This window comes from Ralstonia sp. Ralssp110 (assembly GCF_047325135.1).
Taxonomy (GTDB): Bacteria; Pseudomonadota; Gammaproteobacteria; order Burkholderiales; family Burkholderiaceae; genus Ralstonia; species Ralstonia mojiangensis.
This window is the reverse complement of the sequence record NZ_CP168609.1, coordinates 1419803-1474612: the sequence shown is the minus strand read 5'-3', so window position 1 is coordinate 1474612 and position 54810 is coordinate 1419803. Positions and strand designations below refer to the sequence as shown.

The window sequence follows — 54810 nt, the reverse complement described above, 5'->3', positions numbered from 1 at the left end:
TGTAGCCCCATAGGTGGCCCGTCATGCCGGGCGCAAACTCGCGCTCGACCGGCTCGGCGACGAGGTGGAACTCCTTCCAGCCGCCGCGCATGCGCCACGGCAGCGTCCAGCCGTTGAGCGTGACGACGGGGTTGTACGGCCGGCCGTTGGGGGGCGCGAGCGGGGGCTGTGTGGCGGGCTTTGATTGGAGCGGTGCTTCAGGCAGCGAGGCAGCGCCGGCGCGCGAGACCATCGCCGCGCCCAGCATGGCCGCGCCCGTGCCGCCGAGAAATTGACGTCGGGAAACCATGTTCAGTGTCCTTCAGGAGAGTTGGGCGCAGGAGCGGCCGCGTTCGCTTCGGCCGGCGGCAACTTGCCGCCCAGCGCCATCTGCAAATCGGTCTGGGCAATCCAGTACCCGCGCAGCGCGTCGATGTAGCCGTTCACCGCATTCACCTGCTCGCGCGCATCGGCCAGCAGCTCGAACACGCTCACGAGCATGCCGTTGTAGCGCAGCAGCATCTCGTCGGAGATGCTCTTGCGCACGGGCACCACCTCGTCGCGATAGTGGCGGGTAAGGTCATATGCCGTCTGATAGCGTACATACGATTCGCGCACTTCGGAGCGCGCCCGCACCGCCGTGTCGGCAAGCTGATCGGCCGCCTGCATGTAGATCGACTGCGCGCGCGCCACACGGGCGCCGCCCCAGTCGAAGAGCGGGATCTCGATGCCGATCTCGTAGCCCGTTTCGCGTGGCTCGTTGGATTTGCTATTGCGCACGTAACCGAGGTCGAGCACGTTGATGAAGCGCGTTGCCTTTGTGAGCCCCAGCGACGACGCCAACCCCTCGACCTGCAACTTGCCCGCCTGGATGTCGAGCCGATTGCGCAACGCGTAGGCCTCGATCTGCTGCAGCTCGGGGCGATCCTTCGGCAGGTCGGGCAGCCGATCCGGCAACTGGAAGCCGGTATCTGCGCCCCACACCCCAAGCTGGCGAATCAACGCCTCCCGTTCCGCCTGCGCCTGCTGACGCGTGCGCGCCAGAGTGGCGGTCGCTTCCGCATAGAAGGCCTGTTCGCGTGCACGATCCAGCTTGCTGAAGTTGCCTGCGGAAGCCAGACGCTTGGCGAACTCGGCACCGGCTTCTGCGGCTTGCTGAACCTGCTCCGCATAGCGTGCGGATTGCTCCGCCGCCACGGCATTGACGTATGCGCGGCGTGTATCGGCGGCCACCTGCAGCATCTGGTTGGCGACCAGCAGCTTGGTCTGCTCGAAATATCGGCTCTCAATGCGCGTGGCCATCGGCAGCGTCAGCAGGTTCAGGAACGACAGCGAGAACGTGCGCTCGATCGACAGGTCATCACCGCTGCGTGTGCGTTTGAAACTGAAGCCGGGATTCGGCAAGCGGCTGGCCTGCACGAGCGCGGCTTCGGATAAACCCAACTCCGCATATGAAGCCTGCAGGCCACGGTTGTTCAGCAACGCGATCTGAACGGCGCTGTCCATCGTCAGCGGCTGGGCGAGCAGCTCGTGCGTGCGTTGCGCGGCGCTGTCGCGGGCTTCTGGTGAACGCTGCCACGTGGCGTCTTTGCCGAGCCGATCGCGCGCCACGTCGGCAACGGTCTTGAAGCCGCTGTCTTGCGTGATGGTGGCGCAGCCGCCCAGCAGCAGCGTGGCGGCCAGCGCGCACAGGGCGAGACGGCGTGTGGATGATCTGAGCACGGCGCCTCCTAGTGGTGATGCATGCCGGGCATGGACCCGCCGGCAGGCTTGTTGGAGGTGGCGGCTGGGGCGCTCTCGGGCATGACGTGCCCCGCATGGCCGCCATCCGCAGAAGCGTCTGACTTGGGGCTCACGGCCGCGTTGGTCTCGCGCCAGGGCGCGGGGCCGGTATCGCGATACGCGCGGTAGCTGTCGAATGTGCGCGGCGCGGCTACAGCCGGCACAGCCGCGTCCGCATTCAGTGGATCAGATGGGGAAGCTGTCGGCGCAGACGCCCCGCCCTGCGCCAAAACCCATGGCGGCGCCAACGCCAGTAGCGCGGCGGCCACGAACCATCGTGTGGAAAGCATGAGAAACCTCGATCAAGCGTGATGACATACGGCCGTGTGTCGCACACGGAGCCGTAGAACCAGAGGCCAGCCCGCTCTATGGACGGACTGGTGGCGTCAAACGCGAATCGAAGGTGGACGTTGCAGCGCTTCGGGAATGAAGCTGCGGAAGGAAACGGCGAGGCCACGCGGCGCGTCGGCCGGCAGCTTGATCAGCGGCACGCCAAGGCTGGCGGCCAGGGGAACGACCGACCCGAGCGAACAGGCCGCGCAGATCGGGCAGGTCTTGCAGTGCGACTGCGCCGGCGCTTTCGGCTCGCTGTCGGCAGCCACGGCGTCTTCATGCTCATGGCAAGCGTCGGACATGACGGCGCCATCATCCGGCATTGCCATGGCAACCATTGCATCGTCCATTGCACCGCCGCGCGCCATCATGGTCGTCGCGGCAAACCCTTGCAGGGGCAGTGCCAGGACAACCAGCCAAAGCAGGAGGCGGGTCAGCAAGCGGTGCATGGAAAACAGGACGGGCTGAAAATCGTTTGCGGCAGAAACCGCTAGTGTAGCGCGATGTCATCAAATTTCGAGCAATGCAGCACAAGATGAGTTGAGCGCGGCACAATGACGGCCTGCTGCGTACCCATTTCTGCGCGCCCTGCTTTCCCATCATTCCAGCTTCAACGCCCCCATGAATACGCAATCCCACCAGCTCAGCATGACCGTGCTGATGACGCCTGACATGGCAAATTTTTCCGGCAACGTGCACGGCGGCCACATCCTGAAGTTTCTCGATCAGGTTGCGTATGCGTGCGCGAGCCGCTACGCCGGCCGCTATGTCGTGACGCTGTCGGTGGACCAAGTGGTGTTTCGCCAGCCGATTCACGTGGGTGAACTGGTGACGTTCCTCGCATCGGTCAACTACACCGGCCGCACATCGATGGAAATCGGTATCAAGGTCGTTACGGAGAACATCCGCAACCAGGTCGTGCGCCATACCAACAGCTGCTATTTCACGATGGTGGCCGTGGACGACGACGGCAAACCGGCCGACGTGCCGCCGCTGGCGCCCGCCAACACCGAAGAAAAGGAACGCTTCGAAGCCGCGCAGCAGCGCCGCGCGCTGCGTCAGGAAATGGAAGCCCGACACAAAGCGATCAAGGCAACCTACAGCACGCCGGCTTCAGGCAGCTGAACTGCCTGCCTACGCAGTCAGCAAGGTACTGCAAACCGCGTGGTATCGCGATCGCGCATCGTTATCCACAGGCTTACCCACCGTTTCTGTGGATAACGCAGCGCCAGTGTTGCGCAAACGCGCCCCACCTCGACGCAACCTACGGCTGAGGAAGCGCGTGCAGAAATGCGAGCACGGCGTCGTTTAACAACGCCGGTCGCTGCAATGGCGCGAAATGGCTCACGCCCGGCAGCAACACAAACTGCGCATCAGGAATGGTCTGCACCAGATAGTGCGCGTGCTCGGGCCGGATGAACTCGTCGTGTTCGCTCTGCACGATCGTCACCGGCACGCGCGTCGCGGCAAGCTCCGCGGCCGTTGCGTTGGGCTGCGTCTGCATCATTTCGGTGACGGCCGCGACAAATGCATCGAAGTCGCCAGGTGTGGATGAGAGCGCGGTGTAATCCTTTCGGTGGCGATCGAAGCAGCGGTCAATAACAGGCGTGGGCGAAAAGGGCTTGGCGCCGCTTGGGTCCATGTTGCAACCGAAGAAGAACACGCCCGCAGCGCGTTCCGGCGTCTGCATGGCCAGGGTGAGCGCAACGCAAGCGCCGTCGCTCCAGCCGATAAACGCCGCGCGGTCGATGTGCAGCGCATCCATGACGGCCCGCACGTCGGATGCCATGCGCGTGTAGGCGTAAGGCTGTGCGTCGCGTGTGCTGCGGCCGTGCCCACGGCTGTCGATGACGATGGGCCTGTAGCCCGCACTCGTCAGTGCCGGAACCTGATACCCCCAATTGCCGCTATGGCCGAGCCCGCCATGCAGCAGGATCACAGGCCTGCCGACGCCGAAGGTCGCATACCAGATGCGGGCACCGTCGTGCTCGACATGGCCATGCTCAACGGCGGCCGGCAGCGGTTCAGCGCCCTGGGCGGCAAACCGTGTCAGATCGTCGTCGAAGGCGTCCATGTCGATCAGGTTTCAGCTGGCATAGCCAAGCGCCGCGAACTGCTGCTTGAACCACCAGTAGCAGAGCGCCGCGGCCGCCGCAAAGATGGCCACGAGCACCCAGCCCAGCGGCGTCAGGCGCTTGCGTTCGGCATCACGGTAGGCGAGCTTGTCGCCGCCCACCAGAAACGCCAGCCCGAAAACCAGGCAAGCCGGCACCAGCACCATCGCCTTGAGTGAGTAACGCACGGTGGGCGCGCCCGCCTGCGCCTGATGCAGCGGGCCGAGGATGAAGAACCAGCCGATCACCGCGCCAATGATGAGCACCAGCCCGCCGCCCAGGCGGGCCTTGAGGTCTTGAGACATGAAAGTTCCGAGGGATGGATTGGCCAGCGCCTTACGGGAGCGCCAGCATGATCCTGGGAGAATAGGGACGCCGCCCCAGCCACGCAACTTGTGTTAAGGCCGTTAACACAAGCCGCAAACCCGGCCCGGACTAGCGCGCCTCTCCGATCTCGATACCGAGTTCGTTGAGCACCTCACGCGCCGAACGAAACGCCTCGATGGCGGCCGGCGCACCGGCATAGATGGCGCTATGCAGCAGCACCTCGCGGATCTCCACCGCCGTTGCGCCGTTGTTGATTGCGCCGCGCACATGGCCCTTCAGTTCAGTGCTACGGCCCAGCGCGGCGAGCATCGCACAGGTGCACAGGCTGCGCGTCTTGAGGTCGATGCCGTCCCGCTGCCACGTGCTGCCCCAGGCGTGCTCGTTGAGCCAATCCTGCAGCGGTGCCGAGAACGCATCCAATCCGCTCATCGCACGTTCAACAAATGCGTCGCCCATCACCTGCGCACGGCGTGCGCGGCCGGCCTGCTTGTCTTGTTCCGACACGATGCCCTCCTCCGTTTTGAAAAACCAGGTCGATCAGGCTGGTTTGACCATCAACATCATCAGCGCCGTACCCAGCAGCACCGCGCAGAACGCCAGCCGCAAACGTCGCGCTGAAAACCTATACGCCAAGGCCACACCCCACGACACGCTCACAACACCGCCGGCCGCCAGCGGAATACCCGTTCCCCAATCCACATGGCCTGCATGCGCATACGTGGCAAGTGCGATCAGCGAGCCTGGCACCACCAGCGCGAGCGCCATGCCCTGGGCGCGTGTCTGCTGCATGCCGAAGAACGTCACCAGCGCCGGCACCACCACCAACCCGCCGCCCACCGTGAAAATGCCCGACATCGCGCCGCTGGCGATGCCCATCAACGGCAGCGCGGCGGCCGGCATGGCATGTGGGGCAGCATGCGCGGCGTCAGCGGTACTCGGCTTCTCTTTGAGCTGCGAGGCAAAGTACACCGCCAGCACGATCAGAAATACCGCGAACGCCGTATGCAGCAGATGCGCGTCGAGCCCTGCTGCAAAGCGTGCGGAAACGTAGGTCGCCGCCATCGAGAACACGCAGATCAGCGCGACGGAACGCAGATGCACCGGATGCCGCTGGTGATACCGCCAGAAGCCGATCAGCACGTTGGGCGCAATCATCACCAGCGCGGTGCCCTGCGCCAGGTGCTGGTCCATCCCGTACAGATAGCCCAGCACAGGAATGGCGATCAGCCCGCCGCCAATGCCGAGCAAACCGCCTGCCACGCCGAGACCCATCCCGAGCAGCAAATTGATCAGGCCTGTAAGAATCGCGTGAGACGTCATGCCGACAAGAATGGAAGGGGCAGAAAGAAACGCGGCGGCGCGCTGTATCTGCTACAGCGCGCCGCCGGAGGTGAATGAGAAATTGTAGCGCTTGCCGCGCCTGACAAGGTCTAGGCGAGATGCGCGGCAAAGCCTGATTTCTCGGGAGCGATCCCGGCCCGCAACGTGAGCGACGGGATCTCGTATTCACCGGCGTTCTGCCGGCGGAACGGGATCGGCGCTGCGGTAAACAAAGTGTCGAGTCGTTCGCCCAACGCCTGGGTGGTCTGCGCAAAGCGTGCCGCGTCCATGCGGCCGGTGCGGTAGCTCACGAATGGCGGCACCACATCAAAACCGGGGTAGTACAGGATGCCGTGCTGGATCGGGAACAAGAGGTCGTCGATCGGGCCGTTGATGCCGCGCGGGCTGTAGTGCGACTCCCAACCGCCCGTGGTGACGATCAGCATGGCGCGTTTTCCGGCGAGCGTGCCTTCGCCGTAGCGATCGCCCCAGTGAGTGTCGGAGTGCTCGCCAACGCCATAGGCGAAGCCATATGCGTAGACACGCTCGACCCAGCCCTTGAGGATGGCCGGCATCGAAAACCACCACAGCGGAAACTGCAAGATCACGGCGTCGGCCCATTGCAGCTTGGCCTGTTCGGCCGCAATGTCGGCGGCTTGCAGGCCGTTCTCGAACGCGTGCTTGGAATCCAGCGACGGGTGGAAATGTGGACCGACCGGCGCAACGGCGCTGTCGTTTGCATCCAGCGCGGCCTTCCACTGCATGGCGTACAAGTCCGACACCTGCACGGTGTGGCCGGCGGCTTCCAGACGCCGGACGGCAAAGTCCTTGAGGGCGCCGTTGAGCGACTTGGGTTCGGGATGGGCGTAGACGATCAGGACATTCATGGTGGCAACTCCAAAAAAAGGAATGGCTCCAGCATGCGGGGCGTCCAGGTATATTGGAAATGAATTGTCAATATCCCAGGCATAGCCATGAATAATCTCAGGCGGTTGGACCTGAACCTGCTGGTGACGCTCGATGTGCTGCTGACCGAGCACAACGTCACGCGTGCAGCGGAGCGGCTGAACTTCTCTCAGCCTTCGGTGAGCGTGCATCTGGCGAAGTTGCGCGACATCTTTGGTGATCCGCTGCTGCTACCGGGCCCGCGCGGCATGCGCCCAACTGCTCGAGCGGAAAGCTTGCGCGAGCCGCTGCGGCTGGCGCTGGAAGCGCTGGAGCAGGCCGTCGCGCCCGCCAGCCCGTTCGAGCCCGCGCAAGCCACCAATACCTGGCGCGTGGCCGCCACGGATTACGGCGAATCCACCATCGCGCTGCCGGCGCTGAACACCCTGCGCACAAGCGCGCCGGGCACACGGCTCGCCATGCTGGAGCTGGTACCCACGCGCGTCGAGAAGCAAGCCGAGCAAGGGGAGATCGATCTCGCGTTCCACACCACAGACGGCGCGCCACCCGGCCTGCGCCGCCGTGCGCTATTCACTGAACGCTATGTGCTGATCGGACGCGCTGGAAACCCGCGCCTGAAGCGCAAGCCGACGCTGGCGCAGTTCTGCACGCTGGATCACGTGATCGTGTCGCCCGATGGCGGTGGCTTCTTCGGCGTGACGGACGAAGCCCTGAAGGCGGCCGGTGCCACGCGACGCGTGGTGCTGTCGGTGCCGCACTTCCTCTTTGTGATGACGGCGGTCGCCAGTACCGACATGGTCGCCATGCTGCCCGAGCGGCTGGTGCGCGGGGCCAGTGCTCTGCAGGTGGTTGAACCGCCGGTGGACGTGCCCGGGTATGAGATGTCGATGCTCTGGCACGAACGCATGCATCGAGACCCAGGGCACCAGTGGCTGCGAGATGTGATTGCGGGAGCGGTCTAGCCAGCCGCCCCCAAAGCACCATCGCGGAAAAGACTACAGCCCGACCTTGGGCGCGGTGAAGATCAGGCGCAGCCCGAGCGCACCGATCGCCATGGCCGCTACGCGATCGACCCAGGTCTTGGCACGCAGGTACATCTCACGCGGCACCCGACTCGAAAAGCACAGCGCGACGATGGTGTACCACCCGAACTCGACCAGGAACACCAGTGGCGGCAGCACGAAGTAGCACCACACCGGCGGATGCTGCGGCAGCAGCGCGGCAAAGATACTGCCGTACCAGATGGCCGTCTTGGGATTGCTCATCTGCGTGGTGATGCCGGTCCAGAACGACTTGCGTGCGCTGCCCGCTTGCTGCGTCAGGCGATCGTCCATCACCATGGGCAGCTTGGCGCCGCGCCAGATCTTCCATGCCATGTAGGTCAAATATGCGCCGCCGGCAATCTTGAGGCCGATATAGAGCCACTCCACAGCTTGCAGCAACGTGTAAAGCCCTGCCAGGGCCAGGCCACCGAAGAACAGGGCGCCCGCGCCCATGCCAAGTGCAGTGGCTAGGCCGTCGCGGCGCGACAACCCGATAGCATTGCGCGCCACCAGCACAAAACTCGGCCCGGGAATCATGGCGCCCAGCAACAGCGCAACGAGAATGGCAAATACGGCGGCAGATGCAGTCATCGGGAGTCTCCTTTTGTGGGCGCAGACATTCAGAGATACAGACCGCGATTCTGCCACGACGACGATTCCCACGTGGGGCCGGGTGGCAAGGCGGCGGCACCTCTGCCGCCACCCCGCCCTGCCCTTACTTGCACTGCTGCTTGTTGATCGACACGTCATTCAAGTCGGCGGCGGTGTAGAGCGCCGGCACGTTCGGGTCGCCGGCACCCGTCATTGCCGCGTTCAAGAGCGCCAAGGCCTGGAGGTGGCCAGCCTCGCCGCTTGAAAAGCGCTGCTGCGCCGATTTCGATGCGTTGTACATGCCATTGCACAGGAGCGCCTTGCGGAAGATCTCCAAAACCGCGATCCGTGCAGCGTACGTCTCGCGCCGCTCAGCCGCTGTGGCGGGCGCGTGGTTGATCTTGGCGTACTGATTGGCGCACTGCGTGCCGAGAATTGGGTACGCATCCTTGATGCCGTCGCATGTTGCGACGGTCGCTGGCGGCGCAGCCAACGCGGCCGTGGCCGCCAGCGACGCGATCAGGGACACCACCGCCAACAGCACGATGCGGATGACAAGCACATTCGAGCGGATGTTCATTGCAGGTTCTCCTCAGTCAGATCCGTGGACAAAAAACACAGCGGCAACCGGTAGCGCTGTGTGGACTGACGATACGGGCGGGGTCTGTGGCGGCGGAATGCACCAGAGGTTCTGGCGCAGGTCAGGGGAAACGCGGCATGGGAAGAATGCCGACGAGGCCGGCCACGCTTCATTGGCGTCGATGGTTGATTGCCATGGCAGCGCGCAACGTGGGGTCCCGACAACGCTTCGTGCAGCAGCCGGCGCGTTTGCGCAATCTTCGTTTGCCGCGCTGGCGCGGCCCCGGTAGAGTCTCCCCCCAATGGGTTCACACCCAGAGGTCTGGGCAAAACCGGAGTGATCCGGCGACGCAAAGCTATAGGGACTTCGCTGAACGAAGTCAGCCAGTTGCCCGCCAACCCGCAACGGGGCGGGCCTGATGACACACGCAACGAACTGCGTGGTCGGGGGCACATAATGAAAACGATACAAACGGGGGGGCGTTCGCCCGCATTCGCCACGCTGGCCGTGGCATCGCAAATGGGCAACGCAAAGCGCAGGTTTGCACGCGCTGCATGCGCGGCTTTCGCCTTGGTGTCGGGCGCGCTGATGGGTGCATCGCACGCCAGCGCTGAAGGGCTGCTGGTGCCGTCCTACATCTATCCGTCGGGCACCGGCGCAACGCAATGGAGTGCGCTGGCCACCGCGGCAACATCGGTACCAACAACGGTCATCCTCAACCCGAACAGCGGCCCGGGCACGACGCAGGATGCCAACTACGTTGCCGCCGTCGCCAAAGTGCATGCCGCGGGTGGCAAGGTGATCGGGTACGTGTCCAGCTCGTACACAAACCGGTCCTTGTCAGCCGTGGTGCAGGACATCAACACTTACCAGGCGCTGTATCAGGTCGACGGCTTCTTCATCGACGAGATGACCGCCGACAGCACGACCGCGCACATCCAGTTCTACCAATCGGTCTACAACTACATCAAGGGGCTGTCGCCCAACTACACGGTCACGGGCAACCCGGGCACCAATGTGCCGGAGATCTATGCCAGCCTGCCGGTGGCGGACCAGCTCGTCGTGTTTGAAGACAGCGCCAAGCACTACGCCAACTATGCGCCCCTGGCGTGGCAGGCCAACTATCCGACCGCCCGGTTTGCGCACATCGTCTACGCTGCGTCAGCCACGCAAATGCAAACCTTCGTTCGCAACGCATCGAGCAAGGGCGCTGCCACCGTATTCATCACGAACAAGACGTTGCCGAATCCGTACGGCGCACTGCCGACTTACTGGAGCCAGGAGGTGTCCGCCACGGCCGTTGCCCCATGACGGCGCTGGCGTGACGCGTTCCGCATGTGCGGGCTGATGCTCCGCACATGCTTTATATTCGGGCCACACTGCATCCACCCTTCGCCGCCCCGTCGGCGTTGAGGCAACAACAAGGAGAACCCCGTGGCCCTTTCTTCCAACAAGCTGCCCCCCTGGACAATCGCTGCCCCGCTGCTGGCGTGGGTGGTGTTGGTCGGCGGCTCGTTCATGACGCCCCCTGGCTGGCTGATCGCACTGATGGCACTTGCACTGGCCGGCGCCGTCTTTGCCGCCGTCCACCACGCCGAAGTCGTCGCGCACAAGGTGGGCGAGCCGTTCGGCACGCTCGTCCTAGCGATTGCCGTGACGGTGATCGAAGTCGCGCTGATCGTCTCGGTGATGCTCTCTTCCGGGCCAGAGAAAGCAGGCTTGGCGCGCGACACCGTGTTTGCCGCAGTCATGCTCATCTGCAACGGAATCGTGGGTGTGTGCCTATTCGTGGGTGGCCTGCGTCACCGCGAGCAAGCCTTCCAGGCGCCAGGCGCCACTGCAGCGCTCGCCGTGCTCGCTGCGCTTGTCACGCTGACCATGGTGCTACCCAACTACACGAGTTCCACGCCGGGGCCTGTCATGACCTCGTCGCAGCTTGCCTTTGCCGGGGTGACATCGCTGGTGCTGTACGGCTGCTTCGTCATCGTGCAGACCATCCGCCACCGCGATTACTTTCTCGTCGACAGCGCCAACGAAGACGTCCATGCACCGCCGCCGCCCACACGCGTCGCGGCGCTCAGCGCGGTATTGCTGATGGTGTCGCTGGTGGCCGTCGTGGGTCTGGCCAAGGTGCTGTCGCCTTCGGTGGAAGCGGCCATCCTGAATGCAGGCGCTCCGCCCGCGACGGTCGGCATCGTCATCGCCGCACTGGTGCTGCTGCCGGAATGCCTGGCCGCCCTGCGCGCCGCCAATGCAGACCGCATCCAGACGAGCCTGAACCTCGCACTGGGCTCGGCGCTGGCGAGTATCGGCCTGACCATCCCGACGGTGGCGGCCGTGTTCATCTGGATCGGCCGCCCGCTCGAACTGGGCCTGGGCCCGAAGGAAATGGTCCTGCTGTTCCTGACGCTGATCGTGTCGTCGCTCACGCTCGGCAAGGGCCGCACGACCATCCTGCAAGGGGTCGTGCATCTGGCCATCTTTGCGTCGTATCTGTTTCTCTCGATCGTGCCCTGAGCAACACGCACGGTAGCGGGTTGATGTTTGGGGCGCGCCGGGCGCCCCTTGTTTTTTAGGCGCCATGTCTGACGTTATTGCACCGGCTCCATGCCTTGCAGCAACGTAGGAATCAGCTCCGACACCGTCGGGTGAATGTGCATGGCGCGGCTGATGGTCGCGTAAGGCGCCTTGGCATACATCACGTCGAGGATCGAATGCACCGCCTCGTCACCGCCCACACCCAGAATCGACGCGCCCAGGATTTCGTGTGTCTGCGCATCGACCACCACGCGCATGAAACCCTGGCTCTCGCCCTTCTCCACCGCGCGGCCGACGCGCGTCATCGGGCGGTTGCCGACCAGCAGCTTGCGCCCCGATTGCTTCGCTTCCGAGAGCGACATGCCGACGCGCGCAAGCGGCGGGTCGATGTACATGGCGTACGCCTGGATGCGGTCCGACACCTTGCGCGGATCGGCGTCGAGCAGATTGGCCGCGACGATCTCGTAATCGTTGTAAGCCGTGTGCGTGAACGCGCCGCGACCGTTGCAATCGCCCATGGCCCAGATGCCAGGCACGTTGGTGCGCAACTGCTCGTCAACGCGGATATTGCCGCGCTTGTCGAGTTCCACGCCGGCCTTGTCGAGTCCAAGATCGTCGGTATTTGGCACCCGCCCGACCGCCATCAGCAGATGCGAGCCCGACACCTCGCGCGCGCCGCTGCCGCTGCCGCAGTCCAGGCCAACCACCACGTTGGCGCCATCGCGCCGCACGCTCAGGCAATCGGCGTTGACCTGCACGTCGATGCCCTCGGCTTCGAGAATCTCGCGCACCGCCTGCGATACGTCTTCATCTTCGCGGGCGATCAGGCGTGGCCCTTTCTCGACAATCGTCACGCGCGCACCGAAGCGGCGAAACATCTGGCCGAACTCCAGCCCGACGTAACTTCCCCCAATCACGACGAGGTGCTCGGGCAGAAAATCCACGTCCATCATGGTGGAGTTGGTGAGAAACGGCACCTGATCGAGCCCCGGCATGGGCGGCACCAACGCCCGGCCGCCCACGTTGATGAAGATGTGTTCGGCTTCGAGCAGTTCGTCGCCCACGCGCACGGTGCGCGCGCTCTCGAAACGGGCATGGCCCTGAAAGACGGTGCCGTGCTCCAGCCCGCGCACCCATTGCTCCACACCCCGGCTGGAGCGGCCGGAAATTTCATCCTTGCGGGCCTTCACGCGCTGCATGTCGACGGTGACGACGCCGTTGATCACGACGCCGTATTCAGCCGCACGCTGCGCCATGCGTGCTGCATAGGCGCTGGCCACCATCGCTTTCGTGGGAATACAGCCGGTGTTGACGCACGTGCCGCCAAAGCGGCCGCGCTCGATGATGGCCACCTTCATGCCGGCGCCAGACAGGCGCGCCGCCAGCGGCGGGCCGGCCTGACCGGTGCCGATGATGATGGCGTCGAAGCGTTGCGTCATGGCGCTCTCCTTCGTGTGCGGGCCAATCGCGGCCGTCTCGGTATGGTAGGCGGCGCACGTGGCAACGGCGAGTTGCGGCGACAGTTTTTGCCGACACACGGGGCGACGCACGCAGACAGCGCCGTCGCCGCAAGGAAAGCAAGAAAGCGGCCGTAGCGCTCAGTGGCAAGCGCAACGGCGCATCAGATCAATGGTGGTGATGGTGTTTGCCGTGGCGACGGTAGCCGCGGCCGCGGTCGTCGCGGTCGGAATACGAATTGCGCTGTACGTTGCCACCCAGGGCTGCACCCGCGCCGCCGCCCAAGCCCGCGCCCACGATGCCGCCCGTACGGCCGCCCATGGCATTGCCCGCAGCGGCGCCCACACCGCCTCCCAACGCGCCGCCCACGATGGCGCCCTTGCGCTCGCGGCCGTTGGCCGTCAATGCGCCGCCGGCACCGCCGCCCACAGCACCGCCGATGACGGAGCCGGTCGGACCACCCAGCGCGCCGCCCACGGCCGCCCCGCCCGCGCCACCCAGCGCGCCGCCCAGCGCATTGCGCAAGTCGTCCGCCGCAGCGGGCAAGGCCGTCAGGCCGGCGAGCGTTGCCACAATCAGGGCCGGTGCAATCTTCTTCAACATGGTGTTCTCCTTATGCGCAAATGCAGGATGCGGCACTCAAATCAGCACTGAGGGCCGATTCGGGCTCGATGAGTTCGGGGCGCAGAATACAAGTCGCGCAACGGGGCGGGTTAAACACATTCGTCAATCTCGTAACAGAATGTTGCTAACCCGAGCATGCCCCTAAGCCATTGATAAGCCAGACAGAACAGGAGAACCCATGCCCAGCTACATCGCCTTCCTGCGCGCCGTGAACGTGGGCGGCACCGGCAAACTGCCCATGGCCGAACTGCGCGCGATGTGCGAATCGATCGGCCTGAGCGGCGTACGCACCTACATTGCGAGCGGCAATGTGGTGTTTCAGAGCCGGCTGGCGGAAGCGACCGTCAAGGCGAAGCTGGAACGCTGCCTGGAGGATTACGCCGGCAAACCCGTGGGCGTGCTCGTGCGCACAGGCGCGGAGCTGGCAGCGGTGCTGGAAAGCAATCCATTCAAGACGGCTGCGCCCAACCGGACGGTCGCGATTTTCCTGGATACGCCGCCGCCCGCCGATGCATTGGCCGCCGCCACCGGCTGCCGGACGGAACAGATGGCCCTTGGCACGCGCGAGATCTACGTGCATTACGGCGACGGCATGGCCGATTCCAAACTGAAAATCCCCGCCGCCAAGACGGGGACGGCCCGCAACATGAACACCATCGCCACGCTGGTCGACTGGGCTACCGAATAGCACCGGTCATTGCGCGGCCGACTTGTGCTTTGTCATGTGGTGCAAATACGCCAGCAGATCGTTGAGTTGCGCATCTGAGAGCGTTTTCTCGTCGATGGCCGACATGCGGGCGTTGGGCCACCAGCGCAGCGATTGCGGATCGCGGATCAGGTGGCGCAGCTTCTCGTCGCCCAGGTATTCGACCGGGCTGTACGGCACGTTCAGGTCGGGGCCAAGGTTGGCATCGCCGGCGCGGTTGAGCGTGTGGCACGAGAAGCAGACGCGCTGGAACGTGGCGAAACCGCGCATGACAGGGCCATCTGCGGGCAGCCCGGCTGCGGGGCGGATGGCCGCAAAGCGCTCACCGGGCAGCGCAGCAATGTCGATGCGAACGATGCTGTAAGTCCACAGACTTTCATTCACCACCGATGCCTTGGCCGGCGGCGCCGTCCAGATCAGGCGGAACGGGCCGATGTCCTGCCCTTTGAGTGTGGGCCACGGCGCGGCCGGGTCTTCCACGGCAAGCCAGGCGCGCGGGCCATCGGCGCGGTCGCCCAGCAGCAGGCGCATCGGCAGGTGTGATACGTAGCCGTCGCTGGCGGCGGTGGTGGCGCTGGCATCCGGGCTGACTGCCTGCCCTCGGAACAGCTCCGTCACCGGGATCGCCTTGAAGGTCAGGCGGCGCTTCAGATTCTGGTCTTCCACGGTCACGCTCGTCAGGTGCGGATCGTGCAGCAATGCATCGCGCGACAACGTGCGGTGCTGCGTGCCGATGTTGACGGTCAGCGTCGTGCCGTCATCCGGGGCGTCAGCCGCATGGGCGGCGCTGCCGAACGCTGCGCATGCGCAGAGCGCCCATCCGGCCATCGTTGCAAGCCAGTTCTTCATGAGGTCTCCTGTGTGCAAATTGGGCCACTTCGTTGCGACGAGAGTGTAGGCAAGCGCACGAGGTTTGGCACGGTTTTCGTTATCGATACTGCTGTGCTTCCACGCGCTGCCTGACGGTCTGCAACGCGGCATCGAGCCGGTCAAGCGCGACGGAGCCCAACGCCAGCCGCAGCGCATGCGGTACCTGCTTTGACGTCGCAAACGGCTCTGCGGTGGACACGGAGATGCCATCCTCCTGCAGCGCCACGGCCACGCGGTCGGCACGCACCTCGGGCGGCAGCGCAAGCCAGACAAAATACGACGCAGGATGCGTGGCCAGCGTCAGCCCAGCCAGCGCCTTGCGGGCAATCGCCTGGCGTGCTGCGGCATCGCGCCGCTTTTCGGCTTCCAGGCGGTTGACCGTGCCGTCGTCCAGCCATGCGCATGCAAGGCTGGTGACGATGGCCGGGGTGTTCCAGGTCGTGGCGCGGATGGCGCGTTCCAGTTGCGGCACCCACGCAGCCGGCGCGGCAACGAAGCCGAAACGCAGGCCGGTGGCCACGCTCTTCGACAGGCCCGAGATGTAGACGGTCGATTCCGGCGCCAGCGCGGCCAGCGGCACGGGCGGGTTGTCTTCCAGAAAGGCGTAGGCCGCGTCTTCCAAGGCGATGAGGCCGTGGCGGCGCACGATGGCCGCCAGTTGGCGCCGCCAGCCAATGCCACTTACCCAGCCGAGCGGGTTGTGCAGCGTCGGCATGACGTAGACGGCGCGCACACGGCGCCGTGCGCAAAGCTGCTCCAAAGCATCCAGGTCCAGCCCGTGCCCGGCTGCAGGCAGCGGCGCCAGTTCCAGATGCAGCATCTCGGCAACGACCTTGAAACCGGGATACGTCAGGGCATCCACCGCAACCACATCGCCGGGTTTGAGCAACGCCATGGCGGTCACGGCCAGGCCGTGCTGCGCACCGTCGACCACGAGTACGTTGTCCGACGCGACGGGCAAGCCGCGCTGCGCCAGGTGGCGCGCCACGCAGGCGCGTTCATGCGCGCGGCCGCCATGCGGCGCGTAGCGCAACAGCGCATCCAGATCGCCGCCGGCGGCCAGCTTGCGCAGTGCGCGGCTCAGCAGCCGGGCCTGTCCGGGTAGCGACGGATAGTTGAAGTTCAAATCCACCACGCCAGCGGCCACGGCTTGCTGGTCGATACCAAGGCCGCGCGACAGCGTGTTCTCCCGCACGAAGGTGCCGCGCCCCACTTCGCCGCTCACCAGGCCCATCGCTTCAAGCTCGGCATACACGCGCGTGGCCGTGACCAGCGCAACGCCGTGGCGCTGGGCCAGTTGCCGGTGCGTGGGCAGGCGTGTGCCAGGCGGCAGACGGCCGGAGCGGATCTGCGCGGCCAGTTCGTCAACGAGCGGCTGGTAGCGGGCCTGAGTCATGGCTTGTTGTACTAAGGACAATTTTTTGATTGTATTGCCCCGTGCCCCTAGCATGCGATCTATCCCAACGCGACAGCACACCGATCATGCACATCGCCATCCTCACCTTCGACGGGTTCAACGAACTGGATTCACTCATCGCCTTTGGTGTACTTCACCGCATCAAGAAACCGGACTGGCGCGTGAGCCTGTGTTGCCCGCACACCGAAGTCACATCAATGAACGGCGTGACGATGCATGCGCAATCGATGCTGGAAGACGCGCGCACCGCAGATGCCGTGCTTGTCGGCAGCGGCATCCGCACGCGCGATGTGGTCGCCGATCCGGCGTTGATGGCGCGGCTGGCGCTCGATCCGTCACGCCAGTTGATCGGCGCGCAGTGCTCCGGCACGTTGGTATTGGCCAAGCTGGGGCTGCTCGGCAACGTGCCGGCCTGCACAGACCTGACCACCAAGCCCTGGGTGCAGGAAGCCGGCGTAGAAGTGCTGAACCGGCCGTTCTACGCCAACGGCAATGTGGCGACGGCGGGCGGGTGCTTTGCTTCGCCGTACCTGGCGGCATGGGTGATTGCGCGCACAGAAGGCGTGGAGGCCGCCGCAGAAGCGCTGCACTACGTGGCCCCCGTCGGCGAGAAAGAAGCCTACGTGGAAAACGCCCTGCGCAACCTGCGGCCTCACCTGCCTGGCTGATCGCGGGTGCGTTGGCCAGCCGATAGACTGGACGGCCCCTTCACGCATCGTAGACACGCGATCAGGAGTCACTTCTTGAACACGCTGACGACACTGAAGACGCTTGCCCTGCCCGTTGCCGTGGCGCTGCTGGCACACAGCGCCGGCGCCTTTGCTGCCGAAAGCCTCGCCAACGGCATCAAGCGGCGCGCGCCGCAGGGCATTTCCACCAGGCTGTATGCCTGCGTCGACAAGGCGCCGGACAATCCGGACGCAATCGGCGCATGTCTCTCAGCAGAAAAGGCCGCGCAGGACGAGCGCCTGAACCGCGCTTACCAAACGCTCTCGAGCAAATTAAACGGCAAGGCGAAAGACGCACTGGCAAGTTCAGAGCAGGCGTGGCAGGACTTTCACACTAGGACGGCCGCCCTTGAGGCCGCCATCTACGGCAAGGACAAGCCCGACGATTTGCAACGCCTGGAGAACGCAGTCTTCCGCCTGAGCGAGCACGCCAACGCCCTCGACAAGTACCTGGCCGCGAAAGGCCAGTAAGCCGTTCAGGCGTCGGCCGTCGTCGACAGCCAGTTGCGCAGGATGGCCACGCTGTAGCGTAAATCCACCTGCGCGATGAACTGCGCGAAGTCCACGCTGGCCGCGTCATCGGCACGGTCGGAAATCGTGCGGATGGCGGCAAACGGCACGCCCCACTCGTGGCACACCTGCGCCACCGCGGCGCCTTCCATCTCAACGGCCAAGGCGTCCGGCAATGCCGTACGCAACACAGCGCTCTCCGCCGAGGTGCAGACAAAGCGGTCCCCGCTGACGATGAGCCCACGATGCACCTGCGGCGCCGCAATCCCGAAGGCCCGCATGACATCCGGACCCAGCAGCGCGTGCGGGTCGGCCAGCACAGCGCCAGCGCTTTCCAGCAGCCCGCTGGCGAGCGACACGTCGGCAGGAAAACGCGCCATGCCGGTCAGCGGAATTTCCCAGCGCGGGAACAGCGGCGAGGCATCGACATCGTGCTGCAGCAGTTCTTCCGACACCACCACGTCACCCACAGCCACGCCCGGTGCCAATGCGCCGGCCACGCCGGCAAACACCACGGCGCGTACGTTGAACTGCGTGATCAGCACGGCGGTGGTGGATGCCGCTGCCACCTTGCCCACGCGCGACAGCACCACAACAGCTGCGTGCCCGTCCAACTCGCCCGTCCAGAAATCGCGGCTGCCGATGTGGATGCACTGTGCGCCGGACAGGCACGTCAGCAGTTCGTTGATCTCTTCATGCAGGGCAGCAACGATGCCGATCGGGCCACGGGCGTTGATCTGGGAAGACGGAGTGTTCATGCAGTATGCGGCGCCGGCTCGGGGCGTGGATACGTCGAAAGACGCCATTGTCGCTGCAATCCGGTTCCTGCCGGCGCCTGCGGTCAGAGGCGCTGCGCCGCCCGTTGCACGGCGTCGTGGCGGTCCGCACGCAAACGATCGAGCCGCGAGGTCACCGCTTCGAGAATCTCCGGTGCTGCGCGCTCGGGGCGGCCGCAATCGAACGGCGGCGCGGGGGCGTATTCGATACCGAGCTGCACGGCCTGCGCATGCTCGGCACCGGCAATGTCGGCCATGACCGTCAGCGCCATGTCGATGCCGGCCGTCACGCCGCCACCGGTGATGAGGTTGCCGTCACGCACCACGCGGGCTTCGTCCACCGTGGCGCCAAACGCGGGCAGCAGGTTGCGCCAGGCCCAGTGGCAGGCCGCGCGCTTGCCCTGCAGCAACCCGGCCGCGCCCAGCACGAGCGAGCCGGTGCAGACCGAGGTGACATAGCGGGCGCCGTCGGCCAGGCGCCGCACCTGGCGCACGAACTCTGCGTCTTCCATGGCTTCGATCACGCCAAAACCGCCGGGCACGCAGATCAGGTCAGCGTGCGGAATATCGGCCAGTCGCTGCACGTTCGAGATGGTGAGGCCGCCATCGGCATGGATCTCTCCGCCGGCTGCGGAAGCCACCACGCATTGCGCGCCGGGCAGCCGCCAGAACACTTCGTGCGGGCCAGTGAAATCGAGCTGGGTGACCCGGTTGTACAGCGCAAAGACAACGATGAACGGGGAAGTCGTCATGGTTCGGCTCTCCTGAGATTGGTGCGGTGGTGGGTTGACGCTTCACAGGATCGCGCTCTATCGTGTTGGCAGCAATGACCAGTCTCCCACTTTTTCTGCCATGGCCCACCGCATCGCTGTGCTGATCTTTCCGGACTTCCAACTGCTCGACGCCGCCGGGCCGGTGGCGGCATTTGAAGTGGCCAGCCGGTATCGGGACGATCACTACGCACTGCGCACGATTGCCGCCCAGGCCGGCCTCGTCCGCAGTTCTTCCGGTGCGCGCTGGGATGCCGACGCCCTGCCCCCGGCCAACCAGGTCGACACGCTGCTCATTGCCGGCGGCGACGGCGTGGATGCGGCCATGACCGATGCACGCACGCGCCGCTTTGTACAGCGCTGCTCGGCCCGCGGCGCGCGCGTGGCCAGCGTGTGTTCGGGCAGCCTGCTGCTGGCCGCCACGGGCCTGTTGAACGGCCGGCGCGCCACCACCCACTGGAGCCGCAGCGAGCAGTTCGCGCGCACGTTCCCGCAGGTGCAGCTCGAACCCGACCACATCTACGTGAACGACGGCCCGATCTGGACCAGCGCCGGCATCAGCGCCGGCATCGACCTGGCGCTTGCCCTCATCGCCGAAGACCTGGGCGAGCGCCTGGCACGCGCGGTGGCACGGCAGCTTGTCGTGTACTACCGCCGGCCCGGAGGGCAGTCGCAGTTTTCAGCGCTGAATGAGATGGATTCAGCACGCGGCCGCTTCAAACCGCTGCTGGATCATGTGCGGCGCAACTTGAGCGCACCGCATCGCGTTGGCGATCTGGCCGAGCGCGCCTGCATGAGCCCCCGCCATTTCGCACGCGCGTTTCAGGTTGAAACGGGTCTCACGCCTGCAAAGGCCGTGGAAAAGTTGCGCGTGGAAGCTGCCCGTGCCGCGCTGGAAAGCGGTGCGGCCTCCATGCAGCGCGTGGCCACCGAATGCGGTTTTGGCGATACCGAACGCATGCGGCGCAGTTTTCAGCGCCTGTTGGGCGTGCCGCCATCTTCCCTGCGCGACCGGTAACGCCATTTAACCCGCGTCGCTCCGCCCTTCGCCCGCCTTGGGCCCGAACTTTGCGTCCACACCCCGACGCCGCCCGACACCCACAAGCGGGGGCCGAAACAAGGAACGTAAGGAGCCAAGGAGGAGATGCGTATGGACACTCGGGAAATGTTGGCCGTCGTCGGGGTCACGCTGGCCGTGATTACAGCCTATTCGCTTGCCCGCGATCTGACGGACGAGCCGCTGGGCCTGCTGGCGCCGCAAAGTGGCCTTGTGCGCGTGCAAGCGCAGGTGAATGCGCCGCATCAGTAACGCGCATGGCGCGCAAACGCCACCGCACCTCCTGACCGAATGGCGGCGCGCCCCTGAGCGCCAATGCGTTCAGCCCGCTTTCACCCGCTGGCGCTTCGTCTCCTTGACGGCCGTGGGGTGGACGACCGCCGTATCCTCCGGAGCCAGCGCCCGCCCGTCCTGCGCGCGGAGTTCAAGCCGCGGCACCGGCTTGCCCGTTGCCTTCTCAACCAGCACAACGTGCGCCTCATCGGGCTCAAAGCAAAACGCTTCGCCCCATTGCCGCAGCGCCACCAGGAGTGGAAACAGCGCGCGCCCTTTCTCGGTCAGCACGTAGTCCTGATACGCACTGCCGTCAGCCGCCGGCACCGTCTCGAGAATGTCGTGCGCAACGAGGTTGCGCAGCCGCACCGCCAGGATGTTCTTCGATAGCCCAAGACTGCGCTGAAACTCGCCAAAGCGGCGCACGCCATCAAACGCATCGCGCACGATCAGCAGCGACCACCAGTCGCCAATGGCGTCCAGCGGCCTGGCGACGCCGCAAAGAGAATCCGCGTGGCTCGTACGTTTGACCATCTGTATCGCGCGTTCCGGGCGCGCCCTCACATTCAATGTGGTTGCAATATAAAACCTCGACTGCTATAACGCAACGGTTCTATGTTGCAACCACTTGAAGCAAGGAGGAAGCACGACGTGCGCGTTGATACGTTCGACGGGATGTACCCCTATACCCCCCTCTTTACCGATGCACCGGGCTTTCAGATGCATTACGTGGATGAAGGCCCCGCCGATGGAGAAGTCGTGCTGTGCCTGCATGGCGAGCCCACATGGGGCTTCCTCTTCCGGCACCTGATCGCGGCGCTGCACGGCACCCACCGCGTGGTGGCGCCCGACCACATGGGCTTCGGCAGAAGCGAAACACCGCCATCACGCAGCTACTGGCTGCAAGACCACATCGACAACCTTGAGCGCTTCGTGCTTGCGCTGGACCTGCGCGGCATGACGCTCGTCATGCATGACTTTGGCGGGCCCGTCGGGATGGGGCTCGCGTCACGGCATCCGGATCGCATTCGGCGCATCGTGAGCGTCAATGGGCCGACGCCGTTCGGGCAGGCGACGCTGGGTGAACGCCTGGCCGCCAATGCAGCGGTGTCGCCGTGGTTTCAGTGGATCATGCGGGCCGAACCGGAGGGGCGTCTTGAAGCCGTGCTGGGTGAACTCGGCTTCAACATCCTCAGCACCTTGAAGCTCAACGGCTTTGAAGACCACCGGCTCATCAACGATGCGTGGTTGCGGGCGTACGGCGCGCGCTTTGCAACGCCGGCTGACTGCGCTGGCGCCATCGGCTGGGCCAAAGGCGTTGCGACAGGCGCCCATCGCTTTGAAATGCCGGACGCCGCAGCGCGCCGTGCCATCGCGACCAAACCCGCCATGGCGATCTGGGGCATGGCAGATCGCACGCTGCATGCGGAGTATTTCCTGCCACTGTTCAGCGAGCTATTTCCGGATGGGCCGGTGCATCGGTTGCCCGGTGTTGGGCATTACAGCTTGGAAGATGCGCCCGACGCGATTGCCGATCGTATCGCGACGTTTCTTGCGCAAACGTGAGGGCGTAGCATGCGCCGACTACCACGCCGCATACATGCACAGAAGACAGCGAACGCGAACGCGTGGCCAGCGCCCCAGCGCAGGCTACGCTTGCTCGCGCTGCCCTGGCACGGCCGCCTGGCAGAGCCTGACTTCCGCCACCAGACCACCGCCTTCGCGATTGCGCAACGTGAGCCCACCGCCTGCAGCCACGGCCAGCTGCTGCGCAATTGCCAAGCCCAGCCCCGTGCCCCCCGTCTCTCGGCTGCGCGAATTCTCCAGCCGCACAAACGGCTGCAACACGGCGTCGAGCTTGTCTTCGGGAATACCGGGCCCACGGTCGCGCACTTCGATCACCACGGCTTCGCCGTCGCGGCGCACATCCATTTCCGCCGCGCCGCCAAACTTGATGGCGTTGTCGGCGAGGTTGGTCAACACGCGGCGCAATGCGTGCGGACGCGTGACGATCGCGCCCGTAGCGTGCTGCTCTAGCGTTACCGGCTTGCCGGTGTCCTGGTAGTCGTACACAAGGCTCTCGACAAACGACCCGACGTCGATGCGCGATGGCTTTTCACCATCGCCATGCGCACTGCGCGCGTATGCCAGGCCCTCCCGCACGAGCGTTTCAATCTCGGCCAGATCGCTCAACAGCTTGCGCTTCTCTTCAGAGTCTTCCGCCATTTCAGCGCGCAGCTTCATGCGTGTGATGGGCGTCTGCAGGTCATGCGATATGGCAGCCAGAATCTGCACACGCTCTTCAACAAAGCGGGCAATGCGCTGGCGCATGGCGTTGAAGGCGTGTGCTGCGCGCGCCAGTTCAGTCGGGCCGGTCTCGTCCAGCGGAGGTGTCTGCGCGTTGGGGTTGAGCGCATCGGCGGCATCGGCCAATGCCACCAGCGGCCGGATCGACAGCCGCACCGCAAACCAGCAGCACACGATCAGCAACAGCAATTGCACCACCAGCACATACGGCAGCCACTGCGCGATGGGCGTCATGCGCGGGTGCACATCAATCGTCAGCGTACTGCCGTCGCTTAGCGTGAGGTGCGCCTGCAGTTGCTTGCCGTCGCCCGGTATTGACTCGACCGTCACGGGAAAGCGGCCGCCGCTGGCCTCGCTGATGCGCGCGGCGATGTCCTTGCCGCGCTGGGTCATCTCCGGCACGCCGGGCGAGCCAGGGCCGAGGATGTACTGATAGTTGCCGCGATTCAGGCGCGGCAGCCACTGCGGGCGCTCGTCCGCAGGCAGGCGGTCAAGGATGGCGATGGCCGTGGACACATCCGTTTCCAGCGTGCCCAGCATGACTTCGCGCGCGCTCATGTAGCGCTCGGAAAACAGCACGGCAAACGACAGCGCATACGCCACCACCAGGCCCGCCAGCAGGATCACAAAGAGGCGCGAGCCCAGCGTGCGCGGCCACGCCCAGGCACGCGCGCTCGTTGCTGTGCTCATTGGCGTGCCTCCTTGATCTCCACCGGCTTGGCAAAGACATAGCCCTCGCTGCGCACGGTCTTGATGTACGCCGGATCGCGCGCATCGTCATTCAGGCGCTGGCGCAAGCGGCTGACAAGCAGGTCGACGGATCGCTCGAACATCTCGGCCTCGCGGCCCTGCGTGAGGTTGAGCAGTTGATCGCGGTTGAACACGCGCATCGGGTGGTCGACAAACACGCGCAGCAGGCGGTATTCCGCACCGCTCAGGGCGACGATGGTGCCCTCGGCATCGATCAGGTGGCGCGCGGTGGTATCGAGGTGCCACTCGCCAAAGGCCAGCATCTGCCCAGCTTCGGAAATCTGCAGGTTGGGCGGCAGCATGCGCGTGCGGCGCAGCACGGCCTTGATGCGGGCGAGCAGTTCGCGCGCGGCGAACGGCTTGGCCACGTAATCGTCGGCGCCCATTTCCAGGCCGATGATGCGGTCGGTCTCGTCGTCGCGCGCGGTCAGCATCAATACGGGCGTGGCTTTGTGCTTGCCGGCGCGCAGTTCGCGACACAGCACCAGGCCGTCATCGCCGGGCAGCATCAGGTCGAGCACGATCAGGTCGACGGTGTTGGCTTCCAGAAACGCACGCATGTGGCGCCCATCGGGCGAGGCGGTCACACGCAGCCCGTTCTTGGTGAGATAGGTCGAAACGAGTTCGCGGATCTCGCGGTCATCATCGACGATCAGGATGTGGTCGACGTGGGCATCCATGGGGGGTGGCCTCGGCACGATGGAAGGTGGAAGGAAGGCGCCATTTTGCGCCTGTCCGTGTGACGTAGCGAGCCCGTGTTGTATCGGAATGCATCTGACAGACGCATTTGTACAGTGCGATACAAAGTCGCCCCTGCGGCGATACAAGCCAGCTACGCGCGCGGCGTCTGATGGAGGCAATCCCGATCCCTTGCCAAGGAATGTCGATCATGAGCCTGCTGATACTCGCCTACCTGGGCGGCGCGCTGACCATCCTGAGTCCGTGCATCCTGCCCGTCCTGCCGTTTGTATTGAGCCGTACCGGCCAGCCCTTTGTGCGCGGCAAGCTGCCGATGCTCGCCGGCATGGCACTCACCTTTGCCGGCTTTGCCACGCTGCTCTCGGCCGGCGGCGCGTGGGCGGTGCGTGCCAATGAAGTCGGCCGGTTTGCCGCGCTTGCGCTGCTGGCCGTGTTCGGGCTGTCGCTGCTGTGGCCACGGCTGGCCGATCTGATGGCCCGGCCGGCGGTGGCGCTGGGCAACCGGCTGGCGGGGCAAGCGTCAACGGGCGGGGCATCGGCGGAACCTTCGGTGGCGGGCTCGCTGCTGCTGGGTGTGGCCACGGGGATGCTGTGGGCGCCATGCGCGGGCCCGATCCTCGGTTTGGTGCTGACAGGCGTGGCGCTCAATGGCGCGAGCGTGTCCAGCGCGTTGGCGCTGACGGCCTACGCCGCAGGCGCAGCCACGTCGCTGGCGGCAGCGCTGGGGCTGGGCGGGCGTGTATTCGCAGCCATGAAGCGCTCCATGGGCCTGGGCGAATGGGCGCGTCGCATCATGGGCGCTAGCGTGCTGGGCGGCGTGGCACTCATCGGGCTGGGGGCGGATACCGGCCTGCTGGCGCGTCTGTCTTCCGGCGGCACCACGCAGCTTGAGCAGGCACTCGTCAACGGGCTGGGCGTGAATCGGCCGGCACCGCAAGCCAGCCTCAACGTGGTGTCCGAAGCCGAGGCCGCGCCCGTGGCGAGATCCAGCGGCTTGCCCGTAGAGGGCCGCCTGGCCTCGTTCGACGGCGCGGTGCAGTGGCTCAATTCCGCACCGCTCACTGGCGACCAACTGCGCGGCAAGGTCACGCTGGTCTATTTCTGGACGTACTCCTGCATCAACTGCATCCGCACGCTGCCTTACCTGCGCGCGTGGGCCGACAAGTACAAGGACCAGGGCCTGACCGTCGTGGGCGTGCACACGCCGGAATTCGCCTTCGAGAAATCTCCCGAGAACGTCACCCGCGCCGTCAGCGGCTTTCGCGTCAACTTTCCGGTGGCCATCGACAGCAACTACCGTATCTGGAACGCCTTCCACAACAGCTACTGGCCGGCCGCGTACTTTGTCGATGCCCAGGGCAACATCCGGCACCACCAGTTTGGCGAGGGCGATTACACCGCCTCCGAACGCGTCATCCAGGCCTTGCTGGCCGAGGCAGGCAACAGGCAGGTGACAGGCGGCGTGGTCGCGCCCGATGCCCCCGGGGCCCAGGCCGCGCCGGACTTGGACAACGTCCGCTCGCCGGAAACGTACGTGGGCTACGCGCAAGCCGACCGCTTTGCATCGCCGGGCGGTGCGCAGATCGGCACGTCGCACGCATACAGCGTCGGCAAGCTCGGCCTGAACGAATGGGGCTTGTCTGGCCAATGGACCATCGATGCCGAGCAAGCCACGCTCGACCGCGCCGACGGCAGCATCGTCTACCGATTCCACGCGCGTGATCTGCACCTCGTGCTCGGACCGGCCGCTGACGGCCGCGCCGTGCGCTTCATCGTCACGATCGATGGCAAGCCCCCCGGCGACAGCCATGGCGCCGATACCGATGCTCACGGCAATGGCGCCATCACGCAAACGCGCCTCTACCAGCTCGTCCGCCAAGCTGGCACGGTGGGCGAGCACACGTTCGAGATCCGCTTTCTTGATGCGGGGGCGCATGCCTACGCCTTTACCTTCGGCTGATGCCGCTGCGGACACCGCCACTGCATGCGGCCGTTTTGTACGCGTTTGTATCCAAGCGCCACAGAGATACATGCCCAGACAGAAAGGCCCTTCCACGCTACTTCAGGGATACGTCGGCCCTCTTTAATACGTCTCGTGGCCCCGGCAACAAGCGCACACCAAGCCGCTGGCGCCGGGACGCAAATCCAACCCTCAGTCTTCCCCCTTCATCAAAAGGAGATCACCATGACCCGCATCGAAAACGTTCTGTACACCGCCAAGGTCAACGTCACCGGCGGCCGCGATGGCCAGGCACACAGCGATGACGACCGCCTGAGCCTGAAGCTGTCGCCCCCCGGCAGCAACGGCCGCGGCACGAACCCCGAGCAACTGTTTGCTGCAGGGTGGTCGGCCTGCTTTATCGGCGCAATGGGCCGTGCGGCCAGCCAGATGAAGATCAAGCTGCCGGCCGATCTGTCCTTGAATACCGAAGTGGACCTGGGCACCACCGACGATGCGTTCTTCCTGCAAGCACGCCTGAATGTGAGCCTGCCCGGCCTGGACCACGAAGTTGCGCAAGCCGTGGTGCAGGCCGCCCACCAGATCTGCCCGTATTCGAAGGCCACGCGCGGCAATATCCACGTCGAGCTGAACGTGGTCTGACACACCGCATGGCCCGCCGGCACTGGCTGGCTGGCCTTCCCCTTCAACCTTTCAGGGATTGCACATCATGCGCACCACCTTCCGCGCCGCGCTTGCGGCACTCGCCATTGGCGCCGTCTACTTTGTCGGGACTGGCGTGCCCGCCTTCAGCCAGACCGCAGCAACCGGCGCGACGGCTCCCGAATTCACCGGCATCAACCAGTGGTTGAACTCGCAGCCGCTGTCGATGAAGGACCTGCGCGGCAAGGTCGTGCTGGTGGATTTCTGGACGTACTCGTGCATCAACTGCCTCAACACGCTGCCGCACGTGAAGCAGTGGTACGACAAGTACAAGGATCAGGGCCTGGTCGTGGTGGGCGTGCACACGCCGGAATACGCGTTTGAGAAATCAACCGCCAACGTGCAGGAAGCACTCAAGCGCCTGGACGTGCGCTACCCGGTCGCGCAGGACAACAGCTACGCAACGTGGTCTGCCTTCCACAACCAGTTCTGGCCAGCGCTGTACCTGATCGATACCGACGGGCGCATCGTCTATCAGCACTTTGGCGAAGGCCGCTACGCCGAGACGGAAGCCGCCATCCAGAAGCTGCTGGCAGACCGCAAGCCGCAGAAGCCTGCGTGATGAGGCTGCGTGAGAAGTCGCGCCCCGACGGCGCTTATGAACGCCAGCGGGCGGGGCGCTTTTCCAGGAAGGCGTCGATGCCCTCGCCGGCGTCTTCTTCCATCATGTTGCGGGCCATGACATCGCCCGCGTAAGCATAAGCATCGGAAAGCGGCATCTGCCGTTGCCGATAGAACATCGCCTTGCCATAGCGGATGGCGACGGGGCTCTTCGAGACGATGTCCGCCACCTTGCGAGCCACGGCGGCATCCAGTTCCTCCGCGGGTACGGCCTCGTTGATGAGGCCCCAGTCCGCGGCCGTAGCCGCATCGATAAAGCGGCCCGTTACCAGCATGTCGAACGCGCGCTTCGCAAGCACGTTGCGCGATAGTGCCACCGCAGGCGTCGAGCAGAACAGGCCGACATTGATACCTGACACCGCAAATCGCGCGGTGTCTGAAGCGATGGCCAGGTCGCAACTGCCGACCAATTGGCAGCCGGCCGCTGTTGCCACGCCATGCACGCGCGCGATGACAGGCACGGGCAGCGCCTGAATCGCCTGCATCACCACGCTGCACCGCGCAAACAAAGCCTGGTAGTACGCAAGGTCGGGCGTACCGCGCATTTCGCGCAAATCGTGTCCGGCGCAGAACGCCTTGCCCTCGGCGCCGAGCACCACGCAGCGCACCGTCGCATCTAGCGCAATGTCGTCCAATGCGCGCTGCAGCGCATCGAGCATGGCTTCTGACAACGCGTTGAACTGCAGGGGCCGATTCAGCCGCAGGGTAACGACGCCCTCGTGGTCGTCACGCAAGACGAGTGCCTCGGTGGCGGCATTGGTGGTGGGGTGAGGTTGCATGCGCACTCCTTTGCAGGCTGGTGCCCGGGTGGGCACCAGTCTATCTCTGCCGCGCGCGCGCCGCACTCAGGCGTTGCCAGTAGCTGCGTGCTGGCTGTCAGCCGCCACGCCGGGCCGGCGCGCGCTGGCCTGATGTAGCTCGACCATGTTGCCCGCCGGGTCCCGCAGGAACAGTTGCTTCAGCCCGGGCGAAGCTACGTTGTCGAGCGAGAAGTAGCGCACGCCACGCGCAATCAGGGCCTGCTCTGCGGCCAGCACATCCTCCACGGCCAGCGCCAGGTGGTTCGACACCGGGTCTTCATCCGGCGCGCGGGCGTAATCCGACACCCCGTCGCAGCCGAGGATGTGGACCTGCGTGCCATTGGGCAGGTCGATCCACGACCCATAAATGCCCCGGATCTTCCAGCGTGTGGCATCGAGCGGCAGCGACAGCACGTCGCGATAGAACTCCAGGGTGGCATCGGCTTGCCCCTGCGGCACCCGAAAACCTACGTGATGCAGCCCCACGACTTTGACTGACATAGCGTCTTCCTTAAGCGTTGTGCGCGGCCAGGCGGCCCCGCGTTGATCAAGTGCGGCATCCGGGCATCCGATGCCGACTGGCCGCAGTATAGTACGTAAACCGTACTATCTGTAAACCGTATTTTATGTGATGCGTATAATCCGTCTTCACACACGGTCCATATCGCCTGCCCAGGCCTTTCGTCATGAAGCAACGCAACGCCGCATCCGATCGCACCGCCTCCCGCGAAGACGACATCGACCAGGACCTTGCGCTCGCTATGCAGCCGCACCTCGCCCTGATGAAGAAGACTGCGCGGCGCGGCACCCATCAGGGCCGCGCCGGGATTGGCATGCTGTTGCTGTGGCTGTCCGACGACATCGGCCCGCGTGTTGATGCCTCCCTGGCCGCGCTGGGCCTGTCGGAAAACAAGCTTGATGTGCTGATGTTTTTTGGCCTGGCCGAGCGGGGGCTGATCGACAGCAAGGAAGTCACGCCGTCGGCCATGGCGGACTACTTCGGCATCACGCGCTCAACCGTCACGGGCGTGCTGGATTGGCTGGAGAAGCGCGGCCTGCTGCAGCGTGCACTGAGCACAGAAGACCGGCGCAGCTTTTCCCTCACCCTGACTGATGCGGGCCGAGCCCTGCTCGCCCAGGCCCTGCCCACGTTCTGGGACACCTGCGAAGCGCTCGTCGCCTGCCTGGACGAAACCGAATGCGCCGCGCTCCAGCGCATCCTCGCCAAGCTGTGGAAGCAGCTACGGCGCCAGACCTGAACGGCCTACCCCTTCGCCGCTTTGACATTGGGCGGGCGGCTGACTATCACGCGTCTATAAGACGTCGGTCGCCAGCCCCACCAAGATGCGCGGGGCGCACCACCGCAAGCCGCCGCCGGCAGCACAATCGGATCGCGGTCGCACCGCAAATCACACCAGAAGCACAAGCGAACGAGTGACACAGTCACCGCAAGGGGGCCAACGTGATATCGGAAACGCTGGACATGCAGCGAGGCCTGTTGTTGAGCCTCTCTCCGGGACGCCGGACGTATTGGATGGCGCAAGCGGTGGCCTTGCTGTCGCTCGTGGTGCTGATGTCGGCCGTGCCGTTCGCCAAGGTGCAGTTGGCGCAACTTCCGTCGTTCGTGCCGATTTACGAGTCGGCCCTCATCCTCAATGACCTGATTACCGCGGCGCTGCTCTTCGGGCAATTCGCCATCACACGGTCGCGCGCAATGCTGGCGCTCGCCAGCGGCTACCTCTTCACGGCCGCCACGGCGGTGGGGCATCTGCTGTCATTTCCGGGCCTGTTCGCATCCGGCGGCCTGCTGGGCGCCGGGCCGCAGAGCACCGCCTGGATCTACATGTTCTGGCACGCGGGCTTTCCGTTGTTTGTCATCGCTTACGCCGTGCTCAAGGCCCAGGAAGAGCGCGAGCCTGACCGCTTCCCCGCCCACACGCTGACGCGGCAAACGGCACTGGGCACCGTGGCGGCCGTGCTGGGCGCAGCGGCCGCGTGCGTGGCACTGGCCACCGCCGGCGAACACCTGCTGCCCACCATCATGGCGGCCAACCGCTACACGCCCGTCATGGGGTTCGTGGCCGGCAGCACATGGTGCTTTTGCATGGTCGCGCTGGTCGTGCTCTGGCGCAGCCGCCCGCACCTGACGCTCGACATCTGGCTGATGGTCGTGCTGTGCGTGTGGATCTGCGATGTCGCGCTCAGCACCGTATTCAACGGCGGGCGGTATGACCTCGGCTTCTATGCCGGCCGCGTGTTCGGGTTGCTGGGGGCAAGCTTTGTACTGCTGCTGTTGTTGATCGAGAACACGGTGCTGCATTCCCGGCTGGCTGCGGCGCGGGCCGAACTCAAGCGGCTGGCCGCGAGCAATGTGGGGGATCGCGAAGGTTGATGCGGTGACGCGGTGATGCGGTTGCGCCGCGCTACGCCCGCCGCACTTGCGTGGCCCGGCCCGGCATCGACATCGCCGCCACCCCCGCCACCACACACGCAAGCCCGATCCACGCCGAAGAGGGCAACGATTCCCCCAGCAACACCACGCCGATCGCCACGCCAATCGGCACACGCAGATAGGCCTGCGCGGTGGTACCGATCGCACCCAGCGTCTGGATGAGCCGGAAGTAGATGGCAAAGGCCAGCGCCGTGGAGAGCCCCGCCAGCGCCACCAACGCCATCAACGAACGCGCAGAAGGCTCAAGCGCCCAAGGGTGATCAACAAGCAGGCTCGCGGGCGTGAGCACCAACGCCCCCACCAGCAACGAGCCGGTAGCCGGCGCCGCAGGATGCAGCCCCTTGAAAGACCGGCCGTAGATGGCCGCACCTGCATAGCACGCCGTGGCCGCCACGATGGCCAGTTGCGGAACAAGCTGCCCACCCAGCCCATCGAGCGCGCTCGGACCAACCACCAGACACGTGCCGACAAACCCGGCAACCACGCCGATCAGCTTGCGCAACGACACCGGCTCGTGCCGCGTGATGAGCACCGTCGCCACAAACACCATCACGGGCGACGTCGAATTCAGGATGGTCGCCAGACTCGCCCCCACCGAGCGCTCGGCCCACGCGATGAGCGTGAAGGGCACAACGCTGTTGAGCAATGCCTGCACGCCAAAGCGCATCCATACTCGCCTGTCGCGCGGCATGCGGACGTTGCGACTGCGCATCCACAGCAACAGCAACGCCGCCGCGATCAACGTTCTGGCGGCAATGAAGGTGAGCGGCGGAATGGTCTCCACGCCGATCCGGATGAAGGTATAAGACGCGCCCCACAAGGTCGACAGCGTGAAGAGCAGGGCCAGATCGGTGGCGTGGCTGGATGGGGGCGTGTCGGTGTGCGGCACGGAGTGCCCTCCTGTTTTGGCGGCTAGGGCCGCAACTGGATACGGGAGGATCGTAGCGGGGATGGGCTTTGGCCGTGCGGGAAACGGTTTGGTGTGGAGCGAAGTGTGGGTGGCGATGTTCAACCGTGCGTGGATGTTGCGGCATAGCGACGAGTGCGACATTGGATGCGTGGCTCAGACGCATAGCGGCCACGACGCTCAGCCCACGATGAGGGTACTGACTGACGAGACGAGGAAAGGCGGGTTTTCTTGGCTCAGTCGAAGGCCCATCCGATTTGTGCTCGCCCCCGAAAAGCTGTCCTCATTGGCGAATACACACCGCCGTAACACGCGGCTGAGGGGTGACGCAACCGCAGCAGTTGCCTAAGATGCCGCCCTCTCGGCAGGTCGCTACAAGCGGCCGTGCGGGGCCCGACGGTCATGCGCAACACCACGTGCATGACCGTCAACCTCTGGCCTCCAATCAGTGCAAACCACCCTCGATGTCGAAGATCAGCAGCGCGAACGGTATCCCGCCACGGCATGACAACCCGTCTGACGGCCACCACGCCGGGCCGCTGACGCGCGTTGCGCAACAACCCGCCTGCGCACCCCGGGCGCCCAGTCCCGGGCTCACGCAGTTGCCTAAATCCACCGCTGCACGCCAGCCCGCCGCGCCAACCCGGGTCAAAGCCTTGCGGACGCTGGAAACGCGGCAGCGCCTGCACCGCTTGCGCAAAGAACTCAGCAAGATTGACCCTCCACCGGCCTGTGCCGAAGACGCCCATGCCGACATCCTCGCGGCCATGGTGCGCGCCGGCTTGAGCGGCTGGACGTTACCAGCCCTGTCCGACCCCACCAATGCGCGCCATGCAGATGGGTCGGTGATGGTGTCGCTGGTGTCTCACGCCATCATCTTCAACGCCAGAGGCGCGTTCCGCATCATCGATCTGCTGCCCCCCGGCAGCGTGTACTTCGAGTTGGCCGGGAACAACGATGCTGCGTTCGTCCTCCCATGCGGCTGCCCCGTCGTCGCAGCCCATTAGCGCACGACACCACGGCCTGCAGCCCGCGCATCCGGTATCTCAACAATTCTCACCTCAGGGTTATCCGCCATTTCGGTCGGCGCTCACCTTTTCGACACTCCTGCCACACCACCAATAAAACAAGGGGCGGAGACAGGTATGCACCGGAGGCAATTCGTACGGAGTTCGGTAGCACTGGGCGGCGCAATGATGCTGTCGCCCATGGCACGCGCGGCGGAAGCCGGCGTGTTCGCAGACAAGATCGTCTTTGGGCAGACGGTTGGGTTCGACAGCGTATGGGGCGGGTTGTACAAGAACTACACCAATGGCCTGCTGGCCGGCTTCGAACAGGTCAATGCCCAGGGCGGCGTGGCCGGACGCAAGCTGGTCGTCAAGCGGCTGGAAGACAACTACCTGCCAGACAAGGCCGTGGCCAACGTCAAGACGCTGGTGCAGGAAGGCGTGTTCGGGCTGGTATGCATGGGCGGCACCGGTAACACCATCGCCGCGTTGCCGCTGCTGGAGCAATACCGCCTGCCGATGGTGGGCGCCATGACCGGCGCCACCGCCGCCCGCAAAGCGAGCGCACCACTGTTCCACACGCGCGCCAGCTACGCCGACGAAGTCACGAAGATGGTCCAGCACGCCACCACCATCGGGCTCAAGCGCGTGGCCGTGGTCTACCAGGACAACCCCTTTGGCTCCGGCAATGCCGACGCCGCCAAGGCTGCAGCCAACAAGTTTGGCGCGCAGATCGTCGCGCTCATCCCGCACAACGCCAAGGGCGACGACATCGACATGGTGGTCGACAAGATTGCCGCCGCCAACCCGCAGACAACGCTGCTGTTCACCTCGCCCACCTCGGTGGCAGACATGCTGATGCGCTATCAGGCCAAGCACGGCCCCGTGCCGTTGCCGCAGCCGTGGATTCTGTCCGTCACCACGCCCAAGACCGTGTTCGAGAAGGCCGGCACGCTGGCCCATGGCGTGGCTGTCACGCAGGTCATGCCGGGCCCCAACGCGCGGACCCAGCCGCTGGTGCGCGCGTTTCGCGAGGCCAACGACAAGTTTGGCGACCACAGCAACCAGACCTACGAAGCGGTGGAGGGCTTCCTCACCGCCCGCGTCATCGTGGAGGGCCTGAAGGCCTGCGGCAGCAACCCCACGCGCGACGGCTTCATCCAGGCGCTGGAAGGCTTTGGCACACGTGACTTTGGCGGCGTGCGTGTTCATTACGACCGCAGCAACCACGCCGGGCTCGACTACGTGGACGTGACGATGATTGGCAGCAACGGCCACCTGGTCGGTTAAGCCATGCGCAACTTGTGCCCCAACGCACACCGGTGGCAACATGGCGCCATGCAACGCGCGCCCGCCACCACCCTGCAGATGATTCGCACCGCCCCGCCAACGGGACGGTAGTGTGTGGCGCCAAGCCAGCCGAACCCGCCTCCCGAGGCGGGTTTTTTGTTTCTGCCTGCCCATCACCAGAAGGACGTGAACCCGATGATCGAGATCCGCCCCGCGCAGTTTCCTGCCGACATGGCCGCCGTGCAGGCCATCTTTCGTGAATACGTGGCAAGCCCCAGCGTCAGCCTGGATTTCCAGGACTACGAAGCCGAGTTTGCTGCCCTGCCCGGCAATTACGCCGCGCCGCGCGGGCAATTGCTGCTGGCCTGGAAAGCCGATGCCGTGGTCGGTTGCGCCGCGTTTCGTGAGGTGGATGCAACCACGTGCGAGATGAAGCGCGTCTACGTCCGCCCCGCTGCACGCGGCGAGCAGCTCGGCCGCCGCCTTGTCGAGCGCCTGCTGCAAGACGCCAAGGCCGCCGGCTATGCCCGCATGTGTCTGGACGTACTGCCCGAGTTCAAAGCCGCGCAGCAGCTCTACCTGTCGCTGGGCTTTACGCCCGCACCGCAGATCACGTTCAACCCGGTGCCGGGCACGCTGTTCCTGGGTCGGACGCTGTAGCGCGCGGTTGCTAGAATCCCGAGCCGCCCTTCTTGAAGACAACCGAAACAACGCGATGACGGTATCCCTGAGCCTGGACCCGCAGTTCTTCAACCTCCTTGCCGAGAGCCACCAGCGGCTTGTCGGCGTGCCGCTGTTCGACAACGCCGCCACCCGCACCGACGCGGCCCGATGGCTTTACGAAGACGCGCCCTTCTGCCTGCTGGCACACAACACCGACGCCGACCCGTGCTTCATCTACGCGAACCGGGCCGCGCAGCGCTGCTTTGAATACGATTGGAACGGCATCACGGCGTTGCGGTCGCGTTTTTCAGCAGAGCAACCAAACCGCGAAGAACGCGCGCAATTGCTCGAATCGGTACGCACACGCGGGTTCGCCACCGGTTATCGGGGCGTGCGCATCTCGCGCTCCGGAAGACGATTCTGGATTGAGGGCGGCACCGTGTGGAACCTGATCGACAGCGACGGCGTGTACCACGGGCAAGCGGCGACCTTCCACCACTGGCATGACGTGTGATTTGCGGGGGTAAAGCGCGGCCCGGCCTCGCTGTTTTAGGCCTCGGAACCTCGCATTTGGTGTTCCAAGTCCGGCGTAAAATCCGTTCGCCAAGAAACCCGCCACGACCATGCTCGCTCGCGCCATCGCAACGCTCTGCGCCATCGCGCCTCTCGCTGGGTGCGTCAGCTATCAAGACCCCCGCACGCCCGAACAGCAGAAGCTCGCGCTGCAGCGGGCCGCCAATGAACTGGCCGGCCGCTACACCATCACAGACAGCCGCAACGACGATGGCCACGGCTATACGCAAGCCTTCGTCAGCAAGCAAGACGGCTCAGACCAGCTCAGCCTGCAGATGATGGGCCCGACCACCGGCGCAATAACGCTGGCCGGCTCCGACTGCCGAGGGTGGTATGTCGAAAACCAACGCTACACCGCCATGCAGTGCGATGCGTTGACGGGCGAGGTCAACTTCTTCTCTCTGATGCGGCAAGCCAACCCAGACCCGGTGAACTCCGGCACCATGCCACCGTCGTTCGCGACGATGGTGGTTCCGGAAGGCAGCTATCTCTTCGACATTGCAGACCGCAGCGGGCGGCATCACCATTACGTGTTGACGAAAACACCACTGCAGCAGATGCCCGAAACGCCCGGTGCAATGCGGCGATGGCCGGCACCGCGCTCGTCGCAATAGGCATCGCCGGCCTGTTCCGTCATATCGCCGGGTTGGTATTCACAACACAACAACGTACGTTTCAAAGGGGTAGGAGTTGTCGAAAAAGATCATCTCTCTGGTCTTGGCCTGCGCTTGCAGCATGGGCCAAGCGGCCTTCGGACAAATCTCAATGGAAGCGCCCCTGACAGACGCGCCGCAAAGCGAAGCGCTCCAGACGGAAGTCCTTCAAGCAGCCACACCTCAAGCGGAAGCGCCCATGCCGGAAGCCCCGCAAGCGGAGGCGCCCAACCCCGTGCCCGCCCCAAGGGCGGAGCCCCTCGTCAAGGTCGAACAAAGCTATTGGGAAGCCGAAGGCCTGAGCGCCCGGATACGCAAGGCGCGTGCGATCACGTTGTATTTGATGGACCCCGCCATGGCATCGCTCAAGGCCGTGGACGAAGCGCAACTGAAAGACGCCGGCTGCGAATACAGCACCGAAGACGCCGCGCTCATCGCCAACTTTGCGGAATTCATCGAGCGCACCAGCGTGCGCAGCAACTCGTTCGTCCTACAGTTCGAGCCTCGCGAGGCCGCCTACCTGGCGCTTGGAGGCGGCAGCGAGATGAAGCTGCTGTTTGAGAAGCCCTACCCGAATCAATCGGAAGTGCTGGGGCAGATCAATGGTCAACCGGTCACAGTCAGCAAGAGCCTGGTGGAAGGCTTGTACCGATGGGCCGCGAAGGTTGACCGCGTCCGTCGCTGCGAAAACTTTGTAGGCAAGTACCGGTAAGCCAGCGCGCCCGCCTTCAAAGCGCGTATGCCAACGGCCGCAGGTTGGCATCCAGCACAAACTGCTGGCACACGCTCGGCGCCAGCGGGCGGCTGAAGAAATACCCCTGAAAACGGTCGCACCCCAGGGCCGACAGGCGCTTGAGCTGCTGTTCGGTTTCCACGCCTTCCACCACCGTCGACAGGTTCAGCGTCCGGCTCAGGCTCGCGATGCTGCGCACGATGTGTTCATTGATGCTGCCCGCGCTCACGTCGGCCAGAGAACGATCGATCTTCACGGTGTCCAGCGGCAGCTCGCGCAGGTAGTGCAGCGACGTATGGCCCATCCCGAAATCATCGAGCGCGACTTTCACGCCAGCCTCCCGCAACTGTTTCAGGTTGCCGATGGCGTTGATGTCCGGCAGCAGCATCGTGGTTTCGGTGATCTCGAATTCAAGCTGCGTTGGTGACAACCCTTCGCGGTGCAGGATGTCGATCACGTTCCGATGGAACGCATAGTCCAGCAGCTGCCGTGGCGACAGATTGACGGCGACCACGAAATCGTCCGGCAAGACATCGCGCCACGCAGCGCGCTGCTGACACGCCAGCGACAGGATGCGTAGGCCCAGTTGATCGATCTGGTCAATGTCATCGGCCAGCGCCACGACAATGGGCGGCGCCACGCGCCCCAGCACCGGATGCTGCCAGCGCAGCAGCGCCTCTGCACCGAACACGCGCCCGGTTGTGCAATCCACCTGCGGCTGAAACTCCAGAAAGATCTGGCCTTCTTTCTTGATGGCGCCTTCCAGGTCGCTGGCCAGCGCCACCGCCATGCGGCCCTCGTCGCCGGGCAGGTCCAAACACCGCCGGCCCTTGAGGCTTACCTCGGGCGACTCGGCAATCTGCAGCAGAGAAGCCAGTACGTCCTGACTGCGCCGTGCGGACAAGACATCCGCCATGCGCACAAACGGCAGGTAGATTGCCGCGCCCACCACCAAGCCAATGAGCTGCACCACCGCGCCTGATACCGAGCCGGTGGCCGCGTAGCCGCTGAACAACGCCGGCGTGGTCCACGCCACGCTGTAGCCGGTCTTGGGCATCAGGTCAGCAACGGTGGCCGCGTAGGCGATCAGAATCTGCACCAGCGGCGTGAGCAGGAACGGAATCGCATAGACGGGGTTCAGCACCAGCGGCAGCCCGAACAGCAATGGCTCGTTCACGTTGAACAGCGCCGGCAACATGACGACGAGCGCCATCTTGCGCCCACGCAGCGTGCGCCTGGACATCAGCAGCGCCAGGATCAGGCTGAGCGTGCCGCCCGAGCCGCCCATGCGCGCGAACACCGCGAAGAAGTGGTACGTAAAGATGAACTGCGGCTGGCCACCGTTGGCAACCGCCGCCGCATTGGCCTGCGTTGCGGGCTCCAGGATGTGTTGGTGGACGGCGTACAGCGCATTCGGCCCGTGGATGCCGAACAGCCAGAGCACCTGCGCCGCGGTTTCGTAGCCCAGACCAAACAGCAGGCTGTTGGAGACTTCCGAATGCGGCACCGCCAGCAGCGCATCGAATGCCGCCATGAGCTGCGGCCCGCCCGCCCAGTCCACGACGATCTTGAGCAGCGCAAACGTCAGGATCGTCAGCATGCCGGCCGGCATGACCGACAGCACATCGCCCACCAGAAGATCGTTGCTCAGGTGGTGAGACGGAATGCGTAAACGGCGGATGCCGCACAGCTTCAGAAACAGGCTGCCGCCCAGCGACGCAACCAGCAAAGCGCCAAACAGCCCGCGCCCCAGCGAGAGCGATGCCGATGCCGATGCCGATGCCGATGCCATCAAAGATGCATCCGCATCCGGCGTAATGAGCGTGAAGAAGCACGACACCACCACCACCGCCGCCACGGTCGGGTTGACCACACGATGCCCCGCGCGCTGGTTGTGCAGCTTCGCCAGCACTTCGGCAAACCCAAAGAGCGCGACCAGCGCGCCGATGCCGATTGTTCCGGCCAACACACTGTCGCAAAAGACGTCCAGCCGCGTGCCAAAGACAGTCAGCAGCGCGTGGCGCATGCCGGCGGTGGGCGGGTTGCGCAAGAGCAGCGCCAGCGCGCCCACCATGATGAGCGGCAAAGAGAGCGCCAGCCCACGCCGAATGGCAATGAAATACGGCCCGCGGTCGAAGCGCTCGGCAGCGCTCAACAACCTCAGCCAGGGCGATAGCGCCTGCGTCGTCATAGGACTGGATCTTGTTCGAGGTGGATCGGCAATATCCGGGGCAGCCCGGAGTTTTGCTGATCGGGCTATGCATCGTAATCGACACAATCCCACGCGCCTGAAGCGCAACCCCTTACGCAATACGCAAAAATGCTCACCAGCCCATGGCAAGCTTTGTGCAATACCTAGGGGAAACCCGAAGTCTTGATGCGTCGCCGGCCCCCGGCGCGCACCACAACAAGGCATCGGCACCAACGTGGCGCCCAACCTGTGTACGGCGCGCCCCAGAATCTGCAACGATCTTGCTTATGTCGATTTCCCTTCGTGCGCCCCGCACTGTGAAACTACCTGCACCCCTTCTTTCCCTGCTCCGCCTCATGCGCGACCCGCATCGGCGCTATCAGCATGCGCGCTACATCCATGCCACGCGCGTCGGCTTGGGCGTGCTGCTGTCGATTGCCGTCACGTCGGGCTTCGGCTGGCCGCATGGCGAGTGGGCCACCATCTCGCTGCTGATCGTCATTGCCGGGCTGCAGCACCACGGCAACATCCGCAAGCGCGCGGCCGAGCGCGCCTGGGGCACCCTGATCGGCGCGGTGGCGGGGCTGTTGATCATCGTTCAGCAGACGTGGCTCGGGCATCTGCCGCTCACGTATGCACTCACGGCCATCGCGTGCGGCATCTGCGCGTATCACGCCATCGGCAAGGGCGGCTATATCGCGCTGCTGGCCGCCATCACGCTGGTCATCGTGGTGGGGCATGGCGACAACAATCTGCTCGACGGCGCCTGGCGCACGCTCAACGTGCTGGTAGGGATTGCCATTGCGCTGCTGTTCTCGTTTGCGCTGCCGCTGTATGCCACCTACTCCTGGCGCTACCGGCTGGCCGAGGCGCTGCGTGAATGCGCCCGCGCCTATGCCAACCTCGGCCAGGCCGATGAAGCCTCGGGCGAGCGCAGCAAACACCTCGGCAAGCTCAACACGCTGCTGGTGCAGTTGCGCTCGCTCATGCCGTCGGTGTCCAAAGAGATTGACGTGCCCGTGGAGCGGCTGGAGAACATCCAGCGCAGCCTGCGCATCTGCATCAGCACGCTGGAACTGCTCAATGCAACGCACGGGGCATTGGGCGCACCGAGTGCAGACGCCCTGCCCGGTGTGGGCGCCCGACGCATCCGAGACACGCTGATCGGCATGTCGCGGGCATTGCGGTTCGGCACGGTGGCGCGCCTGGCACGACCGCGCGCGGCCGACCTGGCAGAGCTAAAGCACACGCCCGGCACACCTACCGTGGAAAGCGCGCTGGCGGAGGGTTTTGCCAACGAGATCGAGAACCTCCGGCGGCAACTGCTGGCGATTGCGCCGCAGTGGAATATTGGGTGAAGCGCGCGCGCTGTGTCTGCTGAGAGCGGCGCACGCATTGCTCAATTATTCTCAGCTACGCATGCAGGTGTGGGGCCAGGTCGGTAGACTGGCGCGTAGCCATAGTTCACGAGCCTTCGTGAAAAGATGGTCGGGGAGCCTCGGGATTGACCACCTCGGGGCTTTTTTTTCGCCGGTGCGGAGCACCTTTCCATCGACCGGGCCGAGGGATGTAGTTGCACGCAGCCGATTCGCCGTGGCCACTATCCGGTCGCCGGTTGGGAGCCAGACATGTACACACCTCACTGGACCAAACGCCTCAGCCTGAGACTGCTCAGCGCTGTCACCCTTGCGCTCTCACCGGTCTGCGCCCAGCTTGCGAGCGCCGAGCCACTACACAATCGCGCCGTACCCTGCCGAATCGGCAATGACGCAGCCATCGAGGCGGACCACGGTGTCCCCACTGGCTCGCACCCGCCGCAGGTCGGCCAATTCGGCATCAGCGCGGATGCCAACGCCTACACCGTCGATACCGGTGCCGGACTGGTATTCAAGATCCGAACACGAGGGGCCAACGGCGGTGATCGCGGCAAGGGCGACATCGTCTCCTTGCTCTGGCACGGCGTGCAGTATCAAGACCCGCGTAAAGGCAGTCAGGTGAATTCCGGCTTTTCCGGCCTGTATGACGGGGACGATCGCGTCAATGTGGACGCGGCACGCGTGGGCAATGACGCCATCAAGGTTACCGTCAGCGCCGGGGCATTAACCCATGTCTACATGGCCCGCCGCGGGCACCCCAACATCTACATGGCAACGTATTTCACGGCGGAGCCCAAGCCCAACCTTGTGCGCTTTGTCGTGCGGGTGCCGCATGCACGCCTGCCCGACGGCCCGCAATGCGCCGACATCACCACCGCCGTGCGCGGTGTAGAAGCGCATGATGTTTTTGGGTTGGCCAACGGCGAAACCCGGTCCAAGCATTACTCCAACATGCGCCTGAAGGATTGGCAGTACTTTGGCGCGACCGGCCCCGGCGTGGGCATGTGGATAGTGCGTGACAACAACGAGGGCGGGTCTGGCGGCCCGTTCTACCGCAGCCTCCTCGACCAGGGCGCTGAAGACCAGGAACTGACCTACATCGTCAACTACGGCGAGAACCAGACCGAGCCCTACCGCATGGGCGTGCTCAACAGCTACGTTCTCGCCTTTACCGACGGCGAACCGCCCCGTGACGTGAGCACCCACTGGTTCAAGGATATGGACCTGCCCGGCTACGTGCCGGAAAACCAGCGCGGCTCCCTCGAAGGCCATTTCACTGGCCTGACAGAAGACGCCCCATATACCCTGGCCCTCAGTAACGCGCACGCGCAGTACTGGGGCGAGGTCTCTACGAAAGACGGCCACTTTCACCTGCAAGGCATGCTGCCCGGCCAGTATCAGGCGACGCTCTACCGAAATGAGCTGCAGGTGAAACGCTTCAACGTAGACATCCAGCCCGCCCGCACAACGCCTTGCGCGTGCGGCGGCATCGATCACGATCCGCAACACGATGCCGCGCTATGGCGCATTGGCACCTGGGATGGCAGCCCGCGCGAATTCCGCAACGGCAACCAGGTCACGGTGATGCATCCATCCGATATTCGGATGCAGCCGTGGGGCGTGCCCCAATACATCGTTGGGCGCTCGACCCCCGCCAGCGATTTCCCTGCGTATCAGTGGAAAGCCATCAACGGCATGTTGGTTGTGCGCTTCCGGCTGGAGCCGCGTGACATGGCTGATCACCGGCTGCGCATCGGCATCACCACGGCCTTTGCCCATGCCCGCCCGAGCATCACGGTCAACCAGTGGAGCGCACCCGCGCCGCAACCCGCGGCTGAGCCGACCACCCGCAGCCTCACGGCGGGCTCCTACCGCGGCAACAACGCCACCTTTGCGTTCGACGTTCCGGCGTCGGCCTTCGTGGTTGGCGAGAATGAGCTGAAGATCAACGTCACCAGCGGTAACGCCGGAGAAGGCTTTCTCAGCCCTGGTTACGCATTCGACGCCATCGATTTGCTGAAGTAGCGGGCACCGTGACCAGCGTGCCGGCGTGCATGCGTCAAGCTGCCAGCTTCACATTCGGGCCAGCGCTCTCCGACTGCCCGCCCGCCGGCTGGGCCGCCAACTGATAGCCGCGCGAGTAGACGGTCTTGAGCTCGACGCCGGTCGCCGGGCCAAAGCCCAGCTTCTTGCGCAGTTTGTAGATGTGCTGTTCGATCGAGCGCTCTGCAACGCTGGCGTCTGTGCCCCATACCGCAGACGCGATCTGCTGGCGCGACAGAAACGCCCCAGACGACGAGAACAACAGCCAGGCCGTGGCGAATTCGCGTGCGGTCAGACGAATGGGTACGCCATCCAATGTCGCGGTGCGGGTCAACCGACATAGACGATAGGGCCCGACCACCACCTGCGTATCGGGCGCGGCCTGCGTCGACTTGCCGGCCCCGCGCAGGATGCGGCGAACGCGCGCGCACAACTCCTCGGCGCTGAAGTGGCCGGAAATGATGTCGTCGATACCGGCGTCGAACGCGCCGAGCATCTCGTGGCGGCCGGCAAAGTCGCCAAACACCAACGTTGGTCGGCACATGTTGGCGTTGCGCTCGCGCCCCGAGAGCAACTGTCGGGCGGCCGTGCTGAACTGCTTCGCATCAATCATCAGCAACGCAAAGGCCTCGGTGTGCCCGGTGCGCATCAGGGCCAATGCGTCGTCGAATTGCACGCACGTCACGCCCTGCGCTGACAGGCAGGCCGCTACATAAGCAAAACTGGTTGGGTTGGTGGTCAGTACAGCAAATTTCATGGCAAGCCCCCCGACGGCGCGGGGTCGATCAATACGTCCACCCCGCTTGTTATGTTTCGCAAAAGCATAGCGTTCACAGTGTGTTCATCCATCGCTATGACTAGCGATGCGGCGAGGGGCCAGCCGACCATCGCCCCTGCAGCGGCGGCGCAGGTGACGCGTTCGACACCACACAGCACACAGCACACAGCACACAGGATCGGCCCGTGACACCGTTCAGGATGCGAAATCCGTGATCACCGTCACGCCGGTGCCTTCAAACCGGTTCATGTTCGTCAATGCCTTGATCGAGGCGCTGAGGCTGATCTCCCTGCGGACCATTCGCCCGGGCTGCAGCTTGCCCGCGCGGATCATGTCCAGCATCGGGCCATAGCGATGGGCCTGCATGCCGTGGCTGCCCAGAATTTCCAACTCATGCGCAATCACCTTGCTCATGGGGACTGCGGGCGTCGTGTGATCACCCAGCATCAGGCCGACCTGCACATGCTTGCCGCGCCGGCGCAGATTGCTGATCGAGTTGAAGCACGTGGTGGGATGGCCCAGCGCATCGAGCGAAACATGGGCGCCCCCTTGCGTGATGGCCTTCACCGCCTCAACCACATCAGACTCACGCGATGCGTTGACCGTGGCGACGGCCCCCAATGAACGCGCCAGCTCCAGCGCGCTGTCTGAAATGTCGATGGCCACGACATTCGCGCCGATGGCGTTGGCAATCATGATGGCCGACAGGCCCACGCCGCCGCATCCATGCACCGCAACCCATTGGCCGGCAGTGGTCTTGCCCTGGTCGACAACGGCACGAAACGCCGTCACGAAGCGGCAACCGAGGCTGGCCGCCGTGGTGAAGTCCAGGTCGTCCGGCAGGCGCACGAGGTTCAGGTCGGCATAGCCAATGCCAACGTATTCAGCAAACGAGCCCCAGTGCGTAAAGCCCGGCTGGAACTGTTGTTCGCACACCTGTTGATGCCCCGCATGGCATTCTGGGCAGTGACCACAGCCGCCCACAAACGGCACCGTCACCCGGTCACCCACCTTCCAGCGCGTCACATCCGCGCCGACCGCCGCCACCACGCCGGCCAGCTCATGACCGGGCACGTGCGGAAGCTCGATATCGGCGTCGTGGCCCATCCAACCGTGCCAGTCGCTGCGGCACACGCCGCTGGCCATCACCTGGACGACCACACCATCCGTTGCCGGAGTCGGGTCGGGAACGTTCATGTGCTTCGGCACGGCGCCGAAGGCTTCGTAGACTATGGCTTTCATGATTCCAACGCAGAGCGGATGAGCGTTGCAATATAAGCCGCAGTCGCCGAAAGTATCTTTCTATTTCGAGGGCGTTTCTGGAGTCTTTCGAAGCGCCCTTTCTGATTCCGATACGCCGTGGAAAGGAGATTTCATGGAAGCACTGGACGCCATCGATCTGGGCCTTTTGGATCAACTCCAGCAAGACGGACGCGTCTCCAACGCCAAGCTGGCGGAGCGCTTTTCCTTGAGTGAAGCATCATGCTGGCGGCGGCTCAAGCGCCTGGATGATGCCGGCCTCATCGAGGGCTATCACGCAGCGCTCGACCGCCGCAAGCTCGGGCTCGGCGTGATGGTGTATGTGCAGATCATGTGCACCCAACACACCGAAGAGGTCACGGCGGAGTTCGAACGGCTCATCCTGGCAAGCCCCAACATCCTGGCCTGCGACAACACAACGGGCGAAGCCGACTACCTGCTCCAGGTGGTCGCCAATGATCTGGACGACTACAGCCGCTTCGTTGAAAAAGTCCTGAGAAAGCTGCCCGGTGTGTTTGGCATCCGCTCGAATATTTCGCTTCGTCAGGTGAAGTCGACCAAGCGGTTGCCGATTGTTTGAGGCGGGCCAGCCCTGCACGTAACGCTGCGGCAGGGCACCCACTGGCCGGTCTTGAGCAATGGCTTGCCCATGAACCGGCGCAACGTCACCAGATCAACGTCTTTTCAGAACAAGCGATTTGAGGATGTTTGAAATTTGCGCAACCAAACCGTTGCCGGCGCGGCACAGATGGCCACGCGCGTGGGCATTACTTCAGCGATCCGCCAGCTTCCAGCGCGGCAAGCCCGATTGCACTGCGTGACTCCACGCCAAGCTTTTTCATGATGTGCCCCACGTGGGTGCGCACCGTCCAGTAGCTCATGTTCAGGACCAGGGCGATCTGCTTGTCTGACATGCCCTTGAGCATGAGGTGGCAGACCTCCCCTTCGCGCACGGTCACGCCAAACTGCTGCTGGAACCAGGCAGACGACCCCACGCCCCGTGCGACGAGGTGAATCCGGCAACCGAGCGCAGGGCCATCGTGCGCAGCCAGTCGCTCCACGCAAAACCCGAAGCCTTTCCATTGCCCGTGGCGTGATCCGTTGGCCGCCTCTGTCAATTGCTGATAGAGCGCGTCTCGCTCTTCCATGCACAGCCCAATCATGATGGCGCGCGCCTTTGCGTTGGGCAGGGGCGGTGACTTGCCGTCGAGCATGAACGTTGGCACGTGCGCACCGGCATCAGCAGCAGCGCCGACTTCCCCCACTTCCTGGATGACGCGAAGTTGATGCGCATTCAACAGATGCGGCTTCAAGAGGCTCAGCAGCAATGTCTCGCGATCGCCGAAACGCTTGTTTGGATCGCTGGTGCTGAAGCGATAGTCCAGCAGCATCCCGTTGGCATCGGGCAGGCGGAGGCTGATGCCCGGATACGCCTTGTGCCGGCAGAGAAAATCTGTGAAGTACTCCGACTTGCCCCATTCGGAGCGGCAGATCTTCCGCTCGATCACGACGGGTTCAAAGCTGCCCGTCAGGCACTGCGCAATCGAGTCGACCCCATGGAAGTACTGCTGATACTCACTGCGCATGGCCTGGTCTCGGCCCCACAGCGCGCTTGGGCGTGTCTGATGCGTACCGTCGCGCCCCCACTGGATATGCGCCGCAAGATCGAAATGCAGCAGCGACCCCAGCTTCTCTGCCACTTCCGGACGTTCGAGAACACTGACGCTCGATGCCTGGTGCAAATGCCCGGTGATATCGAGCAGCGCCCGTAGTTCAGCTGTAGAGAGATCCATCGATCGCTTGGCCGGCATGCAGCCGGTGTTGAGTCTGAAAATCCATCGTGGTGCTCCAAGCGCGTCTATCCATACGACAGGTATATCGGCACAACGGCCGAGGCCTATAGCCGGTGTACTTCAGATCGGCCAGAACGCCTAGCGCAGTTGTGCCGTACCAGCCATCGCTATCCATAGCGATGGTTGCGGGCCGCCCGATTTTGCGATAGTGCGCCTGACGAAGGCTGGTTGCCACGGCTGCGAGCCGCCGCCTGGCCTCAAATCAAGTTGCATCGTGCTTTTCGAAGAGGAACCCGCATGCCAGCGCAAACACCACCGTCGACCAGTCCGCCAGACATATGCCGTCCTGGCCTTCCATCGACCGCCATGGTTGCGCGCTGGGACGCCGCCCCGACATCGCTGGCTGTCATCTTTCTCGACACTTCGCTCCTCAATGATTCCACCTGGCTGCCTTCAGCGGCCAAGCTGCAGCCCATGGCGCTGGAAGACGTGCAGCAGATGCTGAGCGGCGCATTGAAACCGCAGGCGGCAGCCAGCGACATGGAGGCCAGCCCATCGCCCGCCACGCTGGAGCCGAAACCCCTCACCCCGCGCCAATGCGACATCCTGAATGAGGTGGCCTGCGGCCGCTCCAATTCAGAGATTGCCGAACGGCTGCATATCAGCGTCGAGACCGTCAAAACGCACATGCGCCAACTGCTCGTGCGAATGGGTGCACGCAACCGCACAGAGCTGGCGACGATTTACCAACGCAGCCGCTGAGCCGGCCAAGCAGCGCCTGGCTCGCGCGACATTTCGCGTGCGGTACGTTCTGATTGGGAGCACAGCGCAGCCGTTTGATCTGGCTTGCTGGCATGGGTCATCACATGGCCGATTGCCGCATGTGACTCCGTTTGACGCTGGGCGAGCGCCCTAATGCGCGCAGATTCGTACACCCCCCGCTGCACTGCGAGTGCGCGCAACATGCGCGCACCCTTCCGGCTGCGAGGGGCTGTCCGGCAACCTTGCGATGCGCCGTTACGTCAGCGCGCCAGCGTCGCAACCTCCGCGGCACTCAACGCACCCGCCTGAACGCGGAAGCCCTGAATGCGCCCGTTGAACGACGGATGCGCCCAGTTGCGGCCCAGGAAGGTCACCTGATCGCCAACCTGCCGCGGCGACAACAGCATGTCGTCGTTCTTCCCCACCTCCGTGCCGTCTACGTAGAGGCGGCAGGTGTTGCCCTGCAGCGTGACCGCCACATGGACCCAGCGGCGAATCGGCATGGCCCACGGGGCTTCCACAACCTGCGCATCATTGAACGTCGCGCCAAAGATCATGAAACGCAGCACGCCCGTGCCCGACTGCGGCGCGATGGCCATGGCTGCATTCGCGTCCTGCCCTGCGAAGAACATGCAGCTATCCCAATGCAGCCCATTCGCGTAGGCCCAGAACGAAATGCTGAAGTCGTCCAGGTCAGCAAACAACCCCGACGGCAACTGCAGGCCTGCCTTCTGGCCGTCGAATGCGATGGCCTTGTCGTTGACGCGCCCGTCGCCCCAGGTTGCGCCGTCCAGCAGCGTGCCCTGCACCAAGGCCGTAGTGCCGGCGGCGGTCAGCACCGCGCCGACCGTGCCGGTGCCGTTCGGGTCGTTCAGCGGCAATGACAGCCGCGTCTCACCCGGCACGGCAATGCGCGCCACGTTGGAGCCCGTGTTCGGAGCACCGTTGCCCTGAGCGGTGATCTGATAGAACCAGATGCCGTTGGGCGGGGTATCGCTATAGGTGAGCAGCTCGCTGGCCGAGACCGTGCCCAGCAGGCTGAAGGGGCCATTGGCCTGGCTGGCGCGCTTGACCGCATACGAGGTGGCGCCCACGCTGCCCCACCACGACAGCACAACACGGTTGCCGCGCAAATGCGCCGTGAGCCCAGACGGCGGCTTCATCGGCCCGGCATAGGGCGAGAGACGCTGCGTGAGCGTGGGGTACATCACGTCGTCGCTGCTGCCGCCGTAGTTCGGCTCGCACCACGTCACCATGCGCGCGACGTTGGGCGCGGCCAGCCCCATGCGATTGACGTAGTGGTTGTAGATGGGCTCCCACGCATTGCGGCGGTGCTGGAACGACTGGTTCACCTCCGTCCACGGTGCCGGGTGCGGAGCGGTGGGGTTCTGCTCGCGCGCATAGGGCATCGCATACGGCTTGCCGTTCTCGTCCAGCAGGTTCGATCGCGCCACGTACTCGGCCGCAGAAAGGAAGCGGTTGTTATAGAGCCCGTAAAGATCATCGCCCTGGTTCCAGGCCATCTCCATCAAGTCCCCACCCAGCGACATGCCCAGCGTGGAGTGGCCCTGGTCGCGGCCGCTTTCTTCCCACTGCCCGAAATGGCCCGGGTGCATGTAGTACACGCCGTGCACGATCGAGCCATTGCCGAAATTGCGCAGCTTGCCGCGGTTGTTGCCCGCGTAGCAGTCGTAGGCCAGGCGGTAGAGATCAGGCTTGTCGCAGAACACGCCGATGGCCATGGCGCCTGCCATCGAGGCCATGTCCCAGTTGGCATGCGAGCCGATGCGCCCGTCGCTGAGGAAGTTCGAACAGATGGGCGCGAAAACGTTGAGCAGCATGTCCTGAAAGCGCCTCAGGCTTGCGGGTGCCCAGCCGGAGTACGTGCGCAGGACTTCGCCAATCTGCGCCAACTGGTGCCCTTGAATGCCGGCCAGGATGATGAAGGTGTGGTCATCATGGGCGGTCGAGCCCGGGGGCACCGTTCCGATCACCTTCAGGGTGCTGGCCCAAGCGTCCAGGAACTCCACTGCCTTATCGGCATAGCGGTTGTCTTGCGGGTCAGACAACTTCCAGTGCAGCACCAGAGACCACGCGCGCCAGATATCCACGTACAGGTTGTTCTTGCTGCCATCGGCCCGGTAGACAGCGGGCAGCGGGAAGGGCTTAGTGTCGAGCGTGCCGAAGCGATCGACGCCCAGCGTGTTCCACCAGTTCGTCCACGGCTGGTCACCAGCCTTGATATGCGCGCGGATGCGGGTGAAGGCGTCTTCAGTCACCAGCAGGGCCGGGTGGCGGAAGACGCCACTCTCATACGCCGACGCAGCCGTCGCAGGTGCTGGAGTGGCCGGGGCAGTCGGGGCGGTCGGGACCGTGCCGCCTGTCTTCTCTTGCGGCTGGCCTAGCCCCGCCGCGGAAGCGTCTTCGCCCCCTCCACCGCATCCCGGCAAAAACGGCAACAAGGGGAACAGCCCCAGACCCAATGACAGCGCTCGACGCACAGGATTAGGCACCGCGCCGACGCTGGCGCGTTCCACGGATTTTTTCATCATGTATTGACCCGACCATCTTTTTTTAATGGCGCAACCGTATGGCAGCGTGCGAAGGCGCGTCAACGCAAATGGGCAAACGGTGAGGATTTTTGAGTGTTCGGGCGTGCGGCCGGTCGAACTCCGAGAGTGCGGAACGGCTGCACATCAGCGTGGAAACCGTTAAAAGCCACATGCGCCAACCGCTTGTGCGCATGGGAGCGCGCAACCGCACTGAGTTGGCGACGATTTATCAACGCAGTCGGTAGGGGTGGTGTTTCGAACTCGCTTGGCTGCACTGAGCCCGGCCACAGACGCCTCGCTCCACCGAGCACGTCTTCCCTCTTAATCCCTGTCAGCCTGCCGGATTGCGTGCCATGACGACCCACGCGGCGCCGTTGATCATCACCGACCGCTCGCCGGGAAGGCTCGCAAAGGCGGCACGAACTGCGGCCGAGGCGCGGGCGCGAATGTCGTCGGGCTGATCAGTGAGCACCCGCGACAGCGGGCCGACTTCGAGCGTCATCTTCACTGCGTCGTCAATCGCGGCGTCCCGCGTTTCGCCCTCGCCGAATGGGACGGCCGCGTCGAAGGGCGAGATAGCGATACCGCTAAAGCCGGCCGCCATCAGGATGCGTGCAACGCGTTCCCGGTCACAGAACGAAAACGGGCCGGGTGCTTCGGGATCGGGCAGCGCGCTCGGCGGGAGGATGCCCTTGAGCGCGCCCACTGGCAGGCGCATCCAGTCGTTCTCGGCCGCACCGCGCCAGCAGACGAAAGCGACCCGGCCGCCCGGCCGGAGCGCGCGTCGCATATGCGCGAACGCCGCTGTCGGATCATCGAAGAACATCACCCCGAAACGCGAGAACAGGATGTCGAACGCGCCTTCGGGCAGCGCTGCGCTACTGGCGTCGGCCACCTGAAACAGTGCCAGCGAATCCTTTGGCGCAAGCGCGCGCGCTCGGTCGATCAGCGGTTCGGATATGTCCACGCCCAGCACTTGGCCCTCCGCGCCAACGCGGGATGCCAGAGCTAGAGTCGACGCGCCCGCGCCGCAGCCGATGTCCAGCACGCGCTCGCCGGCTGCGGGCGCGGCGGCTTCTATCGCGGCTTGGCCGAACACCGCTACCAGAGCGTCCAGCCGCGCCTGGTTGGCGACCCAACGCTCACCGCTTTGACCATTCCAGTCACCAACCTGATCCGCGCTTTGCTTTGCCATGTCATCTCCTTGACTTGACGATCCACCTTTCACAGCGCCGTTCTACGCCAACTTTTTTTTGAAGGCGACGACGCAAGGGGAGAGGGGAATCTGTGCCCTCAAACAACCATCGACTGCTGGGCGAAGATGCCCGCCATCGCGCCCTGCGAGGATGCTTGGGTGACCGATGGCAAGAAGGGCGTGGTGAGGTCGCCGGCGGCGTAGATGCCGGGCATGCTGGTTTGGCGTCGGTCGTCGACGTTGAGCACCACGCCGGTGGGCGTATCGAGCGTGGCGAGGCCCAGTGATTCATGCAGGCTTGCGGACGGCTTGTTGCGCGGATTGGCGAACAGGATGTCGACCGCGACATTGCGGCCGGTATCGAGATTAACGGTGGTGATATGGCCCTTCTTGTGCGCGATCTCGACGATCCGGCCATCGACGAGAGGGATGTTGCGGCGCGCCAGATCGGCCTGAATATCGGGCGCAATGTCGCGACCATCGGCGAAGACAGTCAACTTGTCAGTCCAATCGCGGAACAGCTTGGCAGACTGATACGACTGCGGGCTGGACCAGACAAGGCCCCAATGCTGGCCGGCGACTTCAAAGCCATCGCAATACGGGCACGGCACGATGGACGTGCCCCAGCTTTCGGCAAAGCCCGGCACATCAGGCATCTGGTCGGCGACGCCATAGCTCAGGATCACGCGGCGCGCCCTCAGGGTTTCGTGATCGTCAGTGACGACGCAGAAATCGTCGATGGCGCCAGACACGCTCTCGGCCCGGGCGTGGACGAGGCTGACTGTTGGATAGCGCGCAAGCTGCTGCCGCGCCTCGGCCAGGATGTCCAGCGGCGGCTTGTGATCGTGGCCAAGCAGGCCATGCGAGTGGCCTGCAAAGCGGTTGCGTGGCCGGCCGGTATCGAGAACGGTGACTTTGCGGCGGGCACGGCCAAGCTGCAGGGCGGCGGCGAGGCCGGCAAAGCTGCCGCCGATGATGATGACGTCATTCATGGTGATGGGCTCCGTGTTGTGGATGAGGGGTGGGCCGGGGAAACCTGATCTGCACAACCGGTTGAAACCTGCCCTTGTCTTGCACATTGAGATACTGAGTGGTATCGTATTAACCAATTTCAATACTGTCAAGTACCGTAATTGCCGTGAGCGAAAAAAACCAAAGCCGGCGCGGCCGGCCCGCCAACGAAGCGCTTCGCCAAACGATCGTCGACGCCGCCTGCGAACTCTTTGTGGAATTGGGTTTTCAAGCGACGACGATGGACAAGGTTGCCCAGCGGGCGAAGATATCCAAGCTGAGCATCTATCGGCACTTCGAGAACAAAGAGGCGCTGTTCAGCGCGGCCATGGTGGCCCGCTGCGATCAATTTGCACCGCAGGCCCTTTCTGAAGGCGTCGACGGTTCGGCCGAAGATCAGCTCATGGCGGTGGGCTCATCCCTGCTGCGCACGCTGTTGAGCCCGGACGTCCGCAGCGTCGAAGCCATGGTCCTGGCCGACAAGACGAATCAACAGTCGTTAAGCAAGCTTCATTACGAAGCCGCGCCTGCCCGTGTCATCGCCCACATCGAGGCCGTATTGCGTCAGCTGCACGCGAAAGGGATGCTGAACGTGCCCGATACGCACCTGTCCGCCCGCTTGTTTGCCGCACTTTTCAAAGGGTCGGATCTCTTGCTGATCGCACGCTTTGACGAGGCGAGAGCGGAAGACAACAACGAAATCGAATCCTATTGCCGGGCGGCCGTCGCCCTGTTCATTGCCGCGCACGGTGGCAAATAAAGGTGCGCTTTCACGGCCGGTGAAGAACACGGAAATTCTGACGGGCCCTTGTGCCCTGGCCTGGCGCCCCCGCCCGTCGCGGGTTCGCTTTTACTGCTGTTTTTTTATTTCTGCTTGTTCGCACGTGCCAGCACGTGCAGGACTTCCCACCGGTACAAGTCCACGGTTACGCCATCCAGCGAGGTCAGCATGAAGGCGCCAATCGCATCGAGAAACCCGGCCTGGTATTCAACGGCCTTGTCCTTGACCTGATGCTGGTATTCCAAGCGCAATGTCTGGGGGCTGAACTGCCGCTGCACCTTCATGTCCATTTGGGCGCGCCGCAGATAATCCCGCCCGCTCAGGGCGCCTTGTGCATACAGGAGATTGTCTTCAAGACTCATCGGGCACCTCCTGACGGAGGACGCTGCGCGATGCTGGTGAAGTAACAGTTTGCGGGGCGATGCCCGCGTGGGATGGGTACAGCTTGGGTCGGTTGATCCATTGTCTTGCCTCTGGTTGAGTGAGGAGCCACCCACCGGTGAGGGTGGGCGGGCACACGACAAGGTCTGCAATACCGATTGTGACTACCAAGAACCGGCAGGGTCGAAACCCTCCCTGCCGAGGCCCGCCCGCGAGCGGACGAACGACAGCAGCCGCGAAAACTGAAGAGGTTTTCGCGGGGTAGTCACAAATTCGGGATTGCAGTCCCGGCTGCGCTTGTTGGCGCAGCGGGGGGAGTTTAGCGTTCGCGGAACGAATGAAGCAAGTTTGGAGCATGCATAAGAACGGAAACCTGGCCCCTCAGGTAGCCGCTTCATCTGAAACCAATATATGCGTCTAACGTGACCACCTAGTCGTAATCAATGGAAAATCTACGTCTTTCCATGGCTGGGACCACAGGCGGAGATAGCGCACGTCTTCAGAGTGCGGTGGGGGATTGCACTCAGAAACATAGACCACCGCCGGCAAGACACAAGCATCCCCCATGAGAAGTGCCTCCCCAGCTTCAAGCGCTGGAAGAATATCGGTCACGTTACCGAGAGCATCTGGTAGCAGTCGACGTACAAATGCTTGATCATCAGGATTTGTTAATCGCATCGCCAAAAAATTACTAGATTGCGAAAAAATTGTCTCTGATATTTCTGAAGGTCTCTGTGTGGCTATGAGCAACGTCACGCCATACTTACGCCCCTCCTTAGCTATACGTTCAAGCGCGTTCAATGACGCCTTAAATCGTGCGAGTCCGCTACGCGGCGCATATTTGTGCGCCTCTTCGTAAACCAGCAGCAGCGGAGTTTCCGTTGCTCCATTCTGCCGACGTGAGTGGTATCCGAAGTCGAACAGAAGTCTCGAAATCAGTGACACGGCAATACTTAGAACTTCGAAGGGTATGCCACTTAGATCAATGATGGTGACGTTACTCTTCTTTTCGACTCCGTATCCGATCAGTTGTCTAAGGACATCCTCGAACGTTGCCTTTCGTGCACCCTCACCGAACATGAATGCAAGACGGGGGTTCTCAACTTTTGCGACGATACGTCTGACAAATTTGTCGATGCTACCGTCAGCGTATGTTCCACGATTGATTTTCGACCGTACCAGTGCGGCGAATTTGAGGCGCTCATGGCAGTAAGCCAAGAGTTTTTCATCTTCATCCGAGAACGTTTTCTCATCCCCATCTTGAAATACAACATGCAATGGATTTTCTGCGTCCTTCGTTTCACGAATTAAGTTATCTAAGCAATTAATCACCTCTCTCACATCGTATGAAACCGGACTATCAAAGTAAACCTTATCTCCGGCAGTGGCATCTTTGTTCTTGCACAGCGCAATCACAGTCCTCAACAAGGATTCCTGGTTGTAGTTGTTGTTGTCGCCAGACTCCAAAAAGACTTCATCCATCTCCTCGCCATTCATAAGCCAGTATGGCAACCTGATTTGATCAGCGTTCAGAATCGTAGCCTCAGGGAACGCGTTGGCGTACTCGCCATGGATATCGAATATTACGATGTGAGAATTATTCAAATCACTGAATGCAGATGCCTTTGAAGAGACGGCGGCTTGCAGAATTTTGGCAACCGTGTGGGACTTGCCAGATCCTGTAGCACCAACCACGGCGATATGTTTGCTAAAAAACTTATCTCCGTGTACCGGTACTTGAATGGATCGCTGCCTGGTAAGGGAAGCAAACCGAAAACTAACGTCCGACTCGAATGCACCAGCGTAAATTGACCTAACCTCCTCAGCAGTCGCAGCAAAAACTTGTTTTGGGGGGATAGCGAGTTCAT

Annotated in this window: 58 protein-coding genes, 1 pseudogene and 1 riboswitch (2 of these 60 only partly in view); of the genes and pseudogenes, 27 read left to right on the top strand and 32 right to left on the bottom strand. The window is 64.0% G+C overall.

Going from position 1 to position 54810, the window contains the following annotated elements; translation table 11 throughout:
* From ACEN9T_RS07255 to ACEN9T_RS07240, 4 genes are all read right to left on the bottom strand, one after another.
* Positions 1-289, bottom strand: partial view of a multicopper oxidase domain-containing protein gene (locus tag ACEN9T_RS07255; protein ID WP_413705936.1) — the beginning only. 1010 nt of this gene lie to the left of the window's left edge; only the first 289 of its 1299 coding nucleotides appear in the window; its start codon is at positions 287-289; its stop codon lies off the left edge, out of view.
* Positions 290-291: 2 nt separating this feature from the next.
* Complete coding sequence (locus tag ACEN9T_RS07250) at positions 292-1701, bottom strand: TolC family protein (protein ID WP_092974902.1); 1410 nt, start codon at positions 1699-1701, stop codon at positions 292-294.
* A gap of 8 nt (positions 1702-1709) precedes the next feature.
* A complete protein-coding gene (locus ACEN9T_RS07245; protein ID WP_413705935.1) occupies positions 1710-2051 on the bottom strand; it encodes a hypothetical protein in 342 nt (113 codons plus the stop codon).
* A gap of 96 nt (positions 2052-2147) precedes the next feature.
* Positions 2148-2465 (bottom strand): hypothetical protein, encoded by a 318-nt coding sequence (locus ACEN9T_RS07240; RefSeq protein WP_413705934.1) that lies wholly within the window; start codon positions 2463-2465, stop codon positions 2148-2150.
* A 250-nt stretch (positions 2466-2715) separates the two neighbouring features.
* Here ACEN9T_RS07240 and ACEN9T_RS07235 point away from each other — a divergent pair, with 250 nt between their 5' ends.
* Entirely contained in the window at positions 2716-3219 is a 504-nt protein-coding gene (locus tag ACEN9T_RS07235) for an acyl-CoA thioesterase (RefSeq protein WP_092974893.1), read from the top strand.
* Between the two features lie 139 nt (positions 3220-3358).
* On the opposite strand, the gene ACEN9T_RS07230 is transcribed toward ACEN9T_RS07235, so the two are convergent.
* The 5 genes from ACEN9T_RS07230 to ACEN9T_RS07210 all read right to left on the bottom strand — a co-directional run bounded on the left by ACEN9T_RS07230 (position 3359) and on the right by ACEN9T_RS07210 (position 6742).
* Positions 3359-4168 (bottom strand): alpha/beta fold hydrolase, encoded by an 810-nt coding sequence (locus ACEN9T_RS07230; RefSeq protein ID WP_413705933.1) that lies wholly within the window; start codon positions 4166-4168, stop codon positions 3359-3361.
* A gap of 12 nt (positions 4169-4180) precedes the next feature.
* A complete protein-coding gene (locus ACEN9T_RS07225) occupies positions 4181-4513 on the bottom strand; it encodes a hypothetical protein (RefSeq protein ID WP_413705932.1) in 333 nt (110 codons plus the stop codon).
* A gap of 130 nt (positions 4514-4643) precedes the next feature.
* Positions 4644-5039: a carboxymuconolactone decarboxylase family protein gene (locus ACEN9T_RS07220; protein WP_092974884.1), complete on the bottom strand. Its 396-nt coding sequence runs from the start codon at positions 5037-5039 to the stop codon at positions 4644-4646.
* Positions 5040-5072: 33 nt separating this feature from the next.
* Entirely contained in the window at positions 5073-5855 is a 783-nt protein-coding gene (locus ACEN9T_RS07215) for a sulfite exporter TauE/SafE family protein (RefSeq protein ID WP_413705931.1), read from the bottom strand.
* A gap of 110 nt (positions 5856-5965) precedes the next feature.
* A complete protein-coding gene (locus ACEN9T_RS07210) occupies positions 5966-6742 on the bottom strand; it encodes an NAD(P)H-dependent oxidoreductase (RefSeq protein ID WP_092974878.1) in 777 nt (258 codons plus the stop codon).
* An 87-nt stretch (positions 6743-6829) separates the two neighbouring features.
* Between ACEN9T_RS07210 and ACEN9T_RS07205 the strand changes: the two genes are divergently transcribed.
* On the top strand, positions 6830-7723 hold the full coding sequence (locus ACEN9T_RS07205; RefSeq protein ID WP_413705930.1) for a LysR family transcriptional regulator: 894 nt from the start codon (positions 6830-6832) through the stop codon (positions 7721-7723).
* Positions 7724-7756: 33 nt separating this feature from the next.
* On the opposite strand, the gene ACEN9T_RS07200 is transcribed toward ACEN9T_RS07205, so the two are convergent.
* Positions 7757-8395, bottom strand: coding sequence for a LysE family translocator (locus ACEN9T_RS07200; RefSeq protein WP_413705929.1), 639 nt, complete (start codon positions 8393-8395; stop codon positions 7757-7759).
* A 124-nt stretch (positions 8396-8519) separates the two neighbouring features.
* Complete coding sequence (locus ACEN9T_RS07195) at positions 8520-8975, bottom strand: hypothetical protein (protein WP_092974869.1); 456 nt, start codon at positions 8973-8975, stop codon at positions 8520-8522.
* Positions 8976-9289: 314 nt separating this feature from the next.
* A riboswitch (cyclic di-GMP riboswitch) is annotated at positions 9290-9370 on the top strand.
* 61 nt (positions 9371-9431) lie between these two features.
* Here ACEN9T_RS07195 and ACEN9T_RS07190 point away from each other — a divergent pair.
* The gene (locus ACEN9T_RS07190) at positions 9432-10286 is read left to right on the top strand and encodes a spherulation-specific family 4 protein (protein ID WP_413705928.1); all 855 of its coding nucleotides are present in this window, start codon (positions 9432-9434) and stop codon (positions 10284-10286) included.
* 123 nt (positions 10287-10409) lie between these two features.
* Positions 10410-11492, top strand: coding sequence for a calcium:proton antiporter (locus ACEN9T_RS07185; protein WP_092974863.1), 1083 nt, complete (start codon positions 10410-10412; stop codon positions 11490-11492).
* Positions 11493-11566: 74 nt separating this feature from the next.
* Here the strand turns inward: ACEN9T_RS07185 and ACEN9T_RS07180 are convergent, their stop codons facing one another.
* Positions 11567-12952 carry an FAD-containing oxidoreductase gene (locus ACEN9T_RS07180; protein ID WP_413705927.1) on the bottom strand — a complete coding sequence of 462 codons (1386 nt, stop codon included), beginning with the start codon at positions 12950-12952 and terminating at the stop codon, positions 11567-11569.
* A 187-nt stretch (positions 12953-13139) separates the two neighbouring features.
* Complete coding sequence (locus ACEN9T_RS07175) at positions 13140-13574, bottom strand: hypothetical protein (RefSeq protein WP_045205440.1); 435 nt, start codon at positions 13572-13574, stop codon at positions 13140-13142.
* A gap of 199 nt (positions 13575-13773) precedes the next feature.
* Here ACEN9T_RS07175 and ACEN9T_RS07170 point away from each other — a divergent pair, with 199 nt between their 5' ends.
* On the top strand, positions 13774-14283 hold the full coding sequence (locus ACEN9T_RS07170) for a DUF1697 domain-containing protein (protein ID WP_413705926.1): 510 nt from the start codon (positions 13774-13776) through the stop codon (positions 14281-14283).
* 6 nt (positions 14284-14289) lie between these two features.
* Here the strand turns inward: ACEN9T_RS07170 and ACEN9T_RS07165 are convergent, their stop codons facing one another.
* Together ACEN9T_RS07165 and ACEN9T_RS07160 are read right to left on the bottom strand one after the other, a co-directional pair.
* Positions 14290-15150, bottom strand: coding sequence for a c-type cytochrome (locus tag ACEN9T_RS07165; protein ID WP_413705925.1), 861 nt, complete (start codon positions 15148-15150; stop codon positions 14290-14292).
* 79 nt (positions 15151-15229) lie between these two features.
* Positions 15230-16567 carry a PLP-dependent aminotransferase family protein gene (locus ACEN9T_RS07160; RefSeq protein ID WP_413705924.1) on the bottom strand — a complete coding sequence of 446 codons (1338 nt, stop codon included), beginning with the start codon at positions 16565-16567 and terminating at the stop codon, positions 15230-15232.
* An 86-nt stretch (positions 16568-16653) separates the two neighbouring features.
* On the opposite strand from ACEN9T_RS07160, the gene ACEN9T_RS07155 reads away from it, so the two are divergent.
* Both ACEN9T_RS07155 and ACEN9T_RS07150 read left to right on the top strand, forming a co-directional pair.
* A complete protein-coding gene (locus ACEN9T_RS07155; RefSeq protein ID WP_413705923.1) occupies positions 16654-17256 on the top strand; it encodes a DJ-1/PfpI family protein in 603 nt (200 codons plus the stop codon).
* A 75-nt stretch (positions 17257-17331) separates the two neighbouring features.
* On the top strand, positions 17332-17787 hold the full coding sequence (locus ACEN9T_RS07150) for a lysozyme inhibitor LprI family protein (protein WP_413705922.1): 456 nt from the start codon (positions 17332-17334) through the stop codon (positions 17785-17787).
* 5 nt (positions 17788-17792) lie between these two features.
* Here the strand turns inward: ACEN9T_RS07150 and ACEN9T_RS07145 are convergent, their stop codons facing one another.
* Together ACEN9T_RS07145 and ACEN9T_RS07140 are read right to left on the bottom strand one after the other, a co-directional pair.
* Entirely contained in the window at positions 17793-18584 is a 792-nt protein-coding gene (locus ACEN9T_RS07145) for a 5'-methylthioadenosine/adenosylhomocysteine nucleosidase (protein ID WP_413705921.1), read from the bottom strand.
* An 83-nt stretch (positions 18585-18667) separates the two neighbouring features.
* The gene (locus ACEN9T_RS07140; RefSeq protein WP_413705920.1) at positions 18668-19354 is read right to left on the bottom strand and encodes a DJ-1/PfpI family protein; all 687 of its coding nucleotides are present in this window, start codon (positions 19352-19354) and stop codon (positions 18668-18670) included.
* Positions 19355-19454: 100 nt separating this feature from the next.
* On the opposite strand from ACEN9T_RS07140, the gene ACEN9T_RS07135 reads away from it, so the two are divergent.
* Entirely contained in the window at positions 19455-20390 is a 936-nt protein-coding gene (locus tag ACEN9T_RS07135; protein WP_413705919.1) for a GlxA family transcriptional regulator, read from the top strand.
* A gap of 132 nt (positions 20391-20522) precedes the next feature.
* Positions 20523-20681, top strand: a complete 159-nt coding sequence (locus ACEN9T_RS07130; RefSeq protein WP_413705918.1) for a hypothetical protein — start codon at positions 20523-20525, stop codon at positions 20679-20681.
* A 69-nt stretch (positions 20682-20750) separates the two neighbouring features.
* On the opposite strand, the gene ACEN9T_RS07125 is transcribed toward ACEN9T_RS07130, so the two are convergent.
* Entirely contained in the window at positions 20751-21236 is a 486-nt protein-coding gene (locus tag ACEN9T_RS07125) for a winged helix-turn-helix transcriptional regulator (protein ID WP_413705917.1), read from the bottom strand.
* 141 nt (positions 21237-21377) lie between these two features.
* Here ACEN9T_RS07125 and ACEN9T_RS07120 point away from each other — a divergent pair, with 141 nt between their 5' ends.
* A complete protein-coding gene (locus tag ACEN9T_RS07120; RefSeq protein WP_413706606.1) occupies positions 21378-22268 on the top strand; it encodes an alpha/beta fold hydrolase in 891 nt (296 codons plus the stop codon).
* A gap of 84 nt (positions 22269-22352) precedes the next feature.
* Here ACEN9T_RS07120 and ACEN9T_RS07115 read toward each other — a convergent pair whose 3' ends face one another.
* Together ACEN9T_RS07115 and ACEN9T_RS07110 are read right to left on the bottom strand one after the other, a co-directional pair.
* A complete protein-coding gene (locus tag ACEN9T_RS07115; protein WP_413705916.1) occupies positions 22353-23699 on the bottom strand; it encodes a sensor histidine kinase in 1347 nt (448 codons plus the stop codon).
* Positions 23696-24439, bottom strand: coding sequence for a response regulator (locus ACEN9T_RS07110; protein ID WP_045205459.1), 744 nt, complete (start codon positions 24437-24439; stop codon positions 23696-23698). Before ACEN9T_RS07110 ends, ACEN9T_RS07115 begins: the two co-directional genes overlap by 4 nt.
* Before the next feature lie 209 nt (positions 24440-24648).
* Between ACEN9T_RS07110 and ACEN9T_RS07105 the strand changes: the two genes are divergently transcribed.
* The 3 genes from ACEN9T_RS07105 (at position 24649) to ACEN9T_RS07095 (ending at position 27682) form a co-directional block, all read left to right on the top strand.
* The gene (locus ACEN9T_RS07105) at positions 24649-26418 is read left to right on the top strand and encodes a cytochrome c biogenesis protein DipZ (protein ID WP_413705915.1); all 1770 of its coding nucleotides are present in this window, start codon (positions 24649-24651) and stop codon (positions 26416-26418) included.
* A 225-nt stretch (positions 26419-26643) separates the two neighbouring features.
* Positions 26644-27060: an organic hydroperoxide resistance protein gene (locus ACEN9T_RS07100; RefSeq protein ID WP_092974826.1), complete on the top strand. Its 417-nt coding sequence runs from the start codon at positions 26644-26646 to the stop codon at positions 27058-27060.
* 67 nt (positions 27061-27127) lie between these two features.
* Positions 27128-27682, top strand: a complete 555-nt coding sequence (locus ACEN9T_RS07095; RefSeq protein WP_092974823.1) for a thioredoxin family protein — start codon at positions 27128-27130, stop codon at positions 27680-27682.
* A gap of 34 nt (positions 27683-27716) precedes the next feature.
* Here ACEN9T_RS07095 and ACEN9T_RS07090 read toward each other — a convergent pair whose 3' ends face one another.
* Together ACEN9T_RS07090 and ACEN9T_RS07085 are read right to left on the bottom strand one after the other, a co-directional pair.
* On the bottom strand, positions 27717-28520 hold the full coding sequence (locus ACEN9T_RS07090) for an enoyl-CoA hydratase (RefSeq protein ID WP_092974820.1): 804 nt from the start codon (positions 28518-28520) through the stop codon (positions 27717-27719).
* Positions 28521-28586: 66 nt separating this feature from the next.
* Positions 28587-29042, bottom strand: coding sequence for a VOC family protein (locus ACEN9T_RS07085; RefSeq protein ID WP_092974817.1), 456 nt, complete (start codon positions 29040-29042; stop codon positions 28587-28589).
* Between the two features lie 260 nt (positions 29043-29302).
* Between ACEN9T_RS07085 and ACEN9T_RS07080 the strand changes: the two genes are divergently transcribed.
* Together ACEN9T_RS07080 and ACEN9T_RS07075 are read left to right on the top strand one after the other, a co-directional pair.
* On the top strand, positions 29303-29800 hold the full coding sequence (locus tag ACEN9T_RS07080; RefSeq protein WP_368073446.1) for a MarR family winged helix-turn-helix transcriptional regulator: 498 nt from the start codon (positions 29303-29305) through the stop codon (positions 29798-29800).
* A gap of 224 nt (positions 29801-30024) precedes the next feature.
* Positions 30025-30933, top strand: a complete 909-nt coding sequence (locus tag ACEN9T_RS07075) for an MASE4 domain-containing protein (protein WP_413705914.1) — start codon at positions 30025-30027, stop codon at positions 30931-30933.
* Positions 30934-30964: 31 nt separating this feature from the next.
* Here ACEN9T_RS07075 and ACEN9T_RS07070 read toward each other — a convergent pair whose 3' ends face one another.
* Complete coding sequence (locus ACEN9T_RS07070) at positions 30965-31882, bottom strand: DMT family transporter (protein WP_413705913.1); 918 nt, start codon at positions 31880-31882, stop codon at positions 30965-30967.
* A 482-nt stretch (positions 31883-32364) separates the two neighbouring features.
* Here ACEN9T_RS07070 and ACEN9T_RS07065 point away from each other — a divergent pair, with 482 nt between their 5' ends.
* The 6 genes from ACEN9T_RS07065 (at position 32365) to ACEN9T_RS07040 (ending at position 36798) form a co-directional block, all read left to right on the top strand.
* A complete protein-coding gene (locus ACEN9T_RS07065) occupies positions 32365-32907 on the top strand; it encodes a hypothetical protein (protein ID WP_092974807.1) in 543 nt (180 codons plus the stop codon).
* A 138-nt stretch (positions 32908-33045) separates the two neighbouring features.
* The gene (locus ACEN9T_RS07060; protein WP_413705912.1) at positions 33046-34197 is read left to right on the top strand and encodes an ABC transporter substrate-binding protein; all 1152 of its coding nucleotides are present in this window, start codon (positions 33046-33048) and stop codon (positions 34195-34197) included.
* A 195-nt stretch (positions 34198-34392) separates the two neighbouring features.
* The gene (locus ACEN9T_RS07055; RefSeq protein ID WP_092975082.1) at positions 34393-34857 is read left to right on the top strand and encodes a GNAT family N-acetyltransferase; all 465 of its coding nucleotides are present in this window, start codon (positions 34393-34395) and stop codon (positions 34855-34857) included.
* A 55-nt stretch (positions 34858-34912) separates the two neighbouring features.
* Positions 34913-35374 carry an MEKHLA domain-containing protein gene (locus ACEN9T_RS07050; protein ID WP_092974801.1) on the top strand — a complete coding sequence of 154 codons (462 nt, stop codon included), beginning with the start codon at positions 34913-34915 and terminating at the stop codon, positions 35372-35374.
* A 109-nt stretch (positions 35375-35483) separates the two neighbouring features.
* Positions 35484-36047: a hypothetical protein gene (locus ACEN9T_RS07045; RefSeq protein ID WP_413705911.1), complete on the top strand. Its 564-nt coding sequence runs from the start codon at positions 35484-35486 to the stop codon at positions 36045-36047.
* 151 nt (positions 36048-36198) lie between these two features.
* The gene (locus tag ACEN9T_RS07040; protein WP_413705910.1) at positions 36199-36798 is read left to right on the top strand and encodes a hypothetical protein; all 600 of its coding nucleotides are present in this window, start codon (positions 36199-36201) and stop codon (positions 36796-36798) included.
* 16 nt (positions 36799-36814) lie between these two features.
* Here the strand turns inward: ACEN9T_RS07040 and ACEN9T_RS07035 are convergent, their stop codons facing one another.
* Positions 36815-39010, bottom strand: coding sequence for a PTS sugar transporter subunit IIC/EAL domain-containing protein (locus tag ACEN9T_RS07035; RefSeq protein ID WP_413705909.1), 2196 nt, complete (start codon positions 39008-39010; stop codon positions 36815-36817).
* 287 nt (positions 39011-39297) lie between these two features.
* Between ACEN9T_RS07035 and ACEN9T_RS07030 the strand changes: the two genes are divergently transcribed.
* Positions 39298-40368 carry an FUSC family protein gene (locus ACEN9T_RS07030; protein ID WP_413705908.1) on the top strand — a complete coding sequence of 357 codons (1071 nt, stop codon included), beginning with the start codon at positions 39298-39300 and terminating at the stop codon, positions 40366-40368.
* A 270-nt stretch (positions 40369-40638) separates the two neighbouring features.
* Entirely contained in the window at positions 40639-42411 is a 1773-nt protein-coding gene (locus tag ACEN9T_RS07025) for a rhamnogalacturonan lyase B N-terminal domain-containing protein (protein WP_413705907.1), read from the top strand.
* Between the two features lie 34 nt (positions 42412-42445).
* On the opposite strand, the gene ACEN9T_RS07020 is transcribed toward ACEN9T_RS07025, so the two are convergent.
* Together ACEN9T_RS07020 and ACEN9T_RS07015 are read right to left on the bottom strand one after the other, a co-directional pair.
* On the bottom strand, positions 42446-43186 hold the full coding sequence (locus ACEN9T_RS07020; protein ID WP_413705906.1) for a response regulator transcription factor: 741 nt from the start codon (positions 43184-43186) through the stop codon (positions 42446-42448).
* A gap of 216 nt (positions 43187-43402) precedes the next feature.
* A complete protein-coding gene (locus tag ACEN9T_RS07015; RefSeq protein ID WP_413705905.1) occupies positions 43403-44449 on the bottom strand; it encodes a zinc-dependent alcohol dehydrogenase family protein in 1047 nt (348 codons plus the stop codon).
* 133 nt (positions 44450-44582) lie between these two features.
* Between ACEN9T_RS07015 and ACEN9T_RS07010 the strand changes: the two genes are divergently transcribed.
* On the top strand, positions 44583-45047 hold the full coding sequence (locus ACEN9T_RS07010; protein ID WP_045205477.1) for an Lrp/AsnC family transcriptional regulator: 465 nt from the start codon (positions 44583-44585) through the stop codon (positions 45045-45047).
* A 187-nt stretch (positions 45048-45234) separates the two neighbouring features.
* On the opposite strand, the gene ACEN9T_RS07005 is transcribed toward ACEN9T_RS07010, so the two are convergent.
* Positions 45235-46260, bottom strand: a complete 1026-nt coding sequence (locus ACEN9T_RS07005; RefSeq protein ID WP_413705904.1) for a response regulator transcription factor — start codon at positions 46258-46260, stop codon at positions 45235-45237.
* 366 nt (positions 46261-46626) lie between these two features.
* On the opposite strand from ACEN9T_RS07005, the gene ACEN9T_RS07000 reads away from it, so the two are divergent.
* Positions 46627-47022: a helix-turn-helix domain-containing protein gene (locus ACEN9T_RS07000; RefSeq protein WP_413705903.1), complete on the top strand. Its 396-nt coding sequence runs from the start codon at positions 46627-46629 to the stop codon at positions 47020-47022.
* 260 nt (positions 47023-47282) lie between these two features.
* Here ACEN9T_RS07000 and ACEN9T_RS06995 read toward each other — a convergent pair whose 3' ends face one another.
* Positions 47283-49574: a LamG-like jellyroll fold domain-containing protein gene (locus tag ACEN9T_RS06995; RefSeq protein WP_413705902.1), complete on the bottom strand. Its 2292-nt coding sequence runs from the start codon at positions 49572-49574 to the stop codon at positions 47283-47285.
* Between the two features lie 101 nt (positions 49575-49675).
* Between ACEN9T_RS06995 and ACEN9T_RS06990 the strand changes: the two are divergent.
* A pseudogene (locus tag ACEN9T_RS06990) lies at positions 49676-49819 on the top strand (LuxR C-terminal-related transcriptional regulator); the annotation flags it as partial.
* An 86-nt stretch (positions 49820-49905) separates the two neighbouring features.
* Here ACEN9T_RS06990 and ACEN9T_RS06985 read toward each other — a convergent pair.
* Positions 49906-50769, bottom strand: coding sequence for a class I SAM-dependent methyltransferase (locus ACEN9T_RS06985; RefSeq protein ID WP_413705901.1), 864 nt, complete (start codon positions 50767-50769; stop codon positions 49906-49908).
* A 98-nt stretch (positions 50770-50867) separates the two neighbouring features.
* Positions 50868-51761 carry an NAD(P)/FAD-dependent oxidoreductase gene (locus ACEN9T_RS06980; protein WP_413705900.1) on the bottom strand — a complete coding sequence of 298 codons (894 nt, stop codon included), beginning with the start codon at positions 51759-51761 and terminating at the stop codon, positions 50868-50870.
* A gap of 146 nt (positions 51762-51907) precedes the next feature.
* On the opposite strand from ACEN9T_RS06980, the gene ACEN9T_RS06975 reads away from it, so the two are divergent.
* Positions 51908-52540, top strand: coding sequence for a TetR/AcrR family transcriptional regulator (locus tag ACEN9T_RS06975; RefSeq protein ID WP_413705899.1), 633 nt, complete (start codon positions 51908-51910; stop codon positions 52538-52540).
* 104 nt (positions 52541-52644) lie between these two features.
* Here ACEN9T_RS06975 and ACEN9T_RS06970 read toward each other — a convergent pair whose 3' ends face one another.
* Positions 52645-52923 (bottom strand): hypothetical protein, encoded by a 279-nt coding sequence (locus tag ACEN9T_RS06970; RefSeq protein ID WP_413705898.1) that lies wholly within the window; start codon positions 52921-52923, stop codon positions 52645-52647.
* A 436-nt stretch (positions 52924-53359) separates the two neighbouring features.
* Positions 53360-54810: the 3' portion of an ATP-binding protein gene (locus ACEN9T_RS06965; protein ID WP_413705897.1), read on the bottom strand. It continues 274 nt past the right edge of the window; only the last 1451 of its 1725 coding nucleotides appear in the window; its start codon lies off the right edge, out of view; it ends in the stop codon at positions 53360-53362.

Coding starts and splice junctions, on each gene's coding strand:
- ACEN9T_RS07245 (WP_413705935.1), bottom strand. CDS start 2,051: ATGCTTTCCACACGATGGTTCGTGGCCGCCGCGCTACTGGCGTTGGCG.
- ACEN9T_RS07240 (WP_413705934.1), bottom strand. CDS start 2,465: ATGATGGCGCGCGGCGGTGCAATGGACGATGCAATGGTTGCCATGGCA.
- ACEN9T_RS07235 (WP_092974893.1), top strand. CDS start 2,716: ATGAATACGCAATCCCACCAGCTCAGCATGACCGTGCTGATGACGCCT.
- ACEN9T_RS07230 (WP_413705933.1), bottom strand. CDS start 4,168: ATGGACGCCTTCGACGACGATCTGACACGGTTTGCCGCCCAGGGCGCT.
- ACEN9T_RS07225 (WP_413705932.1), bottom strand. CDS start 4,513: ATGTCTCAAGACCTCAAGGCCCGCCTGGGCGGCGGGCTGGTGCTCATC.
- ACEN9T_RS07215 (WP_413705931.1), bottom strand. CDS start 5,855: ATGACGTCTCACGCGATTCTTACAGGCCTGATCAATTTGCTGCTCGGG.
- ACEN9T_RS07210 (WP_092974878.1), bottom strand. CDS start 6,742: ATGAATGTCCTGATCGTCTACGCCCATCCCGAACCCAAGTCGCTCAAC.
- ACEN9T_RS07205 (WP_413705930.1), top strand. CDS start 6,830: ATGAATAATCTCAGGCGGTTGGACCTGAACCTGCTGGTGACGCTCGAT.
- ACEN9T_RS07200 (WP_413705929.1), bottom strand. CDS start 8,395: ATGACTGCATCTGCCGCCGTATTTGCCATTCTCGTTGCGCTGTTGCTG.
- ACEN9T_RS07195 (WP_092974869.1), bottom strand. CDS start 8,975: ATGAACATCCGCTCGAATGTGCTTGTCATCCGCATCGTGCTGTTGGCG.
- ACEN9T_RS07190 (WP_413705928.1), top strand. CDS start 9,432: ATGAAAACGATACAAACGGGGGGGCGTTCGCCCGCATTCGCCACGCTG.
- ACEN9T_RS07180 (WP_413705927.1), bottom strand. CDS start 12,952: ATGACGCAACGCTTCGACGCCATCATCATCGGCACCGGTCAGGCCGGC.
- ACEN9T_RS07175 (WP_045205440.1), bottom strand. CDS start 13,574: ATGTTGAAGAAGATTGCACCGGCCCTGATTGTGGCAACGCTCGCCGGC.
- ACEN9T_RS07170 (WP_413705926.1), top strand. CDS start 13,774: ATGCCCAGCTACATCGCCTTCCTGCGCGCCGTGAACGTGGGCGGCACC.
- ACEN9T_RS07165 (WP_413705925.1), bottom strand. CDS start 15,150: ATGAAGAACTGGCTTGCAACGATGGCCGGATGGGCGCTCTGCGCATGC.
- ACEN9T_RS07160 (WP_413705924.1), bottom strand. CDS start 16,567: ATGACTCAGGCCCGCTACCAGCCGCTCGTTGACGAACTGGCCGCGCAG.
- ACEN9T_RS07155 (WP_413705923.1), top strand. CDS start 16,654: ATGCACATCGCCATCCTCACCTTCGACGGGTTCAACGAACTGGATTCA.
- ACEN9T_RS07145 (WP_413705921.1), bottom strand. CDS start 18,584: ATGAACACTCCGTCTTCCCAGATCAACGCCCGTGGCCCGATCGGCATC.
- ACEN9T_RS07140 (WP_413705920.1), bottom strand. CDS start 19,354: ATGACGACTTCCCCGTTCATCGTTGTCTTTGCGCTGTACAACCGGGTC.
- ACEN9T_RS07135 (WP_413705919.1), top strand. CDS start 19,455: ATGGCCCACCGCATCGCTGTGCTGATCTTTCCGGACTTCCAACTGCTC.
- ACEN9T_RS07130 (WP_413705918.1), top strand. CDS start 20,523: ATGGACACTCGGGAAATGTTGGCCGTCGTCGGGGTCACGCTGGCCGTG.
- ACEN9T_RS07125 (WP_413705917.1), bottom strand. CDS start 21,236: ATGGTCAAACGTACGAGCCACGCGGATTCTCTTTGCGGCGTCGCCAGG.
- ACEN9T_RS07120 (WP_413706606.1), top strand. CDS start 21,378: ATGTACCCCTATACCCCCCTCTTTACCGATGCACCGGGCTTTCAGATG.
- ACEN9T_RS07115 (WP_413705916.1), bottom strand. CDS start 23,699: ATGAGCACAGCAACGAGCGCGCGTGCCTGGGCGTGGCCGCGCACGCTG.
- ACEN9T_RS07110 (WP_045205459.1), bottom strand. CDS start 24,439: ATGGATGCCCACGTCGACCACATCCTGATCGTCGATGATGACCGCGAG.
- ACEN9T_RS07105 (WP_413705915.1), top strand. CDS start 24,649: ATGAGCCTGCTGATACTCGCCTACCTGGGCGGCGCGCTGACCATCCTG.
- ACEN9T_RS07100 (WP_092974826.1), top strand. CDS start 26,644: ATGACCCGCATCGAAAACGTTCTGTACACCGCCAAGGTCAACGTCACC.
- ACEN9T_RS07095 (WP_092974823.1), top strand. CDS start 27,128: ATGCGCACCACCTTCCGCGCCGCGCTTGCGGCACTCGCCATTGGCGCC.
- ACEN9T_RS07090 (WP_092974820.1), bottom strand. CDS start 28,520: ATGCAACCTCACCCCACCACCAATGCCGCCACCGAGGCACTCGTCTTG.
- ACEN9T_RS07085 (WP_092974817.1), bottom strand. CDS start 29,042: ATGTCAGTCAAAGTCGTGGGGCTGCATCACGTAGGTTTTCGGGTGCCG.
- ACEN9T_RS07080 (WP_368073446.1), top strand. CDS start 29,303: ATGCAGCCGCACCTCGCCCTGATGAAGAAGACTGCGCGGCGCGGCACC.
- ACEN9T_RS07075 (WP_413705914.1), top strand. CDS start 30,025: ATGCAGCGAGGCCTGTTGTTGAGCCTCTCTCCGGGACGCCGGACGTAT.
- ACEN9T_RS07065 (WP_092974807.1), top strand. CDS start 32,365: ATGTCGAAGATCAGCAGCGCGAACGGTATCCCGCCACGGCATGACAAC.
- ACEN9T_RS07060 (WP_413705912.1), top strand. CDS start 33,046: ATGCACCGGAGGCAATTCGTACGGAGTTCGGTAGCACTGGGCGGCGCA.
- ACEN9T_RS07055 (WP_092975082.1), top strand. CDS start 34,393: ATGATCGAGATCCGCCCCGCGCAGTTTCCTGCCGACATGGCCGCCGTG.
- ACEN9T_RS07050 (WP_092974801.1), top strand. CDS start 34,913: ATGACGGTATCCCTGAGCCTGGACCCGCAGTTCTTCAACCTCCTTGCC.
- ACEN9T_RS07045 (WP_413705911.1), top strand. CDS start 35,484: ATGCTCGCTCGCGCCATCGCAACGCTCTGCGCCATCGCGCCTCTCGCT.
- ACEN9T_RS07040 (WP_413705910.1), top strand. CDS start 36,199: ATGGAAGCGCCCCTGACAGACGCGCCGCAAAGCGAAGCGCTCCAGACG.
- ACEN9T_RS07035 (WP_413705909.1), bottom strand. CDS start 39,010: ATGACGACGCAGGCGCTATCGCCCTGGCTGAGGTTGTTGAGCGCTGCC.
- ACEN9T_RS07030 (WP_413705908.1), top strand. CDS start 39,298: ATGTCGATTTCCCTTCGTGCGCCCCGCACTGTGAAACTACCTGCACCC.
- ACEN9T_RS07025 (WP_413705907.1), top strand. CDS start 40,639: ATGTACACACCTCACTGGACCAAACGCCTCAGCCTGAGACTGCTCAGC.
- ACEN9T_RS07020 (WP_413705906.1), bottom strand. CDS start 43,186: ATGAAATTTGCTGTACTGACCACCAACCCAACCAGTTTTGCTTATGTA.
- ACEN9T_RS07015 (WP_413705905.1), bottom strand. CDS start 44,449: ATGAAAGCCATAGTCTACGAAGCCTTCGGCGCCGTGCCGAAGCACATG.
- ACEN9T_RS07010 (WP_045205477.1), top strand. CDS start 44,583: ATGGAAGCACTGGACGCCATCGATCTGGGCCTTTTGGATCAACTCCAG.
- ACEN9T_RS07005 (WP_413705904.1), bottom strand. CDS start 46,260: ATGGATCTCTCTACAGCTGAACTACGGGCGCTGCTCGATATCACCGGG.
- ACEN9T_RS07000 (WP_413705903.1), top strand. CDS start 46,627: ATGGTTGCGCGCTGGGACGCCGCCCCGACATCGCTGGCTGTCATCTTT.
- ACEN9T_RS06995 (WP_413705902.1), bottom strand. CDS start 49,574: ATGATGAAAAAATCCGTGGAACGCGCCAGCGTCGGCGCGGTGCCTAAT.
- ACEN9T_RS06985 (WP_413705901.1), bottom strand. CDS start 50,769: ATGGCAAAGCAAAGCGCGGATCAGGTTGGTGACTGGAATGGTCAAAGC.
- ACEN9T_RS06980 (WP_413705900.1), bottom strand. CDS start 51,761: ATGAATGACGTCATCATCATCGGCGGCAGCTTTGCCGGCCTCGCCGCC.
- ACEN9T_RS06970 (WP_413705898.1), bottom strand. CDS start 52,923: ATGAGTCTTGAAGACAATCTCCTGTATGCACAAGGCGCCCTGAGCGGG.